Source organism: Burkholderia sp. AU30198 (genome assembly GCF_020419825.1).
Classification (GTDB): Bacteria; Pseudomonadota; Gammaproteobacteria; order Burkholderiales; family Burkholderiaceae; genus Burkholderia.
The window spans coordinates 230687-285903 of the sequence record NZ_JAIZSA010000006.1 but is presented as its reverse complement, the minus strand read 5'-3'; the positions used below and the strand labels follow the sequence as shown (position 1 = coordinate 285903).

The following is a 55217-nucleotide window of genomic DNA, read 5'->3' as shown; positions in this document are numbered from 1 at the left end:
GAATTCGACGGTATGGCTCAGCTTGCTCGCGAGCAGCCGGCGCATCTTCCCCGCGGCAACCCACGGCGCCGCGACGTGGTCGGGCAGGAAGCCGACATGCGCGCCGGACAGGATGAAGATCACGTCGGCATCGACGTTTTCGGAGAACGCGGTCGGCTGCGCGTTGCGCGGCGCCGCACCCGACGTGTGCGTCTTGTAGAGCCGCGCGACGTTGCTGGCGCGGGCAATGTCGTTGACCGACACGGTTTTTTTCGCAAACAGCGGATGCCGGGCGCCGCAGTGCAGCGACTGGTGCTCGACGAACAGCGGCGCGTAGTGCAGGCCGGCCTGGTGGCCGGAAAAATAGCCGATCGCGAGCTGCAGTTCGCCTTTCAGCAGCCTGCGCTCCAGCTCGTCGGGCGGGTTCGCGACCATCTCGATCAGTACGTCCGGCGCCCGTTCGCGGAAGCCGCCGACGGCCGCCGCGATCGATTCGACGATGTCCGGTGCAAGCCGCTCGGACAGCCCGATGCGCAGTTCCCCGAGCAACGTGCCCGACACGTGCTGGGTATCGCGCGTGAATACGTCCATCGCGTGCAGGAGCCGCCGTGTCGACTGCAGCACGCGTTCGCCCTTCGGCGTCAGCCGGAAGCCGCTCTTGCCGCGATCGCACAGCCGGAACCCGAGACGCGTCTCGAGCTTGGCCATCTGCGTGCTGATCGTCGAAGGCGCCATCCCGAGCGTGCCCTGCGCGGCGCTGAAGCCGCCGCTTTCGACGATCGTCAGAAAGAGCCGCAGCAGCTGCAAATCCATGTCTCTCAATCGGGTCAGCATGGCGATACATCGCGTTTTGTGAAGTCGGCTTATGTTAGTTCATATTTTTCGTCGGATGCCGCGGCGGCACAATCGGGCACGAGGTCGCCAGCCGTGCGGCCGTTCCCCTTCAGACAGGAATCCGACGATGAGCCAGAACGATTTCGCGTTCACGCGCGACAGCCTCTACGGCACGCAGGCCGAACCGACCTTCGCGGGCGCGACGAGCTTCATGCGCCGGCGTTTCAGCCGCGACCTCGAGGGTGTCGACCTTGCGATCACCGGCGTGCCGTTCGATTCCGCTGCATCGCACCGGCCCGGTACGCGCTTCGGCCCGCGCGGGCTGCGGATCGCATCGACGGGCATTGCGTGGGAGCGCCCGTGGCCGTGGTCGTTCGATCCGTTCGACGTGCTGGCCGCGGTCGACTACGGCGATTGCGCGTTCGATCTCGGGCAGCCCGAATCGGTGCCGGGCGCGATCGAGCGGCATGCCGATGCGATCCTCGCGCGCGGCTGCGCGATGCTGACGCTCGGCGGCGATCACTTCATCACGTATCCGCTGCTGAAGGCGCATGCGAAGGTGCACGGGCCGCTGTCGCTCGTGCATTTCGATGCGCATACCGACACGTGGCCCGACCGCGACGTCAAGCGCATCGATCACGGCACGATGTTCTATCACGCGGCGCGGGAAGGGTGGGTCGTGCCCGAACGGTCGGCCCAGATCGGCATCCGGACGACCAACGACGAGCCGATGGGCTTCGACATCCAGGATGCGCGCCAGGTGCATGCGTCGACGCCCGCCGCGGTCGCCGCGCGCATTCGCGAGCGGGTCGGCGATCATCCCGTGTACCTGACGTTCGACATCGACTGCCTCGATCCGGCATTCGCGCCGGGCACGGGTACGCCGGTCTCGGGCGGGCTGTCGAGCCATCAGGCGTTCGAGATCCTGCGTCACCTGGAAGGCATCAACCTGGTCGGCATGGATGTGGTCGAAGTGTCGCCGCCGTATGATCATGCGGAAATCACGTCGCTGGCCGGCGCGACGATCGCGCTGGAGCTGATCTGCCTGTATGCATCGCGCCGGCGGCGGACCCTGGAAAAATCGAACGATGACTGAACTCACCTGGCGCAAGGCCGTTCCCGACGATGCGGCCGCGTGCATCGCGCTGCGCGGCAAGACGCGCGAGAACGCGTTCACCGAAGCGCAGTTGCGCGACCTCGGCATCACCGTCGAAAGCTGGGGCGACGGGATCCGGGATGGCCTGTTCTCGGGCCATGTCTGCTGCGCGAGCGGGCGCATGGTCGGCTACTGTTTCGGCGACACCGATTCGGGCGAGATCGTCGTGCTCGCGATCCTGCCCGAGTACGAGGGGGCGGGGATCGGCAAGCGGCTGCTGCGGCAGGTGGTCGACGCGTTCGCGGCGAACGGCTTCACGTCGTTGTTCCTCGGGTGCTCGACCGATCCGGCGTCGCGCTCGCACGGCTTCTACAGGCATCTGGGCTGGACGCCGACGGGGACGCTCGACGACGCGGGCGACGAAATCCTGACGCTGCGGATCGGGCAGCACGCGTGACGGCAGGCGCCGGAACGCTCCCGGCGCATCGTCGAATCGTAAAACTGTTTCGTCATACAAAACGATAGCGCGACCGCGGCACCGACGCTGACCTACGATGGAACCATTGCTTCGATCGACCGCCGAGCCGTGTGCACCCACTACCGCGCCCCCGATGAAGACCCGGGCATCAGCGAACTGAAGATCGGTATCGGCGATCTGTACCGCCGCGACCCATGGGCACCCGACGTGTATCCCGACTACGCGGCGCCGGTCGCGCGCGCAGATGGCGATCGCCTGGAGGTCGTCGCGGCCGTGTTCGGCTTCTGGCCGAAATTCATGCAGCCCGAGCGGGTCGACGAGCACGGCCGTAAGAAAAAGAAACTCGATACGGTGAACGCGCGGGCGGAAACGGTCGGCTCGTCGCGGCTCTACGGCAGTGCGTGGCGCAACGGCCAGCGCTGCCTGATTCCGGTGCACTGGATCTTCGAGCCGTGCTACGAAACCGGTCGCAACGTGTGGCACCGGATCGGCGTCGACGGCTGGCAACCGTGCTGTGTCGCTGGCATCTGGCGGCGCTACGAAGGCGACGATGGCCGCGAGCGCGTGGGCATGGCGATGCTCACGGTGAACGCCGACACGCACCCGCTGTTCGCGCGGATGCATCGGCCCGGCGAAGAGAAGCGGGGCGTCGTGATCCTGCGCCGCGACGACTACGACGAATGGCTGCACGTGCGCGACATCGAGGCCGCGCGGCGCATGCTGAACCTGCTTCCCGCCGCCGACATGACGGCCGAGCCCGATCAGGTTCCGTCCGCGGGCAGCTGACCTTTCATTTTCAAGACGCCTTACTTTCAACTGGATGCGTCGAACGCATCCCGATTGTTCGGACAATTACAAAAATCGTCCGATGCCGGGTAATCACCGATATCTGGCAAGTTGTATATACAAGATCATCCGCTGGCAATGTCGGCACACGTCGTGCCGCTTGCGCGCCAGTGCGCAGACCATGCGTGCGTGGCGCATGCCGGCGATCCACGGCGCCCCGCACCCGCAGAGCCGAAAGGGCGGCTCGCAGATTCCTGTCTCGTCCAAACAATTTGTGATCCTTAGTATTTTGGAGATTTCCTCGTGTCAACGAATCCCAGTGGAAAAGCCGGCGGCCTGATCGAAGTCCGTTCGATCGACTTCATTCCCGACGCCGAGCGCCACGGCGGCTTGCTGAGCCAGTTCACGCTGTGGCTGTCGGCGAACATGCAGATCACGGCCATCGTCACGGGCGCACTTGCGGTCGTGCTCGGCGGCGACGTGTTCTGGTCGCTGGTCGCGCTGCTGCTCGGCCAGTTCATCGGCGGCACGGTGATGGCGCTGCATGGTGCGCAGGGGCCGCAGCTCGGGCTGCCGCAGATGATCTCGAGCCGCGTGCAGTTCGGTGTCTATGGCGCGATGATCCCGATCGTGCTCGTGTGCCTGATGTACATCGGCTTCTCCGCCAGCGGCTCGGTGCTGGCCGGGCAGGCTGTCGCGCAGCTGCTGCACGTCGACGACGCGGCGGGCATCCTGCTGTTCGCGGCCGTGATCGTCGTGCTGACCGTGTTCGGCTATCGCGCGATCCATGCGGTCGGCCGGATCGCGAGCGTGGTCGGCATCGCCGCGTTCGTCTACATGTTCTCGCAGCTGTTCGCGAACCACGACGTCGGCGCGCTGCTCGCGAACAAGCATTTCTCGCTCGCGAGCTTCCTGCTGTCGATGTCGCTGTCCGCGTCGTGGCAGATCGCGTTCGGCCCGTACGTCGCCGACTATTCGCGCTACCTGCCGCGCTCGACATCGTCGGTCGCGACGTTCGTCGCGGTCGGCCTCGGCTCGGTGATCGGCGCGCAGGCGGCAATGGTGTTCGGTGTGTTTGCGGCAGCACTGGCCGGCAGCCAGTTCGCGCACCATGAAGTGTCGTATATCGTCGGCCTCGGCTCGACGGGCGCCGTGGCCGCGCTGCTGTACTTCAGCATCGCGTTCGGCAAGGTGACGGTGACGGCGCTCAACGCATACGGCAGCTTCATGTCGATGGCGACGATCGTCAGCGGTTTTCGCGGCAAGGGCGCCGTGTCGTCGAAGAGCCGCCTCGTCTACATCTTCGGGATGATCTGCGTATCGACGCTCATCGCGCTCGCGGGCCGCCATTCGTTCCTGAAGGAATTCACCGCGTTCATCCTGTTCCTGCTCGCGTTCTTCACGCCGTGGAGCGCGATCAACCTGGTCGACTACTACTGCTTCACGCGCTCGCGCTACGACGTGCCGGCGCTGTCCGATCCGGACGGCCGCTACGGCCGCTGGAACGTGATGGCGATCACGATCTACGTGGTCGGCATCCTCGTGCAGTTGCCGTTCATGTCGACGCACATCTACACGGGCCCGCTCGTCGACGCGCTCGGCGGCACCGACATCTCGTGGATCCTCGGCCTGGTCGTGCCGGCCATGCTGTATTACATCGGCGCGCGTGCATCGCGCCGCAGCATTCCTGAACGCCTGATCCTGCCGCTCGAACGCGGCGAAGCTCACCACTGACGACACGTCACGCGCATCGGGCCGGCCGGCTGCCGGCCTGAATGCCGCGCGAGCCGGGCGCTGCCTGCGCCGGGCTCCTCCCCACGTTTCCTTTCCCACGATGCCGGTGCGGCGCGACTGCCGCGCGCGGTGTCGTTTCATTCTCTGACCATTGAATAGTATGACTAAACAAATGACAGCCCGCGGAAGCGATTCCCGGGCGCGGATGGTGCACGCCGGTCTTCGCATGACGGTGGCGGCGGCGTGCATTACCGGATCGGGTGCCGCGCTCGCGCAGGACGGCGTCACGCTGTATGGCGTGATCGACGAATTTGCGCAGTACGTGAATACGGGCAACGGCTATACGGCGGCGATCAATTCCGGCGGCCAGTGGGGGAGCCGGTTCGGGTTGAAGGGGGGCGAGGATATCGGCGGCGGGCAGAAGATCGAGTTCGCGCTGGAGAACGGCTTCAACCCGAACGACGGCTCGCTGGCGAGTTCGGGCAGCCTGTTCAACCGGCAGGCGTGGGTCGGCATTGCGGGGCAGTGGGGCAAGGTGCGCGCGGGCCGCCAGAATTCGCCGCTGTTCAACGACCAGGGCGGACAGGATGCGTTCGGCGGCGTCACGCAGGCGTCCGGCATGGACAACCTGACCGTGTTCGCGTTCCGCACGAGCAATACGCTGTCGTACCAGAGCCCGGAGATCGCGGGCTTCCAGGGCGGGGTGTACTTCGGGTTCGGCGATGCGGGCGGCGTGCGCTCGGCAGGCTCGAGCCAGCAGTTCGACCTGACCTACGAACACGGGCCGTTCGGGGCATTCGTCGCGGGCCAGTGGCTGAAGAACGCGACGGCGACCACCACCGATCGCACGATCATGGCCGGCGCGTCGTACGAGATCGGCAAGGCAACCGTGTACGGCGGCTTCTCGGAGGTGAAGTGGGCCGATTTCGGCATCGATTCGCGCGTGTACGGGCTGTCGGTCAAGTACCAGTTCAATCCGGCGAACTACGTGGCGCTCGGCTACGCGTATCTGCACGACCAGTCGTCGCAGGGCAACAATGCGGACCAGCTCGGGCTGATGTACGAGTACGACCTGTCGAAGCGCACGAGTTTCTACGGCGCGCTGTCGTACCTGCGCAACCGCAACCAGGCCGGCTATACGCTCGCCGGTGCGGCGAACCCCGGCTTGCCGCTCGCGTATCCGGGGGCGAATGCACGCGGCGTGCAGCTGGGTATCGTGCATCGGTTCTGACGAGGCCGACGCGCCGGGCCGTATGCGCCCGGCGCTTTCCGCAGGCGCATTCGCGCCGTTACTTGCCCAGCCGCTCCGCGAGCGAAAAGCGCTGCATGCAGCGTTCCATCGCGTCGAGAAACGCCTGCTCGGCCGCGTTCATCTTGCGATCGCGATGCCACAGCAGGAACACGTCGACATCGACGAGCCCGTCGTCGGGCGGCAGCCGCCACAGCCGCTGCTGCGCGATGTCGTCGCGCACGATGTGCTCGGGCAGGCAGCCGATCCCGTAACCGGCGAAGATCAGCCGCCGCACTTCATCGAGGCTCGGCGACGACGCGACGATGCGCCCCGTGAAGCCCCGCTGGTCGCGAAACACGGTGAGCGGCGACAGGCTGTCGCCGATCTGGTCGCTCGTGAACGACACGAAATTTTCCGCGAGCAGATCGTCCATCCGCAGTTGCGTCTGCCCGAACAGCCGGTGATGGCGGCCGCAGTAGATCGCATAGCGCTGGCGCAGGAAGCAGCGCATCTCCAGCTTGTCGTGCGGCGTACGGCACAGGCCGAGCCCGGCCGTGGCCGTCTTCTGCAGCAGCGAAGACAGAATGTCCGACGAGCGCATCACTTCGATCTGCAGGTCGATGCGCGGATACGCGCGATGGAATTCCGCGAGGAATTCGTCGTAGACGGACGACTCGATGCGGCTCACCGTCAGCAGCCGGATCGAACCGGTCAGGTCGGCCGTGCTGTCGTCGATTTCGGTTTCGAGGCGCGAGATGCCGCCGTAGATGTCGCTCGCGATCCGGTAGACGGCTTCGCCGGCCGGCGTCGGCGCGAAGTGGGTGCCGCGCCGCTCGATCAGCTTGCGCTCGAGCGTGTCCTCGAGCCGCCGCAACGCCTGGCTCACGGCCGGCTGCGTCACGTGCAGGCGCGCGGCCGCGCGGCTCACGCTGCGCTCCTGGATGATTACCAGATACGTGCGCAACAGGTTCCAGTCGAGACGGTCGTTCAGGAACGGGGCGAGGTCGGGGCGCATCGGGTCTCCGGGCGAGGCGTCGAGGTGGACATTAGTTGAATTTATACGGCGAATAATAACTTGAAATTTGACTAATGATTTGCGGTCGCCGATAAAGGAGGGGCTGCCGCAACGTGCGGCGCAAGGTCGCGACAGACGGCCGTTACACGATATTGCGCGTCGCCCCGCAGTGGCGCGCGTCAGGAGCCCGCATGACCCAGTCCCTTCCTTCCGCCCGCCAGCCGGGACGCGCCGCGACGGCCGCGTTCATCGGCACGATGATCGAGTGGTACGACTTCTACATCTACGCGACCGCCGCCGCGCTCGTGTTCGGCGAACTCTATTTTCCGTCGCATGACCGCTTCGTCAGCACGATGGCGTCGTTCGCGACGTTCGCGGTCGGCTTCTTCGCGCGGCCGCTCGGCGGCATCATCTTCGGCCATCTCGGCGATCGCATCGGCCGCAAGAAGGCACTGATGACGACACTGATGATGATGGGCATCGCGACCGTCTGCGTCGGTCTGCTGCCCGACTATTCGAAGGTCGGCATGCTCGCGCCGGTGCTGCTCGTCGCGCTGCGCGTGGTGCAGGGGATCGCGGTCGGCGGCGAATGGGGCGGCGCGGTGCTGATGGCGGGCGAGCATGCGCCGCAGGGGCGCCGCACGTTCTTCGCGTCGTTCGCGCAGCTCGGCAGCCCGGCCGGGCTGATCCTGTCGCTGATCGCGTTTCGTGCGGTCACGTCGATGGACAAGGCCGACTTCCTCGCGTGGGGCTGGCGCCTGCCGTTTCTCGCGAGTTCGGTGCTGCTCGTGGTCGGCATCCTGATCCGGCTCGGCGTGAACGAGTCGCCGGAATTCGCGCGCGTGAAGGAAACCAACCGCACGGTGAAGCTGCCGGTCGCGGAAGTGTTCCGCTCCGCGTCGGGGCTCGTGGCGCTCTGCATCGGCGCGAACACGATCGGCATCGCGGGCGTCTATTTCACCAATACGTTCATGATCGCGTACACGACGCAGTACGTCGGCGTCTCGCGTTCGCTGATCCTCGACAGCCTGTTCGCGGTCGCGATCATCCAGTTCGTCGCGCAGCCGATCGCCGCATGGATCGCCGAGCGCATCGGCGGTGCGCGCTTCCTGAAGATCGCGGCGCTGCTCGCGATGCTGTCGCCGTATCCGATGTTCATGCTCGTGCAGGGCGGCACGTCCGCATCGCTCATCGCCGGCATCGCGCTCGCGGTCGTCTGCATGGCCGGCTTCTATTCGGTGATCGCGGGTTTCGTGAGCGAGGTGTTCCCCGCGCACGTGCGCTATTCGGCGATCTCGCTCGCTTACCAGATCTGCGGCGCGCTCGCGGGCGGGCTGACGCCGCTCATCGGCACTTGGCTCGCGCATCGCTTCGCGGGCCAGTGGTGGCCGCTCGCGGTGTTCTACACGTGTCTCGCCGGCATCTCGCTGCTCTGCATCGTCGCGCTCGACGCGCGCCGCGCGGCGCGGCCGGCCACCGCCGAAGCGCTCGGCTCGCGCTGACCTTCAACGAACGAATTCATCCGGAGTGCACATGAAAGACCTGCTGGAAATCGACGGCGCCCGCTTGTGGCAGAGCCTGGCGGACATGGCGCGCATCGGCGCGACGCCGCGCGGCGGCGTGCGGCGCCTCGCACTCACCGACGACGATCGTCGCGGGCGCGACCTGTTCGCGCAGTGGTGCCGCGACGCGGGGATGTCGGTGAGTGTCGACGCAGTCGGCAACCTGTTCGCACGGCGCGACGGCGTCGATGCGCAGGCCGCGCCGGTGCTGATCGGCAGCCATCTCGACACGCAGCCCGAAGGCGGCCGCTTCGACGGCGTCTACGGCGTGCTCGCCGCGCTCGAACTCGTGCGCACGCTGAACGACGCGGGCATCGCGACCGACAAGCCGCTGGAAATCGTGTCGTGGACCAACGAGGAGGGCGCGCGCTTTGCACCGGCGATGCTCGGCTCGGCCGTATTCACCGGCGCGTTGCCGCTCGACGATGCGCTTGCCAAGCAGGACGCCGACGGCGTCACGCTCGGCGCGGCCCTCGACGCATGCGGCTATCGCGCCACGCGCGCGACGGGCGGCGCGGTCGATGCGTACTTCGAAGCGCATATCGAACAGGGCCCCGTGCTCGAGGCGAACGGCACGACGATCGGCATCGTCACGGGCGGGCAGGCGATCCGCTGGCTCGACGTGACGGTGACAGGCGTGGCCGCGCATGCGGGCACGACGCCGATGCCGTATCGCAAGGATGCGTATTTCGCGAGCGCGCAGATGGCGCTCGAACTCGAACGGATCGTCGCTGGTTACGCGCCGCGCGGGCTTGCGACGATCGGGCAGGTCGGCATCCGCAACGCGTCGCGCAACACCATTGCCGGCGATGTGACGTTCACGGTCGACCTGCGCCATCACGACGACGCGCAAGTCGATGCGATGGAACACGCATTGCGCGATGCGTGCGCACGCGTTGCCACCGCGCGTGGCGTGCAGGTCGCGATCGACACCTGCTGGCGCAGCCCGGCGATGCCGTTCGATCCCGACTGCGTCGAGCGGGTCGCGCAGGCGGCCGCTGCGTTCTGCTATACGAACGAGCGGATCGTCAGCGGCGCCGGGCACGACGCGATCCTGCTCGCGCGTTGCGTTCCGACCGCGATGGTGTTCATCCCGTGCGTCGACGGCCTGTCGCACAACGAAGCCGAGGATGCCCTGCCTGCCGATGTGACGCGCGGCACGAACGTGCTGCTGCATGCGGTGCTCGCGCGCGCGGGCGTCGCGGCGCGCGTTGCCGTGGCGGCCGCGACGCAGGATGCGTGAAGTGGCGAACCGCTAAACCGACAAACCGACAACTCGAAAAACCGACGAGGGCGAACGATGAAAACCTATTTCCATCCCGAGCAGTTGCTGCACCATCCGCGCAGCTACCTGTCGCGCGGCCAGATGCGTGAACCGCAGGAAGTGCCCGAGCGCGCGGCGCGGCTCGTTGCGGCCGTCCGGTCGCTCGACTTCGAAGTGCGCGAGCCGGCCGACCGCGGCACCGCGCCGATCGCGGCCGTGCACGACATGAACTACCTGCGCTTCCTGGAAGAAGCGCACCGCGACTGGAAGCAGATGCCCGACGACTGGGGCGACGAAGTGATGTCGAACGTGTTCGTGCGCGATCCGAACCCGCTGCGCGGTGTGCTCGCGAAAGCCGCGCGCTACCTTGCCGACGGCAGTTGCCCGGTCGGTGCGAACACGTGGCGCGCTGCGTACTGGTCCGCGCAGGGCGCGCTTGCGGCCGCGGCCGACGTCAACGACGGCGCGCGCGACGCGTACGCGTTGTGCCGCCCCCCCGGTCACCACGCACGCCGCGACGCGGCCGGCGGTTTCTGCTACCTGAACAATGCGGCGATCGCCGCGCAGTCGCTGCTCGGCCGCCACCGCCGGGTCGCGATCCTCGACACCGACATGCATCACGGGCAGGGCGTGCAGGAGATCTTCTACGGCCGCGACGACGTGCTGTACGTGTCGATCCACGGCGACCCGACCAACTTCTACCCGGTCGTTGCGGGCTATGAGGAAGAGACGGGCACGGGGGCCGGCGACGGTTTCAACCTGAACCTGCCGATGCCACACGGCGCGCCGGAGTCGGCGTTCTTCGAGCGGCTCGACGACGCGCTACGCGCGCTCACACGGTTCCAGCCCGATGCGCTCGTGCTCGCGCTCGGCTTCGATATCTACAAGGACGATCCGCAATCGCAGGTGGCTGTTACGACCGACGGTTTCGGGCGGCTCGGCGGCGCGATCGGCGCACTCGGGTTGCCGACGGTGATCGTGCAGGAAGGCGGCTATCACCTCGCAAGCCTCGACGCAAACGCGCGTGCGTTTTTCGGCGGGTTCGGCGCCGCGCGCTGACCGACCGCCGACGGCACGGCCGCGGAGCCGGCGAGCGACGGGATCGGGAACGACACGAGATCGGGCGCAGCGCGAAGTTGCTGCGCCATTATTGGATCTTCATCGCATTGGAATGCGCCGATGTTCGGGATGGTTCGATTGAGAAATCGGTGAATCGTAATTGACCGTTGAAACGAAGACGGCCGCATTGCGCGGCCGTGTGCGTGCTTGCCGTCAGAGGCGGCGGGACGTCGCGCATCGCCGACGCGCGACGTGTCGCGATTACGAGTTCGCGGCAGCCGGCGCGCGGCGCTGCTGCGCGATCTGCAGGAAGACGAGCGCGAGTCCGGCCGCAGCGATCAGTCCGCCGACGAGCGGCACCGCCGTGTATCCGAAGCCGGCCGAGAGCGCCGCACCGCCGGCGGCCGCGCCGAGCGCGTTACCGAGGTTGAACGCGCCGATATTGACGGCCGATGCGAGGCCCGGCGCTTCGTGGGCTGCCCGCATTACGCGCATCTGCAGCGGCGGCACGACCGCGAACGTCGCGATACCCCACACGAGCAGCGTGACGGCGGCGCCCGCATGCGTGCTGGCGAGCAGGGGGAACGCGGCCATCGTGGCGATCAGCAGCAGCAGGAAACCGATCAGCGTGCCGTCGAGCGCGCGGTCGGCGAGGCGTCCGCCCGCGATGTTGCCGATCGAGAAGCCGACGCCGATCAGCACCAGCATCGCGGTCACGAAGCCGGGTGTCGCCCCGGTCAGGTGTTCGAGTGTCGGCGCGACATACGTGTAGAGCGTGAACATCGCACCGGCGCCGAGCACGGTCGTCCCGAGCGCGCCGAGCACGACCGGGCGCGTCAGCACCGAGAGTTCGGCACGCAGGTCGGGCATCTTGCCGGCTTCGCCCTTCGGCAGCGCGGCGAGCAGCCCGGCGATCGCAACCAGGCCGAGGCCCGCGGTCGCCACGAACGACATGCGCCAGCCGATGATCTGGCCGAGCCAGGTTGCGGCCGGCACGCCGCCGACGTTGGCGATCGTGAGGCCCATGAACATCGTCGCGACCGCGCTGGCCTGCTTGTCGCGCGGCACGAGGCTGGCCGCGACCACCGAGCCGAGCCCGAAGAATGCGCCGTGGTTGAGGCTCGTCACGAGGCGGGCGAGCAGCAGCGTCGTGTAGCCCGGCGCGAGCGCCGACAGCAGGTTGCCGATCGTGAAGATCGACATCAGCGCGATCAGCGCCGAGCGGCGCGACCAGCGCGCGAGCAGCAGCGTCATCAGCGGCGCGCCGACCATCACGCCGATCGCATAGGCACTGATCAGCATGCCGGCTTGCGGAATCGACACGTGCACACCGTCGGCGATCACGGGCAGCAGGCCCATCGGCGAGAACTCGGTCGTGCCGATGCCGAACGCACCGGCGGCGAGTGCCAGCAGCGGCAGCGTGGCGCTGCCGCCCGGGCGGGAAGGAGAGGAAGGGGTAGGGTTCACGCGATGAGCTCCTGTAGTCGAGGAACAACGGCACGGGGCCGGTGAGGACAGGTCGAAGTGTGCCTGCATGACTTTTGCGGAAAAAGCCGCATACGGACGAAATTATCTTGATTTCAGCTCAACAATGCAGCGTGCGCACGAAGCGCGCGGGTGGAGCAGGCGAACGAGGACGCGCCATGAAAGTGTCTTGTCGCGAGAAAGGCACGGCTTTCGGCCGGGAGATCGCGATCCATTGGCGGTTCGATGCGGCCTGACGGTCGCTCTGCCCGGTGCGCGGGAAGTCGTCCACCGGTCGTCCGGCGGCGCGCGGCCGTGCGAATCGGGCGGGCCCGGTCAGGGCACGGCCATCACCTCGCGCGAGCGTCGCATCGTCGCCGTTCACCCGCGGCAGATAAGGCGCGCGAAAAAAAGCCCCGGCCACAGGGGGACCGTGACCGGGGCAGAAAGGCATCCTCTCTTTGGCACGAGGGTTGGATGCGCGCGAAGTATATTTCGGCGCATGACGATTCGAACCGGCGTTAAACGGCCGTTTTTGGTGTCAATTTAAAAATGCCGGCGCTGCGGCGCCGCCCGTCAGTGTTATGAAAGATATTTCGCGGACGCGACGCCGGTGTTTAGCGCGTCACGGCAGCTAAACCGACGGTTTGACGGAGGGCGATGTCAGGCCGTCGATCGACGGGGCGAATCGTGCCGCTCGATCGTGTGCCGGACGCGTCGGACGAGTAGCGTCCAGTCAGTTCGCCTCGCCGGCTGCATCGCGCACGGCCTCGAGAAACCGCGCGACGACGGGCGAGGGTGGCACGGCCGCGCCGTCGAACACGAACTCGATGTCGAAGCGGCTCGCGAGCTCGTCGAGCGCGACGAGCCGGACCGTGTGCGGGCAGGTTGGCGACGCGCTTTCCGGTACGAACGCACAGCCCATCCCGGCGGCGACGAGGCCGATCAACGTTGGAATGTCGCTGCCGACTTGCGCGATACGCGGCGTGAAGCCGGCCTGCTGGCACTGCGCCATCAGGAACCGGTGGTGCGCGGCAGAGCGCTGCGCGTCGAACCAGACGAATGGCTCGTTCGCGACGTCGGCCAGCGTGCGCGGCGCGGTGAAGCGTCTGCCGGGCGGCGCGGGCATCGCGAGCACGAAGCGGTCGCTCAGCAGCTGCACGCCCGACAGGTGCGGCGCCTCGTCGCGACGCCACGCCATGATCCCGCCGTCGAGCTGGCCGCGCACCAGCGCGCTCGCCTGTTCGGCCGACAGCATCGGCGCGATCGACAGCTTCACGTCCGGGCACGTGTCGCGAAACGCCTTGAGGACGTTCGCGACGACAGGCAACGGCAGGCAGTTCGGCAACGCGCCGAGCCGCAGTTCGCCCAGCTGGCCGGCCGCGCTGCGCAGGGCGCGCTCACGGCTGTCCTGCAGCGTCGCGAGCAGGCCAGTCGCGTCCTGCAGAAAGCTCGCGCCGGCTGCCGTGAGCGTGACGCCCGTTGCACGGCGCACCAGCAGCGGCGTGCCGATCGCGTCCTCGAGTTCGCGGATCTGTCGCGACAGCGCGGGCTGGACGATGCCGGCCGCGCGGGCGCCGGCCATCACGCTGCCGGCTTGCGCGACGGCCACGAAGTAGCGCAGGTGACGCAATTCGATCTGGCGCATGCGGTATCAGCTCTCGTTCATCGATATACCTGTGAAGCATAGCAAACGCCATTCGATGGTATTGGAAAGCATGGGGAGCGTGCCGTACGATGACCGTCATTGCCGCTGGCGCTCGCGCCCGCGAGTCGTGTGCGTTCCCTCCGTTCTCATTGGTCCCCGTCCCATGCCGCTTCATATCCAGACCCCTTATATCCGCTCGCAAATCGCGTCCCGCCGGCTCGGCAGGACCATCCGGCTGAAGCTCGATGCACTGCAGCCGTCGGGCTCGTTCAAGCTGCGCGGCATCGGCGCCGTCTGCGAAGCGCGGCATGCGGCCGGCGCGCGGCGCTTCGTGTCGTCGTCGGGCGGTAACGCGGGCATCGCGGTCGCGTATTGCGGCCGCGAACTCGGCGTGCCGGTGCTCGTCGTCGTCCCGGAAAGTGCGTCGGCACGCGCGCGTGAGCTGATCCGCGTCGAGGGTGCCGAACTCATCGTGCACGGCGCGAGCTGGGCCGAGGCGAACGCGTTCGCGCAGTCGTCGCTCGGCGAGCACGACGCGTTCGTGCATCCGTTCGACGACCCCGTGCTGTGGCAGGGCCACGCGACGATGATCGACGAGATGGCGGCGGCCGGCCCGAAGCCTGACGCGGTCGTGCTCGCGGTCGGTGGCGGCGGTTTGCTGTGTGGCGTGCTCGAAGGGCTGGCGCGCAACGGCTGGCACGACGTACCGGTGGTTGCGGCCGAAACGGAAGGCGCCGACTGCTATGCGCGCTCACTCGCGCAGGGGCGCCCGATCGAATTGCCGGCGATAGCGAGCATCGCGACGTCGCTCGGCGCGAAGCGGCCGTGCGATGCGGCGGTCGAATGGGCCGCGCGGCATGAGATCCATCCGGTCGTCGTGTCCGATGCCGACGCGGTGGCCGCGTCGCTGCGCTTCCTCGACGAGCACCGGATCGTCGTCGAGCCCGCGTGCGGTGCCGCGCTGGCCGCGCTCGAGCGGCCGGTGCCCGTGCTCGCGTCGGCGACGGATATCGCCGTGATCGTCTGTGGCGGCGTGACGGCTACCGTCGAGCAGTTGCAGACGCTGAGCGCGACGTTGCGGTAGGCAGGGCGGCCGGCGCGAGCAGGTCAGTCGGGTGACGGTCGGACGGCTGTTGATTACGGATATCAGCGCGATCGTCTGCGGTGGTGTGACGGCTACCGTCGAGCAACGGCAGACGATGCGTGCGACGTTGCGGTAGGCGGGGTGGCCGGCACGAGCAGGTCAGTCGGGTGACGGTCGGACGGCTGTTGATGACGGATATCAGCGTGATCGTCTGCGGTAGTGTAACGGCGACCGTCGCGCAACGGCAGACGCTGAGCGCGACGTTGCGGTAGGCGAGGCGGCCGGCGCCAGCAGGTCAGTCGGTTGACGGTCGGACGGCTGTTGACGACGGATATCAGCGTGATCGTCTGCGGTGGTGTAACGGCGACCGTCGAGCAACGGCAGACGCTGAGCGCGACGTTGCGGTAAGTGGGGCGGCCGGCACGAGCAGGTCAGTCGGTTGACGGTCGGACGGCTGTTGATGACGGATATCAGCGTGATCGTCTGCGGTGGTTTAACGGCGACCGTCGAGCAACGACAGACGCTGAGCGCGACGTACGGTCGGCAAGGCGGTCGGCGCAGGCCGGCCGGTCTGGTGACGGCCAGACGACCGTCGATCTCCGCGAACGTCGGAATCGGCCGCGCATGTTCGCAGCAAAGCGTCGACGCAATGCCGGCTACACCACGGGCAGGTAGCCGACGGCGCGGAAATTCATGTGAGGAATGACGGGAAAGGGTGCGTATCGTCGCGCTGCGCCGGGTGCGGCCGGGCGCGACGATACGGGCGGCCTGTCAGTTTGCGGCCGGTGCGCTCGCGCCCGACGGTGCGGACGATGCGACGGGGTTGGCGGCGGCAGGTGCGGGCGAAGCGCCCGAGGGTGCCGATGCCGACACGGGAGCTGATGTGGCGGACGCGGGCGCACTACTGGCCGGTGCCGGTGTCGCGGCGGCCGGCGCCGAAACGGCCGGCGTCGATGCCGCTGCGGCGGCAGGTGGCGATGCCGGGCCGGAAGCGGACGCCGGCGCGGAACCCGGCACGTGAGCCGAAGCCGGCGTGGATGCCGATCCGGACGCCGGTGCAGGAGCGATAGCCGGCGAGGGCGTCGACGAGGCGGCCGGAGCAGATGCTGCACCCGAAGCCGGTACCGACCCCGAACCGGACGCAGCCACCGGCGCGGCAGCGCGCATCGCCGCGGGCGCGACCACGGCCGACGCCGCGGCCGGCACGGCGTTCGCGCCCGACTCCGGCGCCACGACCGGCAGCGAAAGCGGCACCGGCGCCGCGGGCGGCGTCGGCACGACCGGCGTCGTCATCTTCATCGGCTCGCCTTGCGGCGTCGGCGCGGGTTCCGGCAGCGGCGTGACGGGTTCCTTCTCGGCGGCCTTGACGGTCGCGCGGTCGCGGCGGGCCGGGTCGATCTTCAGGAAATGCTCGACGAGATTGAAGAAGCGCTCATAGAACACGCCGGCGGGAATCGTCTCGCTGGCGGTCTTGACGAGCGCGTCGTCGCTCGACCCGATCGGCAGCGACAGCGAGCCGAACACGCTGAGGCCGACGCTGGCCGACGTATTCGACTTCTTCAGCGTATAGCGATCCTGCACCGCGTTCACGTACGCGATGCTCGACGAGCCGTCCGCGTTCGCGTCCGCACACACGACGTGAAACTCGATCACGACGTGCATGTCATTGTTCGGCTGGAAATTCTTGCTTCCGTCGACCGCGTCGTTGCGCGACGACGACACCACATAGCCCTGGCTCAGCAGCGCGCGCCGCGCGGCCTCGCAGGCCGCGTCGGATTTCGAGTGGAACGTATGCGCATACGGGCTGCTCGTCGCGTCGAACTGTTCCTGCTGGTAGATCGGCTTGGGCGGCGTCGAGCACGCCGCCAGCACGGTCGCGGCCGCGAGCGCGCACGAAACGGAAAACAGGCGAAATCGGTTGTGCATGGCGTCTTTCAGAAGGCTTGGCGAGAAGTCGCGCAACGGGCGGTGCCTGGATGAAGCGCGCGGCAATCTCGTAAGGCCGGGGCGTCATTATAGTTTCGTTTGATGTCGCGCTCGCTTCAGTCGGCCGGTGCGCCGCGTGCGGCGGCCAGCAATTGCGCCGTCAGCGGATGGTGTTCGCCGCGCCGCGAGCGGATCGCATGGATTTCCTCGGTCACGTCGCCCGCGCGCCCGAGCCGCCGCAGCCCGCGCAGCAGCGACGCGTCGTTCGCGCCGAGTTCGCTCAGCGGAAACACGCCGAGGCCGCGCGCCGCGAACACGGCCATCAGCGCGCTGTCCTCGAATTCCCCGGCCACGCGCGACACGATCCGTTCGCCTTCCAGCCACCGATCGAGGCGCGCGCGCAGCGCTGAATGCGCGGTCGGCAGCAGCACGGGCAGGTCGGCGAGGCACTGCGGAAAGTGCTGTCGCGCGGCCGGCGTGACGAGCGCCGCGGGGCCATACCAGTCGACCGGCGACGCGACCAGCCGCTCGCTCGTCACGCGCAGGTTCGAACCGGACGGTGCGCCCTGGCCGGCCAGCACCAGATCGAGATGATGCAGCGCCAGCTCCGCGAGCAGCGCGTCGTGCTCGCCTTCGTGGCACAGCAGCCGCAGCGTGGGGGTATCCAGCACGGGCGCGAGGATTGCGTGCGCGGCGAGCTTGGAGATGCCGTCCGCGAGCCCGACCGCGAGGCGCACGGTCGGCTGGCTGGCCGCCGCACGCACTTCGTCGGGAATCAGCCGCCCCAACTCGAAGATCGCCTCCGCACGCGCAAACGCGGCCTGGCCGGCGTCGGTCATCGTGACGCCGCGCCCGGCCGGGCGCAGCAACTGGTGCCCGAGCGCTTTCTCGAGCTCGCGCACCTGCGCGCTGATCGTCTGCACGGCCATGTCGAGCCGCGCGGCAGCGCGTGCGAAGCCGCCTTCCTTCACGACGACCCAGAAATAGTACAGATGTCGGAAATTGAGCATCGGATCGTAATTTCGAAAAAACCGAACTAAAAGTCAGATTCTCTCTGATTTTTCCGAATCTCGGGGCGACCTATCATCGGGCTTTCCACTTTCGTATCGGCCCATTTCATGGACTACCTGCTGACGCTTGCCGTTGACCCCGCCGTCTGGGCGGCGCTTCTGACGCTCGTCGTGATGGAAGTCGTGCTCGGCATCGACAACCTGATCTTCATTTCGATCCTCAGCAACAAGCTGCCCGAAGCGCAGCGCGCCCGCACGCAGCGCCTCGGTATCGCGCTCGCGCTGGTGATGCGCCTCGCACTGCTCGGCAGCGTCGCGTGGATCGCGAGTCTCACCGAACCCGTGTTCACGCTGTTCGACCATGCGTTCTCGTGGCGCGACATGATCCTGCTGTCCGGCGGCCTGTTCCTCGTGTGGAAGGCGACCACCGAGATTCATCACCACGTGTCGCACGACGGTGACGGCGCGGGCGGTGCCGGCGGCGCGGTCGGCCTGACGATGTGGGCCGCGATCGGCCAGATCGTGATGCTCGACATCGTGTTCTCGATCGACAGCATCGTGACCGCAATCGGCATGACCGAACACGTGCCGATCATGTTCGTCGCGGTGATCGTCGCCGTCGCCGTGATGCTGTTTGCTGCCCAGCCGCTCGCACGCTTCATCGACCGCAACCCGACCATCGTGATGCTCGCGCTGTCGTTCCTGGTCGTGATCGGCATGACGCTGATCGCCGAAGGTTTCGGTTCGCATGTGCCGAAGGGTTACATCTACGCGGCAATGGCGTTCTCGGCTTTCGTCGAAGGCATGAACATGCTGGCGCGGCGCGCGAAGGCGAAACGCGCGGCACGGACGGAAGGCCACTGAGCCGCCGCGCGTGATGTCGGCCGCCGCGGCGGCCGGCGTCACGCGCCTCATACGGAATCCAGACGAAATTCGCACGGAAAGGAGAATCGCGATGAAATGCCCTGTCTGCAAGACGCCCGACCTGCTGATGGCCGAGCGCCAGTCGATTGAAATCGACTACTGTCCGACCTGCCGCGGCGTGTGGCTCGATCGCGGCGAACTCGACAAGCTGATCGCACGCGAGACCGGCGACGCGCCGGTGCGTCGCGACGAGACACCCGTGCGGCACGACGCGCAAGCGGCGCGCGGCCACGATGGCGGCTGGGGGCGTGACGCTCGCTCTTACGACGACCGTGACCGGCACGATGGCCGCTCACACGACGATCGCTACAAGCACGACGGCCAGCGTCGCCGGAAATCGGTGTTCGACCTGTTCGACTTCGACTGATCGGAATTGCACCGCACGTCGTAAAAAAAGCCCCGCCGGGAGAATACCCGGCGGGGCTTTGTCATGCGTGCGGGATGACGGCAAGCACCGATGCTTACGCGTTGCCGGCCGTCACGTCGATGCGGCGCGGACGCGTTTCCTCGCGGCGCGGAATCGTCAGCGTCAGCACGCCATCGCGCAGGTTCGCGTCGATCCTCGACGTGTCGAGGTCGGGGCTCAGCACGAAGCTGCGTGCGTAGCGCGTCGCGCGGATCTCCGCATGCCGCACGCGGAGGTCGGCCGGCGTGTCGAGGTGCGTGTCGGCCTCGATCGTCAGCGTGTTGTCGTGCACCTTCACGTCGAGGTTCTCGCGCGGCACGCCGGGCAGGTCGGCCCGCAGCGTGACGCCGAGATGGTTCTCGACGATGTCGACGGCCGGCGTGATGGCGGGCCGGCGGGCTGCTTCGGCGGCAGCGGGGTGAACGGTGTTCGTCTGACGCTCGGCCAGGGTCGGGTTCTCATTCATGTCGGTATCCTGAATATTATTGAACGGTGATCGCACGCGGCTTCGATGCCTCGCGCCGGCCGACGCGAATCAGCAGGCAGCCGTTTTCATAGCGGGCGCTGACCTGGTCGGGATCCGCATCCCGCGGCAGCTCGACGACACGGCGAAATGCGCCGTGAAAGCGCTCCTGCGCATAGGTGCGCAGGTCGTCGCCTTCGCTGCGCGGCGCCGCCTTGCGTTCGCCGCTGATCGTCAGTAGGTCCTTGTCGATCGATACGTCGAAGTCGGCCGCGGCCATGCCGGGCGCGAACGCGACGATTTCGATGGCGCCGTCGGTCGCGCCGACGTTGAGCGCGGGAAACGCGCCGGGACGTACCGCTCGAATGCCGGACGGACGATCGCCGAGCAGGTTCGCCACCTGCCGCTGCACGCGGGCGAATTCGTCGAACAGGTCGCTGCCGAAATGGATACCGCTCATGTTGGTCCTCCTGAACAGGGAACGCGGGAGACGTGACGGCGCGACGCCTGCGGCGGGCGCGACGTGGGAACTCCACTGGGTCGAAACGGGGGCGGTGCGTTGCATGGTGCACTGCCCGACGACGTGTAATTAGTGGCCACCGCCGCGCATTTCAAGAGGGAATCTGCAATCTGCATCAATGCAGGCCCGTGCGATTCGATGCGACAATCGCCGCGATCTATCTGTAGACCAACGACACGGGACAATCATGGACATTCGACGCATTGCGATCGTCGGCGCCGGCGTGATCGGCGCGAGCTGGGCCGCCTTCTATCTGACGCAGGGTTTCGACGTCGTCGCGACCGATCCGGCGCCGCAAGCCGACGCGCGACTGCGCGACGCGCTGGCCGCGTTTCTCGGCGACCGGGCCGCGGAACTTTCCGCGCGGCTGTCGTTCGACGCCGATCTCGTGCGCGCGCTCGACGGTGTCGACTTCGTGCAGGAGAACGGCCCGGAGCGGCTCGACCTGAAGCGCGAGCTGTACCGGCAGATGGACGATGTGCTGCCCGCGCACGTGCCGATCGCGTCGAGTTCGTCGGGCCTGAAAATGTCGGACATCCAGACCGCATGCGACAAACATCCGGAGCGTTGCCTGATCGCGCATCCGTTCAACCCGCCGCACCTGATTCCGCTCGTCGAGCTGGTCGGCGGCGATGCCACCAGCCAGGACGTGATCGCGCGCGTGAAGGATTTCTACGATGCGCTCGGCAAGCAGACGATCGTCCTCAACAAGGAGATGACCGGCCACGTCGCGAACCGGCTCGCGGCCGCGCTGTTCCGCGAGGTGTATCACCTCGTCGGCGAAGGCGTCGTGAGCGTTGCCGATGCGGACAAGGCCGTCGCCTGGGGCCCCGGGCTGCGCTGGGGGCTGATGGGGCAGTGCTTGACCTATCACCTCGGCGGCGGCGCGGGCGGGATCGCGCATTTTCTCGAACACCTGTCGGGGCCGATCACGAGCTGGTGGGACGACCTCGGCACGCCTTCATTCAATCCGGACGTCGATCGCAAGCTGAACGACGAATTGCGCGCGATCCAGGGCGAGCGCTCGATGCAGGAACTCGCGGCCGAACGCGACCGCTTGCTCGTCGAACTGATCGACGCGCGGCGCCGCAGTTTCCTGCCGTGATCGCGCCGCGGCGTCGCGTACTGGCCGCGGCCGGCTACTGCTGCGCGGCGGTTTGCGGCGCCGGTGGCGTCTGCGCGAGCCATGCCGGGCTCGTCGCCTGCACCAGTTCGCGATTGCGCGCGCGTGTCGCGGCGTTCGGCGGGTAGTTGCCGTCGTTCGTCGGCAGTTCGCCGTCGAGATAGGCCTGCTTGAGTTGTGCAATGACTTCCGCGCGGGTCAGCCCCTGCGCGGGTGCTGCGGCGTCGGTCGTCTGGGCAAAGGCGGGGGACAGCAGGGCGGCGGTGGCGGCCGCGACGGCGAATCGCAAGACATTCATGGCGTGCTCCGATCAAGGGGACGGGACACCGGATGCACGCGGCGGCTGGCCGTGCGTTCCGATGGGCCCCATTGTCGCGAGCGGGTGCTGCGCGGACGATGACGCGTGCCGGGCAAAGCTGTCAGTTGCGGGCGCGGGCACCAGGCGCGATCGTCCCTGCGTGGGTCGCGCCCGATGCGGTTACAACTCCGACGCCGCCGCGATCAGCGTCGCTTCGAGTGCGAGCGTCGAACGCGACGCGGCCGCCGGCCGGTCGATCACGTATTCGAGTTCGCCGAGTTCGGGCAACCCCGCGTCGAGCCGCGCGAGCCCGGCCGGAATCACGTAGCCGGCGAACGCGCTGACGCCGAGCCCCGCGCTTGCCGCGGCGCGCAACACCGCGACGCTGCTGCTCACGACCGCGATCCGGTACGGCCGCCCGACGGCCTCGAGCGATTCGAGCACGCGGCGGCGCGACACGCTCGGCTCCGGATGCATCGCGAGCGGTAATACGGTCTCGTGGCCGGTGATCCTCGAATCGGGGCCGGTGCACCAGTACAGCGGCTCGCTGCGGATCACGCGGCCGCGCCGGCTGCCCGCGATGCGCTTCGCGAACACGAGATCGTGCCGCCCTTCGTCGAGCGCGTCGAACAGGTCGCCCGACAGCCCGGTCGCGATCGCGAGCTCGACGTCCGGATTGCGCTGCACGAAGCTCGCGAGCGCGGCCGTCAGATGCGCCGACGCGAAATCCTCCGACATCGCGAGCCGCACCTTGCCCGACAGCGGCGGCCCGCACACCGACGTGACGGCCTCGTCCATCAGTTCGAGGATGCGCACCGCGTAGCGGAACAGCGCGTCGCCGTGCTGCGACAGGTGCACGTTGCGCGTGTCGCGTTCGAACAGCGGCCGGTCGAGCAGCTCCTCGAGGCGGCGGATGTGCTGGCTGACGGTCGACTGCGACAGGTTCACGCGCTCGGACGCGGCGGTGAAGCTGCCGGACTGGGCAACGGCGACGAAGCTGCGCAGCAGCTCGGGCGGTAACGGACGCATTGCTAAATCCACTGAATCGGTTTCGACAACTTCATAAATGGCCGGATATTGCGGCGCTAGTATCGGATCACGCCCCGGTGCGGCCCGCAACGGGGCGCACCGGACGCGTAGCCCGCGTCGTGCCGGCGGCTGCTTCATTCAGTCTACGGCATCCGGCGTCCGGCCCGAAACCGCATCATCCCATCGACCGCCCGAGAACGCGCCCGCAAGACGGGCCGCCGGGCCGCGGCGCACCGCCGCAGGAGACAAGTCCGCGCACGGCATCGGCGTGCGGGGCCGGTTCCTGCATGCGTCCGGCGCCCGTCACGAAGAGACTGGAGACGACTCATGATCATCTACGGAACCGCGCTGCTGGCGTTCTGCCACTTGGCCGGACTGTTCCTCGGCGACCTGCTTGGCAGCGCGATCGGCGTGAAGACCAACGTCGGCGGCGTCGGCATCGCGATGCTGCTGCTGATCTGCCTGCGCCTGTGGCTGCACCGCCGCGGCTGGCTGCCGAAGGAGACCGAAGCCGGCGTCGGTTTCTGGGGTGCGATGTACATCCCCGTCGTCGTTGCGATGGCCGCGAACCAGAACGTCGTCGCCGCGCTGAAGGGCGGCCCCGTCGCGCTGCTGGCCGCCGTTGGCGCGGTCGCGATCTGCGCATGCTGCATCGCGGTACTCGTGCGCACCGGGCGCGACGACACGGCCTTCGCGGGCGTGCCTCAATTCGAAGAACAGTAACGGAGGCCGCCATGCTGCAGATGCTCGAAAAAACCGTCGCCCACAACGGGCTCGTCGCGTCGTTCGCGCTGGTCGGCCTGATCATGTGGCTGTCGTCGATTGCGTCGCGCAAGCTCACGTTCGGCCGCGTGCACGGCTCCGCGATCGCGATCGTGATCGGTCTTGCGCTGGCTTACGTCGGCGGCGCTTTCACCGGCGGCGAGAAGGGGATTGCCGACGTGCCGCTGTTCGCGGGCGTCGGCCTGATGGGCGGCGCGATGCTGCGCGATTTCGCGATCGTCGCGACCGCGTTCGAAGTGCAGCCGACCGAGGCGCGCAAGGCCGGTCTCGTCGGCGTCGTGTCGCTGCTGCTCGGCACCGTGCTGCCGTTCATCGTCGGCGCGTGCATCGCGCGCGCGTTCGGCTACACCGACGCGGTCAGCATGACGACCATCGGCGCGGGCGCCGTCACCTACATCGTCGGGCCCGTGACGGGCGCGGCGATCGGCGCAAGCTCCGACGTGATCGCGCTCAGCATCGCGACGGGGCTCGTGAAGGCGATCATCGTGATGGTCGGCACGCCGGTCGCGGCCAATTTCATGGGCCTGAAGACGCCGCGTTCGGCGATGATCTTCGGCGGCCTGGCCGGCACCGTCAGCGGCGTGAGCGCGGGGCTCGCCGCGACCGACCGCCGGCTCGTCCCGTACGGCGCGCTGGTCGCGACGTTCCATACGGGCGTCGGTTGCCTGCTCGGCCCGTCGCTGCTGTTCTTCACGACGCGCGCGCTGGTCGGCGGGTAGGCCCGGACAATGGGCGGCCCGTGCGCGGGCCGCATCCATCGCGGCGTCCTCTGAGTCGCATTCGTCAACATCATCAATCGGCGGCGGCGCCAGGCTTAGAATGCCGCTGAACCATCGAAGCGGGAGAACTGTTCATGACGGGATGGAATCACGCGCGGCAGGCGCGCGATGCACGCCTCGCGGCCGGCGCGGTTTACGCGCAGGGCAAGCGGGTCGATGCGCGCGACACCGTCGCGTTGCTTGAAGCGGTGCTGCGGCCCGGCGACCGCGTCTGCCTCGAAGGCGACAACCAGAAGCAGGCCGACATGCTCGCGACGGCGCTGGCCGACGTCGACAGTGCGAAGATCCACGACCTGCATATGGTGCAGTCGGGCGTCGTGTTGCCCGAGCATCTCGACGTGTTCGAGCGCGGCATCGCGAAGCGCCTCGACTTCGCGTATTCAGGCCCGCAGTCGCAGCGGATCGCGAAGCTGCTGTTTGGCGGCAAGATCGCGCTCGGTGCGGTACACACCTATCTCGAGCTGTTTGCGCGCTACTTCATCGACCTCACGCCGCAGGTTGCGCTGATCGCCGCGGTCAGCGCCGATCGCGACGGCAACCTGTACACCGGCCCGAACACCGAAGATACGCCGACCGTCGTCGAGGCCACCGCGTTCAAGGACGGCATCGTGATCGCGCAGGTCGACCGCATCGTCGACAAGGTGCCGCGCGTCGACATCCCGGGCGACCGCGTGCATTTCGTCGTCGAGGCCGGCCGGCCGTTCTACGTCGAGCCGCTGTTCACGCGCGATCCGGCGGCGATCACCGAAACGCAGATCCTCACCGCGATGCTCGCGATCAAGGGCATCTACGAGCCGTACGGCGTCAAGCGCCTGAACCACGGGATCGGCTTCAACACGGCCGCGATCGAGCTGCTGCTGCCGACCTACGGCGAGAAGCTCGGGCTGAAGGGCAAGGTCTGCTCGCACTGGGCGCTCAATCCGCACCCGACGCTGATTCCCGCGATCGAGTCGGGCTGGGTCGAGCAGATCCACTGCTTCGGCTCGGAAGTCGGGATGGACGACTACATCCGTGCGCGTTCCGACATCTGGTTCACGGGCCCCGACGGGTCGCTGCGCTCGAACCGCGCGTTCTGCCAGACGGCCGGGCTCTACGCGTGCGACATGTTCATCGGCTCGACGCTGCAGATCGACCTGTCGGGGCATTCGTCGACGGTCACGGCCGAGCGCATTGCCGGCTTCGGCGGCGCGCCGAACATGGGCAGCGACGCGCGCGGCCGGCGCCATCCGAGCGAGCCGTGGCTGAAGGCCGGCGCGGAAGCCGACCCCGACACGCCGGCGGCGCTCAGGCGCGGCCGCAAGCTCGTCGTGCAGATCGGCGAGACGTTCGGCGACAAGAACGTGCCGATGTTCGTCGAGAAGCTCGACGCGCTGAAGCTTGCCGACAAGCTGCAGCTCGACCTCGCGCCGATCATGGTCTATGGCGACGACGTCACGCACATCGTCACCGAGGAAGGGATCGCCAATCTGCTGATGTGCCGCGACAAGGACGAACGCGAGCATGCGATCCGCGGCGTCGCCGGCTATACCGAGATCGGCCGCGGCCGCGACCGGAAGATGGTCGAGCGGCTGCGCGAACGCGGCGTGATCCGCCGCCCGGAGGATCTCGGCATCGATCCGCTCGACGCCGATCGCCGCTGGCTCGCCGCGCGTTCGATCAAGGATCTCGTGCACTGGTCGGGCGGCCTCTATGCGCCGCCGGCCCGGTTCCGCAACTGGTGAGGAAGAGGGCATGGAACAGTTGAACTATCGCTTCACCGCGCGCGAACGCGCGAAGGGCGAGCAGGCCGCGGCGCTCGTCGGCGTGGTGGCATCCGGCAATCTCGAAGTGCTCGTCGAGCGCGTGCTGCCGGGCAACGAATGCGAGATCGACATTCGCACCGCGGCGGTCGGGTTTGGCGCGGTGTGGCAGGCCGTCGTGTCGGATTTCGTCGAGCGGCGCACGCCGGGCGGCCTGAAGCTGTCGATCAACGACGGCGGCGCGCGGCCCGACATGGTGTCGCTGCGGCTCGCGCAGGCGGTGCGGGCAATCGAAGGAGACGCTTGATGAACAACCCCCACGCTCACATTCGCTCGCTGCCCCCCGAGGGGGCGGGAGCCTCCCTGGGGGCGGCCCGTCGGGAGGCGCCGAACGACGTCGATCTCCGCTCGGATCACGACACGCCCGCGTTCGTCGCGAATGGCGCGAGCTGGTACGAAGCGTCGGCACGGCAGCGCGTCGACGGGCTGCTCGACGCGGGCAGTTTCAGCGAATTCCTTGGTCCCGCCGAGCGTGTGACGAGCCCGCACCTGCCGTTGTTCGACCTGCCGCAGCAGTTCGACGACGGGATGGTGGTCGGCCACGGCCGGCTCGACGGCCAGCCGGTGTTCGTTGCCGCGCAGGAAGGCCGCTTCATGGGCGGCGCGTTCGGCGAGGTGCACGGCGCGAAGCTCACCGGGCTGCTGCGTGCGGCGCGCGAAACCGGCAAGCCGGTGCTGATCCTGTTCGATACGGGTGGCGTGCGGCTGCAGGAAGCGAATGCCGGCGAACTCGCGATTGCCGAGATCATGCGCGCGCTCGTCGAAGCGCGAGCGGCCGGCGTGCCGGTGATCGGGCTGATCGGCGGGCGTGCGGGCTGCTATGGCGGCGGCGGGTTGCTCGCCGCGTGCTGCTCGGCGCTCGCGGTGTCGGAGCAGGGCCGCATCAGCGTGTCGGGCCCCGAAGTGATCGAGACCAATCGCGGCGTCGAGGAATTCGATGCGAAGGACCGCGCGCTGATCTGGCGCACGATGGGCGGCAAGCACCGGCGGCTGATCGGCGGCGCGGATCGCTACGTGGCCGACACGCCGGACGCGTTCCGAGCGGCGGCGCTTGAACTGATCGGCCGTGCGCCGACGTTCGATGCGGCGATGCTGCGCGCGGAACAGGCGCGCCTCGAAGCGCGCGTCGAGCGGTTCGGTGCGTGCAAGGATGCACTCGACGTGTGGCGTGCACTGGGCGCATCGGCGCCGGAAGCGATTCCGGGGATGCAGGACGATGCCTTCGCCGCGCTCGCGGACCAACTGCAGGAGAGCCCGCATGACGCTCGATGAAGTACTGAATTCGCTGTTCCCGCAAGGCCATTCGATCGCCCGTCACGGCGGCCTGCTGACCGGCCACGCGGAACTGGGCGGCACGCGCGTCGACGTGATCGGCGTCGCCGAGCGTTTGCCGTTCGGCATCGACGAGGCGCTGACGCTCGCGGCGCGCGTGCTCGACACGATCGCGCGCGGCGGCGACACGCCGATCCTCGTGCTGGTCGACAGCGACAGCCAGCGGATGAGCAAGCGCGACGAACTGCTCGGCCTGAACGAAGGGCTGTCGCATCTCGCGAAGTGCCTGATGCACGCGGATCTTGCCGGGCACCGGACCATCGGCGTGCTGTACGGCCACACGGCCGCGGGCGCGTTCATCGCCACCGCACTTGCAACGCGCACGCTGCTCGCGGTGCCGGGCGCCGAGCCGGAGGTGATGGATCTGCCGTCGATGTCGCGCGTGACCAAGCTGCCGATCGACGTGCTGAAGGAGATGTCGCGTTCGACGCCGGTGTTCGCGCCGGGGCTCGACAACCTCGTGAAGATGGGCGCGGTCGACGCCGTGCTCGATCCGGCCCGCGCGCTCGACGCGCAGGTCGGCGAATGGCTCGACAAACCGGCTGACCGCGTCGACCGGCGCGCCGCGCGCGGCCGGCCGGTTGCCGCCGATGTCGCCCAGCGCGTCGAGGCACTCGCGCGTGCCGCACGCTGAGCTGCCGCTGCGCCGCCACACGCTCGTCACGCTGACGGCGGCGGGGTGGGGCGCGGCATTCGCGCGCGATCCGGCGCTCGCGGCCGATCCGCTCGTGCAGGCGTGGGCCGCGCGCGGCTGGCCGCTGATCGTGCGCCGCGCGTCGCCCGACGAGGCCGATGCCGGCCGCGTGCCGCTCGGCCTGCCGCTGCCGCCTTCCGCGGGCAAGCGGCGCATCGCGCTGAACGCAGCCGCTGACGCGCTCGCGACGGTCGGCCCGCTACCCGCGTTGTCCGACGTGTTTGCTGCCGCCCCCGACGCATGGCGCCCGGCATTGCGCGAACTCGACGCGCTCGGCGCGCGTTGCGGCGTGCAGGGCCGCGTGTTCGGCAGCCTCGCGTGGCAGGCGCTGACGGGCGAGCGCTACCTGGGCGCGTCGTCCGATCTCGACATCGTATTCCCGCTGCCGGAGGCCGCATCGATCGCGCCGTTGCTCGACGGCCTCGCGGCGATCGACGCGCGCGCACCGATGCGCATCGACGGCGAACTGCTGCGCGACGACGGCGCGGGCGTCAACTGGCGCGAACTGCATGCGCGGCAGCGTGACGTCGCGGTCAAGACCGCGATCGCCGTCGAATTGATGCCGGCCGACGCATTCACCGGAGGCGCACGATGAGCGCATGGGCTGCCTGCCGCGTAGCGGCGCCGTCTGAGGCCGACCGCGTCGCCGAATTGGCCGCGCGCAGCCTGGTGCTCGAGATCGAGACCTATCCGAAGCCTGGGCTCGTCAGTCATGTCGACACCGGCAGTCATTCGGACATGGATGCCGCGACGTTCGCCCGCAGCGCCGCGGTGCTGCGGCCGTACTTCGCCGAGTTGGCCGACGCGGGCGCACGCGATGCGGACATGGCCGTGCTGCGCAAGATCGGCCTGCGTGCCGAGCACGCGATGCTCGCGGCGACCGGCGGCGTCAATACGCATCGCGGCGCGATCTTCGGGCTCGGGCTGCTGTGTGCGGCCGCGGGGAGGCGCGCGATGCCGGGAGCCGTGCCGGACGGGATGACGCTCGGTGCGTTCGTCTCGCACCGCTGGGGCACCGATATCCTCGGCGGCCCGCGTTTGCCCGACAGCCACGGCGAACGTGCGAGCCGCCGCTACGGCGTCGGCGGCGCGCGCCGCGAGGCGGCCGACGGTTTCACGACCGTCTATGCGGTCGGGCTGCCCGCGCTGCGTCGCGCGCAGCGTGACCTGCCCGGCGACCCGGAAGCCGCGCGCGTCGATGCGTGCTTCGCACTGATCGCCGCGCTCGACGATACGAATCTGTTGCACCGGGGCGGACAGGACGGCCTCGATTTCGCGCGGGCGACCGCCCGTGCGTTCGTTGCACGCGGCGGCGTGCGGGCACGCGACTGGCGGCTGCGCGCGGTCGCCGCGCACCGTGCGTTCGTCGCGCGGCGGCTGAGCCCGGGCGGCGCGGCCGACCTGCTCGCGATGAGCGTTTTCGTCGATGCGCTCGAAGCCGATGGGGATACGCGATGACGCTGGCCATCCTCTGTTCAGGGCAGGGCGCGCAGCGCGCCGACATGTTCGATCTGACCGGCACCGCGCCGCAGGCCGACGCGCTGTTCGCGCACGCCGGCCGGCTCCTCGGCGACGATCCGCGCACCTGGGTTCGACAGGCCGGACCGGACGCACTGCGCGAAAACCGTGCCGCGCAGATTCTCTGCACGGTCCAGGCGCTCGCCGGCGCCGCGCTGCTCGACGCGGTGTGGCCGCGCCGGCGCTGCGTCGCCGGCTACAGCGTCGGCGAAGTCGCGTCGTGGAGCGTCGCGGGGATGATCGAACCGGAAGCCGCGCTCGACCTGGCCGATGCGCGTGCGCGTGCGATGGATGACGCGAGCGGCGGCGACGAGCGGATGGTGTTCGTGCGCGGCCTCACGCGCGCGCAGCTCTCACGGTTGTGCGACGGCCGCGACGCGGCGATCGCGATCGCGAACCCCGGCGACGCGTTCGTGGTCGCGGGGCGGCAGGCCGATGTCGATGCGGTGGCCGACGCCGCCGCGCGCGACGGCGCGCTGCGCGTCGCACCCGTCTGCGTGCGGATCGCGTCGCACACGCGCCGGCTCGCCGCGGCCGTGCCGGTGTTTCGCGCGTCGCTCGCCGCGACGCCCGTGCGGCGGCCGCTGCCCGGCACGCGGCTGTTTTCGGGGATCGACGGCGCGTCGGTGCTCGACGTCGACGCGGGCCTCGACAAGCTCGCCCGGCAGATCGCGGAGCCGGTCGAGTGGGCGGCCTGTCTTGCCGCCTGCGTGGAGGCCGGCGCGACCGCGTTCCTCGAACTCGGCCCCGGCCGCGCGCTGGCCGAGATGGCGAGTGGAGCGTATCCCGCGCTGCCGGCGCGCAGCCTCGCGGATTTCCGTTCCGTCGACGGCGTGGCGAGCTGGCTCGCGCGCGTCGCGGCGGGCTGATCGGCGGCGTGAAAAAGGGCCTGTAACCCGCTCGCCGGGCACCGGTTTTGCGCTGTGTGTTGCGCCGGCGCAGCAGCACCGCAGGCGGCGCTTGCCACGCGAATTGGCGTCGTTACAATGGCGCCCGCCATGAGACCCGCCGCCTTCCTTCTCGCCGCGCTTTGCTGCGCGGCGAGCGCCCACGCCGCCCAGATTCCGTCCGATGCCGCATCGGTCGGCACATACTTTTCGTATGACAATGCCGCGGCCGACGCGACCGTCGACCTGATCGGGCAGGCGCAGCGCCGCGTGCTGCTGGCCGGCTATTCGCACGTGCCGCCGGCGGTCGCGAGCGCGCTGCGCGCGGCCCGCTCGCGCGGGATCGAGGTGCGTGTCGTGCTCGTGCGCTCGCCGCGCGCGGGCAGGTACAGCGGCGCGGGCTACCTGAAATCGTCGGGTATCGACGTGGCGATCGATTCGCGGCACGGCGATCCCGCGCCGCGCTTCGTGATCGTCGACGACAGCGTCGCGCTGACGACTTTGTCCGAGGGCGCGACCGCCCATGCGGAGACGGTGAACGTGTTCCAGCGCGCGCCCGAGCTTGCGCAATCCTATGCACAGTCGTTCTGGCGGCTGTACCGGCAGGCCGGCGGCCTCTGACCCTTTCCTTCGGCGCCACGCGCGCCGGTGTGACCCTGCTTGCATCGGCGCGGCCGATGAACCATGCTCGTTGACAGGCGCCGGCGCGGGTTTCGCGCATCCGGCGCAACGGCAGGGAGCCGATCGTGTTCGAGTGTTTTGCCGATCGCACCGATGCCGGCTGCCAGCTGGCCGGCGCATTGCGCGATTACGCGGGGCGTGGCGACGTCGTCGTGCTTGCGTTGCCGCGCGGCGGCGTGCCCGTCGCGTATCCGGTCGCTTGCGCGCTGCACGCGCCGCTCGACGTGCTGGTCGTGCGCAAGCTCGGCGTGCCGTACGATCCCGAGCTCGCGATGGGCGCGATCGCGACGGGCGGTGTGATTCATCTGCAGCGTTCGGTGCTCCGTTCGATGAACGTGTCCGGCGAACAGCTCGCCGACGTGATCGCGCGCGAGACGGTCGAACTGCATCGGCGCGAAGCGCTGTATCGCGGTGCCGCGGCGCCGCTGCCGGTTGAAGGGCGCATTGCGATCGTCGTCGACGACGGCGTCGCGACCGGCGCGTCGATGCGCGTTGCGCTGCAGGCGTTGCGCGAGCGTCGCCCGGCGCGGATCGTGGCGGCTGCCCCGGTCGCGCCGGCGGGCACACGGCATGCGTTCGACGATCTGGCCGATGCGTTCGTCACGGTGACGCTGCCGCTGCCGTTCTTCGGGATCAGCCAGTTCTACGCGCGCTTCGAGCAGACGAGCGACGACGAGGTACGCGCACTGCTCGATGCGGCCCGGCTCTGACGCGGACTCACGTCCGCCTGATGCGGCGCGGGCGAGGGCGGCGGGTTTCGGCCCACGCGAACACGCGCTGCAGCGTCGGATGGACATCTCCGTGCCAGCGCGCCCCCGTAAACAGCCCGTAGTGATCGCAGTCGTCGATGTCGATGCGGTAGCGCTCGTCGTCGGCGAGGCCGCTGCACAGGTCGAGCGCCGCATGCGTCTGGCCGGCGCCCGTGACCTTGTCGCAGGCACCTTCGACGGTCAGCAGCGCGATGCCGCGCAGCGCGGCCGGCTCGACACGCTGGCCGCCCACGTCCCACGTGCCGTTCGCGAGGCTCATGCGCTGGAACACGATGTCGACCGTATCGAGAAAATACTCGGCCGGCATGTCGAGCAGCGCCGTGTATTCGAGCAGCGCCCGCCGCGCGCCGGCGAGCCCGGCCATGTCGAAGCGCGACGCGGCCAGCGCGTAGGCCTCGAGCAGCGTCAGGAAGCGCTGCGGGTACACGAGCGCGATCTCGCCCTGTTGCAGGTAGGTCGGAAATACGTGGCGGCCATGCCCTGCGAAGCCGGGCGGCACGATGTCGATCAGGTGGCGGTGGCACCAGTCGAGCGAATGGGCGGCGGCGGCGGTGCCGAGCGCACTCGGATTCCGGCGCGCGTCGAGCGGGCCGCCGATCAGCGTGACGCTCGCGGGCAGTGCGAGGCCGCGGGCGGCGCGCAGGGCGAGCGCGCCAAGCACCGGCACGGTCGCCTGGCACACGGCGACGACATGCAGCGGCCGGTCGTCGTGCGCGAGCCCGTCGACGAAGCCGTCGAGCATCGCGACATACTCGTCGAGCCCGAAGCGGCCCGATGCGAGCGGCACGTCGCGCGCATTGCGCCAGTCGGTCACGCAGACGTCGCCGTCCGCGAGCAGCGTCTCGACGGTTTCCCGCATCATCACGGCGGCGTGCCCGGCTAGCGGCGCGCATAGCAGCACCGTGCGCCGCGGATCGGCGTGCGTGAAGCGCCGCAGGTCGCAGAACGGCGTGCGCGCGACGACGTGCTCGCCGACGGCCGGCCACCCGATATCGAAGTGCGGCGGCCCGTCCGACGGTCCGAGCAACGGCTCGAACAGGTCGTCGTAGCACGACGACGCGGTGCGCGGCAGCGTGGCCGCGGGCCACGCGTCGAACGCGTGCCGTGTCGCCGCGCGCCAGGCGCGCATCCATTCCCGCTGCTGCTCGACGAGGGCATACCACATGGCGAACCTTGGGGTGGAAGGGGCGTGAACTTGCATTATGGTCACTGTGGCCGGACAGCGTGAGTCCCGCGTGCGTCCGGCTGATGCGCATCAAGCGCACGGGCGCAAGGGCCGGCCGCGCACGTTCCACCCTTTCGGCAAACGCGTTCGTGGAGCAGGCGCCAGCCCGTGGCCGGCGGGAACGGGCCCTAGGCGATGCCGCGCGACGCTGCTACAGTCGTCGATCCCATTCCCCTCAAGCGGAGCGTTTGCGATGAAGCTGATCGGCATGCTGGATTCCCCGTTCGTCCGCCGTGTCGCCATTTCGGCGAAGCTGCTCGACCTCCCGTTCGAACACGAGTCGATCTCGGTGTTCCGTCATTTCGAGCAGTTCAGGGCGATCAACCCGGTCGTCAAGGCGCCGACGCTCGTAACCGGCGACGGTGCGACGCTGATCGACTCGTCGCTGATCGTCGACTATCTCGATCACCTGGTCGCGCCCGAGCGGCGCCTGCTGCCCGATGCCGCCGATGCACGGCTGCACGCGCTCGTGCCGGTCGGCTTCGCGCTGGCGGCCGCCGAAAAAACCGTGCAGGTGGTCTACGAGCAGGCGCTGCGTCCGTCCGACAAGCAGCACGCGCCGTGGCTCGAGCGCGTGCTGAGCCAGATCGAGGGCGCATACGGCGCGCTGGAACCGCTCGTCGCGGCCGCGAACCGCTGGTTCGGCGGCGCGCGCCTGCTGCAGTCAGACGTGACGGTCGCGGTGGCATGGCGCTTCACGCAGTTCATGGCGGCCGACTACCCGGTGCTCGCGCGGATCGACCCGGCCCGTTATCCGGCGCTGGCCGCGCATTCGGCGCGGGCGGAAGCGCTGCCGGCGTTCGTCGAAACACCGCTCGTCTAGGTGTCGCGGCGGCGCGCGACGCGGTCCCACGTCGCTGTGCGCCGCTCGCTCGGCCTTGCCAGGCAAGGCTTTGCCGATTGTTCGCGGCGGCCGACAAGTGACTTCGCATTCGTGCTGTTTATCCGGAAGCGGCCGGTCCCTAGAATCCACTCCATCGAATCACGCTTTACCTGATGGAGCCGATGATGAAAGCCCTGATCGAATCGAGCCTGTTCCACCCGTCCGTCGTGTTGCCGCTTGCCGCGCTGACACAGTTGATGGTCGAGCGCGATTTCAATCTCAGTCAGGTCGGGCTGATCGTCGCGGCGCGTGGCGCACAGGCAGCCGTGTCGCGCTCGCGCGCACTGATTTTCTGCCGCCACTGCGAAGCGCAGGCATGAGGGCGCTCGCAGCGCATGGATGAAAAAACGCCCGGCCGGCGCAAGCCGGTCGGGCGGATCGGGTTCGATCGGGCCCCGGCTTCGGCCGGGGCTTTTTCATGGGCGACGCTCAGGCGCGTGCCGGCGACACGACACCGTACATCTCCGATTCGTCTTCCTCGCGCATCTGGCGCACGAGCTGATGGGCTTCGCGGCGCGTCGCGACGGCCGGCGGCGAGCCCTTGAGCGGCTGGCGCGCGGTTTCGGCGAGCGCGACCACCGACACGATGCCGATCACGGCGGCGCCCATCATGTAGTACGCGGGCACCATCAGGTTGTGCGTGACGTCGACCAGCCACGCGGTGACGAGCGGCGTCGTGCCGCCGAACAGCGACACCGACACGTTGAAGCCGATCGCGAGCGCGCCGTAGCGGATCTCGGTCGGGAACAGCGCCGGCAGCGCCGACGGCATCACGCCGGTAAAGCACGACAGCAGCACGCCGAGGATCAGCAAGCCGCCGAACACCGACGCGGTGGTGCCCGCATGGATCAGCATCATCGACGGGATCGACAGCGCGAGCAGGCCGACACAACCGGCGAGCATCACGGGCTTGCGGCCGATCCGGTCGGACAGGCGGCCGGCGGCGAGCGTCAGCGGCATCATCAGCACCATCACGATCAGCACGAGCACGAGGCTGTGCGATTCGTCGAAGTGCAGCGTCGACGACATGAAGCTCGGCAGGTACGACAGCACCATGTAGTCGGTCACGTTGAAGATCAGCACGAGGCCGACGCACAGCAGCAGGGCACGCCAGTTGCGCATCAGCGTTTCGCGGAAGCGCGCCTTCGGCACGGCCTTGTCCTGCGCTTCGCGCTCTTCGGCCTGGCGTTTGAACGCGGGCGTTTCCTCGAGCTTCATGCGGATGTAGAGACCGATCAGGCCGAGCGGGCCGGCGATCAGGAACGGCACGCGCCAGCCCCACGACAGCAGCGCTTCCTGCGACAGCGACGCGGTCAGCAGCGCGACGACACCGGCGCCCAGCACGTAACCGATCAGCGTGCCGAACTCGAGGAAGCTGCCCATGAAGCCGCGGCGCTTGTCGGTCGAGAATTCGGCGATGAAGGTGGCTGCGCCGCCATACTCGCCGCCGGTCGAGAAGCCCTGCACCAGGCGGGCGACGAGCAGCAGCACGGGCGCCATGATGCCGATCGATGCGTAGCTGGGGATCAGGCCGATCGCAAAGGTGCCGACGGCCATCATGATCATCGTGGCGGCAAGCACGCGCTGGCGGCCGATGCGGTCGCCGAGCGGGCCGAACACCATGCCGCCGAGCGGGCGCACGACGAACGCGGCCGCGAAGGTGCCGAAGGTCGCGAGCAGCTGCGCGGACGGGCTGCTGGACGGGAAGAACACCTTGCCGAGCGTGACGGCGATGTAGCTGTAGACGCCGAAGTCGAACCATTCCATCGCATTGCCGATGGCCATCGCGCTGACGGCGCGCTTGAGGAGGCTCTGGTCGACGACGGTTATGTCGTCCGCGACGAGCGGAGCTTCGCCGGACGACGAAGCGGAGGAAGAAGCAGCGGTCGGGCTGACGTGTGTTGCGGTCAAGGTCATGCACTCCTTTGACTGCGCCGAACGGGCGGGCCGTCCGACACGGTTTGCCTGCGAGCGCGGTGTCGTGTGCGGCGCGTCGGGGCAGGCCATTAAGCACTTACTGCATTAAAAGCGGTAAAGGGCCGTAAGGGGCTGCTTCGACGCGGGCCCGATGGGCCGTCGCGACAGTGCGCTCATGAAGAATGGGCCGCGTGATGCAGGCGGCAGATGCCGGTGCGGACGGTGTCCAGCGTTCCGGCAAGCGCCCCGGAGGGGCAACGAAACGAGAAAAGCGGGCCTGTCGGGCGGGCTTTCCTGTGGGTGCAATTTCGGTTGAAGGGCCGGCCCGCAACGCGCGGACGGACTTCTCTCGAAATCGAATAGACAGAGATTGAATGTTGAAACAGGCGACATGATAGCACGATGACGGATGATCGTGCAAATTGCCGGGAAACGCCCGTCTGGCGGGGCATTCGGCGAGGGTGGCTCGGGTATGATCGGCGGCGCGCGGCGGGGCCGTGCAGCCCCTGGCGACGGGGGCAGAATTCACGAGGAACCGGATGACCGAACTGATGAGGATCGCGGCGCTGTTCGCCGCCACCGCGCTGGCCGAAATCGTCGGCTGCTACCTGCCGTGGCTCGTGCTGAAGGAGGGCCGGCCGGTGTGGTTGCTGGTGCCGGCCGCGCTGTCGCTCGCGCTGTTCGCGTGGCTGCTGACGCTGCACCCGAGTGCGGCGGGGCGCACCTATGCCGCGTACGGCGGCGTGTATATCGCGGTGGCGCTGGTCTGGCTGCGGGTGGTCGACGGTGTCGCGCTGACCCGCTGGGATGTGGCCGGCGCGGCGCTCGCGCTCGGCGGCATGGCAGTCATCGCGCTGCAGCCGCGCGCGTGAGCGCGGCCGCGGCGCGTGCCGCGTGCGTCAGGCCGTTTCGGCGGCGCCCGCGTCGGCGGACTTGCGCCATACGCAGGTACCCTTGACCGACTTGTCGAGCTCGTCGAGTTGCGCCTGGTGCGCGGCGAGCTCGTCGTCGCTGGCCGCCACCACCGGCAGGTCGAGCGACGCCAGCGCGACGCGCTGACCGTTGCCGGCGCCGCCGTGGGCCGCTTCGTCGTCGAGCATGTCGATCACGAGGCTGTCCTGGCCGCGCGTCATCGCGAGGTACACCTCGGCGAGCAGCTCCGAGTCGAGCAGTGCGCCGTGCAGCGTGCGGTGCGCGTTGCTGATGCCGAAGCGGTCGCACAGTGCGTCGAGCGAGTTGCGCTTGCCGGGGAACATCTGCTTGGCCTGCACCAGCGTGTCGATCACGCCGCCGCAATGCTCGCTGAACGACGGCAGGTCGAGCCGCGCGAATTCGGCGTCGAGGAAGCCAAGGTCGAACGGCGCGTTGTGGATGATCAGCTCGGCATCTTTCACGAAGTCGCGGATCTGGTTGGCGACTTCCGCGAATTTCGGCTTGTCGCTGAGGAATTCGGTCGTGAGCCCGTGCACCGCCAGCGCGCCCGGATCGCTGTCGCGCTCGGGGTTCACGTAGAAGTGCAGGTTGTTGCCGGTGAGCCGCCGGTTCAGCAGCTCGACGCAGCCGATTTCGATGAGGCGGTCGCCCGTGCGGGCGTTCAGGCCGGTGGTTTCGGTATCGAGAATGATCTGGCGCATGTCGGGAAAAACAAAAGAAACAGGGAGCGGCCTGCGTTCAGGCCGTGAGCGATTCGACGCCGCGATTCGCGAGCGCGTCCGCGCGCTCGTTTTCGGGATGGCCCGCGTGGCCCTTGACCCAGCGCCACTCGACCTCGTGCTGCGCGACGAGCGCGTCGAGCCGCTTCCACAGGTCGGCGTTCTTCACGGGCGTCTTTGCCGCGGTGATCCAGCCTTTCTTCTTCCAGCCGTGGATCCACTCGCTGATGCCTTTCTGCACGTATTGCGAGTCGGTATGCACGATCACCTGGCACGGCCGCTTCAGCGCTTCGAGCGCGGCGATCACGCCCATCAGCTCCATGCGGTTGTTGGTCGTGTTCGGCTCGCCGCCGAACAGCTCCTTTTCCTTGTCGCCGTAGCGCATCAGTGCGCCCCAGCCGCCGGGGCCGGGGTTGCCCTTGCAGGCGCCGTCGGTATAGATGTCGATGGTATCGGTAGTCATGAATGTTCTTGATGAGTGGTCGGGGAGGCCGCCGGCGTCAGGCCCGGTGCGAGCACGGGCTTCTTCATCCGGATCTGGCCGACGAGGCGCATGCCGCGCACGCGCTTGACGGCCGTCACCATGTAGACGGCGCCGAAGATCGGCCACCAGCGGTCGCCGGCGGCTTCCATGAAGCCGTAGCGGGCGAGCCACTTGTCGGTGACGAGCGGCGGCCGGTAGCAGCCGAAGCGGCCGCGTTCGAGATCGAAGCCGAGCAGCTTGATCCAGTCCTTGAGCCGGATGAACGCGATCTGGTCGCGCGTGGCCGGCACGAACGGACGGTTCGCCATGCGCCCGAACGATTGCCGCATGCCCCACAGGCTGAGCGAATTGAAGCCGGTGATCACGAGCTGGCCTTCCGGCATCAGCACGCGCTCGGCCTCGCGCAGCAGGCGGTGCGGGTCGGACGTGAATTCCAGCGTGTGCGGCATCACGATCAGGTCGACGCTCTGCGACTCGAACGGCAGGTCGAGCAGGTCGCACCAGGTCGTGCTGCGGCCGTCGGGCGCGTGCTCGGGCGTATGCGCTTCGCGCGCCCACGGATACTGGTAGGGCGCGCTCGCGCCGCTCGCCGGATCGAGCACGAGGCCACGATACGGCATGCGGTTCTCGCGCAGCGCGTCGAGCTGCGGCAGGCCGAGCTGCAGCGCGTGGAACCCGAAGACGTCGGACACGATCCGGTCGAGCTGCGCCTGCTCCCAGTCCAGCACGTAGCGGCCGGGCGGTGAGTCGGTCCAGGCGGGCCAGTCTATAATTTGACGGTCAGACATAACGATGATTGCGCGCCCATGAACGAGCTGGAATACGTGCCGGTTCCGGCATTCGATGACAACTATATCTGGCTCGTCTCGGACGGCCGCGATGCGATCGCCGTCGATCCGGGTGAAGCCGCACCGGTGCGCCGGGTTCTAGCCGAACGCGGCTGGCGGTTGACCGCTATTTTACTCACGCACCACCACGCCGACCACGTCGGCGGTGTCGCGGCACTGCGCGATAGCCAACCGGACGATGTGCCGCTGCCCGTTTACGGCCCGGCCGCCGAGGCGATCGGTGTGGTCACGCGGCCGCTCGAGGGCGGCGCGCGCGTGACGCTCGACGCGCCCGCCGCGACGTTCGACGTGCTCGACGTGCCGGGTCATACGCGCGGCCACATCGCCTATTTTCAGGCGGCCGGACCGGGCAACGCGGCGCCGCACGTGTTCTGCGGCGACACGCTGTTCTCGTGCGGCTGCGGCCGTCTGTTCGAAGGCACGCCCGCGCAGATGCTCGCGTCGCTCGACGCGCTCGCGGCACTGCCGGGCGACACGCACGTGCATTGCGCACACGAATACACGCTGTCGAACATCCGCTTCGCGCTCGCGTGCGAGCCCGGCAATGCGGCGCTCGCCGCGTGGCGCGACGACGCGCAGGCGCGGCGTGCGCGCGGCGTGCCGACCCTGCCCACTACGATCGCGCACGAACGTGCCGTTAACCCGTTCATGCGTGCGGACAGCGATGCGATCCGCGCGACGCTCGAGGCCGAACTGCACGAAACGGTGCCGGATCGTCTGGCGGCGTTCACGCTGATGCGCGAGTGGAAAAACCGGTTCCGATGACGATTTTTGGAGGACTCCAAAGCTCAAGCGGAGTCTGTAAAAATTGCTCCAAATGTAGGATTTCGCTGAGTTTTCGGTGTTTTTATTGACGTGAAGCACGCACTTCCGTAGTATCGCCTGCAATTTCCAGCCGTCGGAAGCAGAGATTTTCATGCGACTTATATTGAGTGCGATGGTGGTTCTGCTGCTCGCCGCTTGTGCGAGCCAGGCCCCTGTCGCCAACAACGCCGCCGATTCGCAGGCGACGTCCAACTACCTTCGTAAATCAGCCACCGCCAAAGAAACTGTCGACGTCGACAAGCAATCCGTCGGCGACCTGACCAGTGCAGACTCCGATCTCTGGGGTCGCATCCGCCGCGGTTTCCAGATGCCCGACCTGCAGACCGACCTCGTCGACATGCAGACCACGTGGTACACGCAGCGCCCGGATTACGTGCAGCGCATGACCGAGCGCTCGCAAAAGTACCTGTACCACATCGTCGAGGAGCTCGAGGCGCGTCACATGCCGACCGAGCTCGCGCTGCTGCCGTTCATCGAGTCCGCGTACAACCCGCAGGCGCTGTCGGTCGCGAAGGCGGCCGGCATGTGGCAGTTCATGCCCGGCACCGGCCGCACGTACAACCTGAAGCGCAACATGTGGCAGGACGAGCGCCGTGACGTGCTCGCGTCGACGAGCGCCGCGCTTGACTACCTGTCGCGCCTGCATGACATGTTCGGCGACTGGTATCTCGCGCTGGCCGCGTACAACTGGGGCGAGGGCAACGTGCAGCGCGCGATCGCGCGCAACCAGGCGGCCGGTCTGCCGACCGACTACCTGAGCCTGCGGATGCCGAACGAGACGCGTAACTACGTGCCGAAGCTGCAGGCGGTGAAGAACATCATCGCGAATCCGCAGCAGTATGGCCTGACGCTGCCGGAGATCCCGAACCACCCGTATTTCGTGACGGTCACGACGTCGCGCGACATCGACGTGGCGGTGGCCGCGAAGCTCGCGAACCTGTCGCTCGACGAATTCCGCTCGCTGAACCCGTCGTTCGCGAAGCCGGTGATCCTCGGCGCGACCGAGCCGCAGATCCTGCTGCCGTTCGACAACGCGTCGGCGTTCGAGAAGAACCTGAAGGCGTACAACGGCCAGCTTTCGTCGTGGACCACCTACACGGTCAGCGAACGTGCGCGGCCGGCAGCGATCGCCGAGAAGATCGGCGTGGACGCCGATACGCTGATGTCGATCAACAAGATTCCGGCCGGCATGCGCCTGAAGCCGGGCTCGACGATCGTCGTGCCGCGCGGCGATGACGACGACGAGGACATCAGCGCCGACGTCGCCGAAAACGGCGCGCTCGCGATGGAACCCGACGTACCCGATACGCGCAAGATGCTGATCCGCGTGCGCCGCAAGCAGTCGATGGCGGCGATCGCCGGCCGCTACGGCGTGTCGGTCGGCCAGCTCAAGGCGTGGAACCGCACGCACCGCGATCTCGCGATGCCGGGCCAGGCGCTCGTGCTGCACGTGCCGGTCGGCCGTTCGGTGCCGGCGGAACCCGGCCCGGAGCGGATCGCAACGTCGGCCGCCGGTGCGCACATCGAGCGCGCGAGCCTGGCGGTAGGCGGCAAGTCGCACAGCGCGAAGCGCGGCGCGGCGAAGCCGGCGGCCAAATCGGCGAAGGCGGCCCCGGCCAAGGCCACTGCGCACAAGGGCAAGAAGAAGTAACGCAGTCGCAAACGCATCGTGCGGCCGGCCCGGTTCGCACGATTGCGTTATCATCCGACGAAATGCGATGAAACGCCGTCACCGAGGTGACGGCGTTTTTGTTTGTGCGCGGCGCGGGGGCGCTGCTTCGGAAGTCTTCATATAACGAGGGGAAGCGATGTCGTCGGTGCAGGTGAGGGTGCTCGCGCTGTTTTCGGTCGGGTATTTCGTGTCGTATGTGTTTCGCGGCGTCAATCTGGGCTTCGCGCCGTTCGTGACGCACGAGCTCGGGTTGTCGGCCGCCGATCTCGGGCTGCTCACCAGTCTCTATTTCCTGGGTTTCGCGGGCGCGCAGATCCCGGCCGGCGTGATGCTCGACCACTTCGGCTCGCGTCGCGTGACGGCCGGCATGCTGCTGTTCGCGGCCGCCGGCGCGGCCGTGTTCGGCGCCGCGCACAGCCTCGGCACCATGATGGTCGGCCGGCTGCTGATCGGCGTCGGCGTATCGGTGTGCCTCGGCGCGGCGTTCAAGGCGCTCGCGCAGCATTTCCCGGTCGGCCGGCTGCCGCTCGTCAACGGCCTCGTGATGGCCGTGGGTGGCCTCGGCGGCGTGATGGTCGGCTCGCCGCTGACCTGGCTGCTCGGCTGGACGAGCTGGCGCGCGATCTGTTTCGGTCTCGCGGTGCTGACGGTGATCGTCGCGGCATCGATCGGCCTGGGCGCGCCGGAAGCGAAGCAGGTGCGTCACCAGGGCGGGCTCGTCAGCCAGTTCAAGGGCACGTGGCATATCCTGAGCAGCCGCGCGTTCTGGAAGATCTCGTCGTTCTCCGTCGTCACGCAGGGCGTGTTCTACGCGATGCAGTCGCTGTGGGTCGGGCCTTACCTGCGCGATGTCGCGGGGTTCGATGCGCCGCATGCGGCGCGCCTCGTGTCGGTGCTCGGCTTTGCGATGATGGCCGGCTGCGTCGGCTTCGGCGCCGCGGCGCGGGTGCTCGAGCGGCGCGGCGTGTCCGTGTACGCGTTCTGCGGCGTCGGCATGGCGCTGTTCGTCGCGACGCAGATCGCGATTGTCGCGGGGGTGCCGTTGCCGCCGGCCGTGCTGTGGGCGGCATACGGGATGTTCGGCGGCGTCGGCATCCTGACCTACGCGGTGATGGCCGGGCACTTTCCCGCGCATCTGATCGGCCGCGCGAACACGACGCTCACGCTCGTGATCTTCCTGCTGATCTTTGCGTTCCAGATCGGTGTCGGCGCGGTGCTGTCGCACTGGCCCGCGGTCGACGGCCGCTATCCGGCCGCCGCGCACTTCACCGCGTGGGGCGTGCTGCTCGCGTTGCAGCTCGCGAGCGCGGTCTGGTACGTCTGGCCCGCGCGCGGCGCTGGCCAAGCACACTGATCCGGCGGTACGCTGGCGGGTAGGGCGGCCGCGGAAACGGGGCCGCAGCGCGTTGCGCCGTGCCGCCGGGCATGGCGGGGCGCACGATCGGACGGCCAAATCGATTGAAGATAGGGCCATTTTCGGGCTATAATTTGAAAGTTTGTGCTGATCAACCTCGCACCCTAGCGCCTACCTCATTCATCCCGTTCATCCGCCGCACGCCGCCAGCCGGGCGATGCCGCGAAGCCTCGTGCGCCACGCGCCGGGTTCGCGTCTCGACAAAGCAGGCCGCGTCCAGCAAGCGACCGCGCGCGCCCACGCAGCGCGGCGCGCGCGCGGCAGGGTAAACAGGTCGGCAGCAGGGTGTTCCCCAAGGAGCCTCCCGTGTTGCCGTCTTTTACTCCCGCCTTGCTTGCACTCGCCGACGGCACGGTCTTTCGTGGTTATTCGATCGGGGCCGAAGGCCATACGATCGGCGAAGTCGTGTTCAATACCGCGATCACCGGCTATCAGGAAATCCTGACTGATCCGAGCTACTCGCGCCAGATCGTCACGCTCACCTACCCGCATATCGGCAACGTCGGCGTCAACGCCGAAGACGTCGAAGCCACGAAAGTCCATGCCGCCGGCCTGATCATCCGTGATCTGCCCGCGCTCGCATCGAACTTCCGCATGGACCGCACGCTCGGCGACTACCTGCGCGACGAAGGCGTCGTCGCGATTGCCGGCATCGATACCCGCAAGCTGACCCGCATCCTGCGCGACAAGGGCGCGCAGAGCGGCTGCATCCTGACGGGCTCGGACGACGAAGCGAAGGCGATCGAGCTCGCGCGCTCGTTCCAGGGTCTCGCGGGCATGGATCTCGCGAAGGTCGTGTCGACCACGAAGCCGTTCGAGTGGAAGCAGACCGAATGGCGCCTCGAAGGCGGCTACGGCATGCAGGAAGCGCCGAAGTACCGTGTCGTCGCGTACGATTTCGGCGTCAAGTACAACATCCTGCGCATGCTCGCGGAGCGCGGCTGCCACGTGACGGTGCTGCCGGCACAGGCGAGCGCGGAAGATGCGCTCGCGCTGAATCCGGACGGCGTGTTCCTGTCGAACGGCCCCGGCGATCCGGAACCGTGCGACTACGCGATCGCGGCCACGAAGCAGTTCATCGAGCGCGGCGTGCCGACCTTCGGCATCTGCCTCGGCCACCAGATCATGGGCCTCGCGGTCGGCGCGAAGACGCTGAAGATGAAGACGGGCCACCACGGCGCGAACCACCCGGTGAAGGATCTCGGCGACGGTCGCGTGGTGATCACGTCGCAGAACCACGGCTTCGCGGTCGATGCGGATTCGCTGCCGGCCAACGCGCGCGTGACGCACGTGTCGCTGTTCGACGGCACGCTGCAGGGCTTCGAGCTGACCGACAAGCCGGCATTCTGCTTCCAGGGCCACCCGGAAGCGTCGCCCGGCCCGCACGACATCGGCTATCTGTTCGACCGTTTCACCGCGCTGATGGACGCGGCGAAGCAGCGCAACGCTTAACGTTACCGACGCAACTGAAGGACGGGAGATTCACATCATGTTCGGCCACGCACTCGGCATCACGGATATCTGGACCTACGTGTTCGGCGTGATCTTCATCATCCTGCTGCCGGGGCCGAACTCGATGTACGTGCTGTCGCTTGCGGCGCAGCGCGGCGTGAAGGCCGGCTATCGCGCGGCGTGCGGCGTGTTCGTCGGCGACACGGTGCTGATGGTGCTGTCCGCCGCCGGCGTCGCGTCGCTGCTGAAGGCGAACCCGCTGCTGTTCTCCGTCGTCAAGTACGGCGGCGCCGCGTATCTGCTCTACATCGGTACCGGCATGCTGCGCAGCGCGTGGCGAAAGCTGCGCGCGCCGGTGAATGCGCCGGCCGAGGCAGCGCCCGCGGTGGACGGCGAGCGGCCGTTCCGCAAGGCACTGATCGTGAGCCTGCTGAATCCGAAGGCGATCCTGTTCTTCATCTCGTTCTTCATCCAGTTCGTCGACCCGGCATTCCCGCATCCTGCGTTGTCGTTCGTCGTGCTCGGGGCGATCGCGCAATGCGCGAGCTTCCTGTACCTGAGCACGCTGATCTTCGCGGGTGCGCGGCTCGCCGAGCACTTCCGCCGCCGCCGCAAGCTTGCAGCGGGCGCGGCGAGCAGCGTGGGCGGCCTGTTCATCGGTTTCTCGGTGAAGCTTGCGCTCGCCACGATGAGCTGAGCGCAGCCGGCCGACCCACGACAACGATTACTTATTGAATTCACCAGCCATGCCAAAACGCACAGACATCAAGAGCATCCTCATCATCGGCGCCGGCCCGATCATCATCGGCCAGGCGTGCGAGTTCGACTATTCGGGCGCGCAGGCTTGCAAGGCGTTGCGTGAGGAGGGCTACAAGGTCGTTCTCGTCAACAGCAACCCGGCGACGATCATGACCGACCCGAACACGGCCGACGTGACCTACATCGAGCCGATCACGTGGGAAGTCGTCGCGCGCATCATCGAGAAGGAGCGCCCGGACGCGATCCTGCCGACGATGGGCGGCCAGACCGCGCTGAACTGCGCGCTCGACCTGCACCACCACGGCGTGCTCGAGAAGTTCGGCGTCGAGCTGATCGGCGCGTCGCCGGAAGCGATCGACAAGGCGGAAGACCGCCAGAAGTTCAAGGACGCGATGACCAAGATCGGTCTCGGTTCCGCGAAGTCGGGCGTCGCGCACTCGATGGAAGAAGCGACCCAGGTGCACGCCGAGATCATGGCGCTCACCGGCGGCAGCGGCTACCCGGTCGTGATCCGTCCGTCGTTCACGCTCGGCGGCTCGGGCGGCGGCATTGCCTACAACCGCGAAGAGTTCGAAGAGATCTGCAGGCGCGGCCTGGATCTGTCGCCCACGCGCGAGCTGCTGATCGAAGAATCGCTGCTCGGCTGGAAGGAATACGAGATGGAAGTCGTGCGCGACCGCGCCGACAACTGCATCATCGTCTGCTCGATCGAGAACCTCGACCCGATGGGCGTGCACACCGGCGACTCGATCACGGTCGCGCCGGCGCAGACGCTCACCGACAAGGAATACCAGATCCTGCGTAACGCATCGCTCGCGGTGCTGCGCGAGATCGGCGTCGACACGGGCGGCTCGAACGTGCAGTTCTCGATCAACCCGAAGGACGGCCGCATGGTCGTCATCGAAATGAACCCGCGCGTGTCGCGTTCGTCGGCGCTCGCCTCGAAGGCCACCGGCTTCCCGATCGCGAAGGTCGCGGCGAAGCTGGCCGTCGGCTACACGCTCGACGAGCTGAAGAACGAAATCACCGGCGGCCAGACCCCGGCATCGTTCGAGCCGACGATCGACTACGTCGTCACGAAGATCCCGCGCTTCGCGTTCGAGAAGTTCCGCGAAGCCGATTCGCGCCTGACCACGCAGATGAAGTCGGTCGGCGAAGTGATGGCGATCGGCCGCACGTTCCAGGAATCGTTCCAGAAGGCACTGCGCGGCCTCGAAGTCGGCGTCGACGGTCTCGACGAGAAGTCGACCAACCGCGACGAGATCGCGATCGAGATCCACGAGCCGGGCCCGGACCGCATCTGGTACGTCGGCGATGCCTTCCGCATCGGCATGACGGCTCAGGAAATCTACGCGGAAACCGCGATCGATCCGTGGTTCCTCGAGCAGATCGAGCAGATCATCCTGAAGGAAAAGGCGCTCGGCGGCCGCACGCTCGCGTCGCTGTCGTTCGACGAACTGCGCTACCTGAAGCAGGGCGGCTTCTCCGACCGCCGCCTCGCGAAGCTGCTCGGCGCGAGCCCGGAAGACGTCCGCAAGCGTCGCGTCGAACTCAACGTGCGCCCGGTCTACAAGCGCGTCGACACCTGCGCGGCCGAATTCGCAACGAAAACCGCGTACATGTACTCGACCTATGAGGAAGAGTGCGAGGCGCAGCCGACCACCAACAAGAAGATCATGGTGCTGGGCGGCGGCCCGAACCGGATCGGCCAGGGCATCGAGTTCGACTACTGCTGCGTGCACGCGGCGCTCGCGATGCGCGAGGACGGCTACGAAACGATCATGGTCAACTGCAACCCGGAAACGGTGTCGACCGACTATGACACGTCCGACCGCCTGTACTTCGAGCCGCTGACGCTGGAAGACGTCCTCGAGATCGTCGACAAGGAAAAGCCGGTCGGCGTGATCGTCCAGTACGGCGGCCAGACGCCGCTGAAGCTCGCGCTCGACCTCGAGGCGCACGGTGTGCCGATCGTCGGCACGTCGCCGGACATGATCGACGCGGCCGAAGACCGCGAGCGCTTCCAGAAGCTGCTGCAGGACCTCGGCCTGCGCCAGCCGCCGAACCGCACCGCGCGCGCCGAAGACGAAGCGCTCGCGCTCGCGGAAGAAATCGGCTATCCGCTGGTCGTGCGCCCGTCGTACGTGCTCGGCGGCCGCGCGATGGAAATCGTCCACGAGCCGCGCGACCTCGAGCGCTACATGCGCGAGGCCGTGAAGGTGTCGAACGATTCGCCGGTGCTGCTCGACCGCTTCCTGAATGACGCGATCGAGTGCGACGTCGACTGCATCTGCGACGGCGAAGCCGTGTTCATCGGCGGCGTGATGGAGCACATCGAGCAGGCGGGCGTCCACTCGGGCGACTCGGCATGCTCGCTGCCGCCGTACTCGCTGTCGAAGGAAACCGTGGCCGAGCTGAAGCGCCAGACGGGCGCGATGGCGAAGGCGCTGAACGTGGTCGGCCTGATGAACGTGCAGTTCGCGATCCAGCAGGTGCCGCAGGCGGACGGTTCGAAGCAGGACATCATCTACGTGCTGGAAGTGAACCCGCGCGCATCGCGCACGGTGCCGTACGTGTCGAAGGCAACCAGCCTGCCGCTCGCGAAGATCGCGGCGCGCGCGATGGTCGGCCAGAAGCTCGTGCAGCAGGGCGTGACGAAGGAAGTCGAGCCGCCGTACTTCAGCGTGAAGGAAGCGGTGTTCCCGTTCGTCAAGTTCCCGAGCGTCGATCCGGTCCTCGGGCCTGAAATGCGTTCGACCGGCGAAGTGATGGGTGTCGGCCAGACGTTCGGCGAAGCGCTGTTCAAGTCGCAACTCGCGGCCGGTTCGCGCCTGCCGGAGTCGGGCACGGTGCTGCTGACCGTGATGGACGCGGATAAACCGAAGGCCGTCGAAGTCGCGCGCATGCTGCACGACCTCGGCTACCCGATCGTTGCTACGAAGGGTACGGCTGCCGCGATCGAAGCGGCCGGCGTGCCGGTGAAGGTCGTGAACAAGGTGAAGGACGGCCGTCCGCACATCGTCGACATGATCAAGAACGGCGAGATCGCACTCGTGTTCACGACGGTCGACGAAACGCGCCAGGCAATCGCCGATTCGCGTTCGATCCGCATGAGCGCACAGGCGCACAAGGTCACGTACTACACGACGATGTCGGGCGCGCGCGCGGCGGTCGAAGGTTTGCGCTACCTGAAGGATCTGGAAGTCTATGATTTACAAGGTCTTCACGCTCGCCTAAACTAAGCAGTCAGTTACCTGTTGAAGCAACACGTGCCGCGATTAGGCGGTGTTTCCAGTGCATCGGAAACGCGCTTAATCGCGGTGATTTTTTTTATAGCCGTTTTTAGCGATTGAGCCGTTTATGAGCACCATTCCGTTGACAAAGCGTGGCGCGGAACTCCTGCGCGATGAATTGCAGCGCCTTAAGTCCGTCGAGCGGCCGGCCGTGATCAACGCGATCGCGGAGGCCCGCGCACAGGGCGATCTGTCCGAAAACGCCGAATACGATGCTGCGAAGGAAAAGCAGGGCTTCATCGAGGGTCGCATCGCCGACCTCGAATCGAAGCTGTCCGCCGCGCAGGTCATCGACCCCTCCGTGCTCGACGCAGATGGCCGCGTGGTCTTTGCCGCGACCGTCGAACTCGAGGATCTCGAGTCGGGCGACACCGTCAAGTATCAGATCGTCGGTGACGACGAAGCCGATATCGATCACGGCCTGATCTCGGTCAGCTCGCCGATCGCACGCGCGCTGATCGGCAAGTCCGAAGGCGACGTCGCGGCCGTGCAGGCACCGAGCGGCGTGCGCGAGTACGAAATCATCTCGGTCAGCTACATCTGAAGCGGGGCGACGTGATGCCGCATCGCGTGTTCCGTCTGCTGTCGGCCGTATGGGTCGGCAGCCTGTTGACGATCGGGTATGCGGTCGCGCCCGTGCTGTTCAAGACGCTGGAGCGGATGACGGCCGGGTCGGTCGCCGCCCAGCTGTTCCGTATCGAGGCGATCCTCGGTGTCGTGTGCGGCGTGTTGCTGCTCGCATTGTCGAACCAGCAGGTGCGGCGCGGCAGCAGCGACTATCGCCGCGTGCGCTGGATCGTCGCCGCGATGGTCGTGTGCGTGCTGGTCGGGTATTTCGCGCTGCAGCCGTTCATGAACGCGCTGCGGGTGGCCGCGATGGATGCGGGCACCGATATCGCGAACTCGCCGTATGCGAGCCGCTTCGGAATGCTGCACGGCGTCTCGAGCGTGTTCTACCTCGTCGAGAGCGTGCTGGGGCTGATGCTGATCTGGCGTCTGCCGGCGCGCGACGCCTGACGCGAGTGCCGCGCAGGCCCGGTCGATGCCGGGCCCGCGGGCAGGGTGGCGGTACGGCGTAGCCGCGCCGCCCCGATGCTTACTTGTCCTGGAACGGACGCTTCGTGCTGGCCTGGCGCTTCTTGGCGCGCTTCACGTTACCGCCTGCCGTCACGCGCTCGTTGCCGCGCACGACGACCTTCGTGGGCTTCGGGCGACGCACGGGGCTCGCGTTAGGCGACACCTTGACGACCTTGACGGTGCGCGGTGCGCGGCCTTTCTTGTCGTCGGCGACTTCGGCAGCGCTCGGCAGCGTGCCGGCACGACGGCCGCGAGCCGGGGCCGCTGCGGCGGCTTCGGGCTTCCAGATCACCAGCAGCTTGCCGATGTGCTGGATCGGCGCCGCGCTCAGGCGATCGCAGATCTCGTCGTAGATCGCGATGCGCTCGTCGCGCTCGTCGCCGAACACGCGGATCTTGATCAGCTGGTGCGCGTCGAGGTGCACCTTGATTTCCTTCAGCACGGCGTCGGTCAGCCCTTCGGCGCCGATCAGCACGACGGGCTTGAGCGCATGGGCCTGGGAGCGCAGCGCGGAGCGCTCGGCGGGAGAAAGCGAAAGGGCGGGCATGGAAATGTCGAAATCTAAATAAGGGCGCGCTGACTGAATAGCGATCGCGGGAAGTTACCGCGTCAGCCGTGCGCCGAAACCACGTAAAATCGCGGCATGGGCCTGAAAAGGGGCCGCAGCCGCGCGAAGAAGACGCGTATTATCCGCTAAAAGCGCGGCTTCACGAAGCAATTAGCAGCAATCTCTCTCTCGAATGGCAAAAAACCGCTTCAACCAGCACTGGCTGCACGACCACATCAACGACCCCTACGTCAAAATGGCGCAGCGGGAGGGCTATCGCGCGCGCGCCGCGTACAAGCTGAAGGAAATCGACGAGCAGGACAAGCTGATCCGTCCGGGCCAGGTGATCGTCGACCTCGGCGCGACGCCGGGCAGCTGGAGCCAGTATGCCCGCAACAAGCTCGCGCAGGGCAAGAAGCGTGACGTGGAGCGCGAAGGCGGCATCGACGGCACGATCGTGGCGCTCGACATCCTGCCGATGGAGCCGATCGCCGATGTCCACTTCCTGCAGGGCGACTTCCGCGAGGATGAAGTCCTTCACCAGCTCGAGGAATTGCTCGAAGGGCGTGCGGTAGACCTTGTTATTTCCGACATGGCCCCCAACCTCTCCGGCGTGGCCTCGGCGGACGCGGCGCGCATCGAGCATCTGTGCGATCTGGCGCTCGAATTCGCGCAGAATCATCTGAAGCCGGACGGTGCGTTGCTCGTGAAATGCTTTCACGGCAGCGGCTACAGCCAGATCGTCGAGAAATTCAAACAGCAGTTTAAGATCGTCGCGCCGCGCAAGCCCAAGGCGTCCCGCGACAAATCGTCCGAAACGTTCATTTTGGGTCGGCAACTGAAGCATCCGCGCTGATGTGGAGCGAGGTGCCGCAAACGGGCTCCGGCCCTTGCCAGACAAGCGAAGCGCTATCGCGGCGGTTGTCAATGCTTATGGCGAGGGTGGTCGGACTGGATTAGAATGACCGAGGGGCGCCGCAAGGAAAATGTAGGCGCTCGTCTACGAGTGAAGGAGTGGTGCTTTGAACAACAATATGTTTTCGAAGGCAGCGGTGTGGCTGGTGATCGCACTGGTGCTGTTTACGGTGTTCAAGCAGTTCGACAAGCCCCGCGTCCAGGAAGGCGTGTCCTATTCGCAGTTCATGGACGACGCCAAGAACGGCAAGGTCAAGAACGTCATCGTTCAGGGGCGCAACCTCACCGTCACTCCGGCTGATGGCCAGAAGTACCAGATCGTGTCGCCCGGCGACATCTGGATGGTTGGCGATCTGATGAAGTACGGCGTGCAGGTCAGCGGCAAGGCCGATGACGAGCCGAACGCGCTGATGTCCGCGCTGTACTACCTCGGGCCGACGATCCTGATCATCGTGTTCTGGTTCTACATGATGCGGCAGATGCAGGGAGGCGGCAAAGGCGGCGCATTCTCGTTCGGCAAATCGCGAGCGCGGCTGATCGACGAGAACAACAACGCGGTGAACTTCTCCGATGTCGCGGGCTGCGACGAAGCGAAGGAAGAAGTGTCCGAGCTCGTCGACTTCCTGCGCGATCCGCAGAAATTCCAGAAGCTGGGCGGTCGCATTCCGCGCGGCGTGCTGCTCGTCGGCCCCCCGGGTACCGGCAAGACGCTGCTGGCCCGCGCGATCGCGGGTGAAGCGAAGGTGCCGTTCTTCAGCATCTCGGGTTCGGACTTCGTCGAAATGTTCGTCGGCGTCGGTGCGGCCCGTGTGCGCGACATGTTCGAGCAGGCGAAGAAGCACGCACCGTGCATCGTGTTCATCGACGAAATCGACGCGGTCGGCCGTCATCGTGGCGCCGGCATGGGCGGCGGTAACGACGAACGCGAACAGACGCTGAACCAGATGCTCGTCGAGATGGACGGCTTCGAGGCGAACTCGGGCGTGATCGTGATTGCCGCGACCAACCGTTCGGACGTGCTCGACAAGGCGTTGCTGCGTCCGGGCCGTTTCGACCGTCAGGTCTATGTCGGCCTGCCGGACATCCGCGGCCGCGAGCAGATCATGCGCGTGCACCTGCGCAAGGTGCCGATCTCGAACGACGTCGATGCGGCAGTCATTGCACGCGGCACGCCGGGCTTCTCGGGCGCTGATCTCGCGAACCTCGTGAACGAGGCTGCGCTGTTTGCCGCACGCCGCGGCAAGCGCATCGTCGAAATGCAGGATTTCGAGGACGCGAAGGACAAGATCTTCATGGGTCCGGAACGCAAGTCGGCCGTGATCCGCGAGGAAGCGAAGCGCGCGACCGCGTATCACGAGTCGGGCCACGCGGTGATCGCGAAGCTGTTGCCGAAGGCCGACCCGGTGCACAAGGTCACGATCATCCCGCGCGGTCGCGCGCTGGGTGTCACGTGGCAGCTGCCGGAGCATGACAACGAAACGTACTCGAAGGACTACCTGATGGATCGCCTCGCGATCCTGTTCGGTGGCCGGGTGGCGGAAGAGCTGTTCATGAACCTCGTCAGCACCGGCGCATCGGACGACTTCAACAAGGCAACGCAGACGGCACGCGCGATGGTGGCCCGTTTCGGCATGACCGACGCGCTCGGGCCGATGGTCTACGTCGACGACGAGAACGATGCATCGCCGTTCGGCCGTGGCTTCACGCGCACGATCTCGGAAGCGACGCAGCAGAAGGTCGATTCGGAAATCCGCCGCGTGCTCGACGAACAGTACAGCCTTGCGCGCCGCCTGCTCGATGAGAACCGCGACAAGGTCGAAGCGATGACCGCCGCGCTGATGGAGTGGGAGACGATCGATGCCGATCAGATCAACGACATCATGGAGGGCCGTCCGCCGCGCTCCCCGAAGAGCTCGCCGGCTGTCGGCGGCGATTCGTCGGGCGGTGGCAGCAGCGCCGAGGTGAAGCCCGGCAACGCGCCGGCACCTGCTTCGCCGGCGGCATAATCTCCGCTTCAGCGCTTTAGCGCCGTTCACGGGCTGGTGTGGCTTCACACCGGCCCGTTTTGCATTCATTCACGCCAGTTGCTCGTGTCCGATTCCGTTGTTTCCCCATTCATTCCCGCGCCACTCCAGTGCGGCCGCTTCGAACTGACGTTCGAACGCCCGCTCGTGATGGGGATCCTCAACGCCACGCCCGATTCATTCTCCGACGGCGGCCGCTTCCTCGCGCGCGACGATGCGCTGCGCCAGGCCGAGCGGATGATTGCCGAAGGCGTCGACCTCCTCGATATCGGCGGCGAATCGACGCGCCCCGGCGCGCCGCCCGTGCCGCTCGACGAGGAACTCGCGCGCGTGATCCCGCTCGTCGAAGCGCTGCGGCCGCTGAATGTGCCGTTGTCGATCGATACCTACAAGCCGGCCGTGATGCGCGCGGCGCTTGCCGCTGGCGCCGACCTGATCAACGACATCTGGGGATTCCGCCAGCCGGGCGCGATCGACGCGGTGCGCGAGGGCAACTGCGGGCTGTGTGCGATGCACATGCTCGGTGAGCCGCAGACGATGCAGGTCGGCGAACCCGATTACGGCGACGTCGTGACCGACGTGCGCGATTTTCTCGCCGCGCGCGCGCAGGCGCTGCGCGAGGCGGGGATTGCGCCGGAGCGGATCTGCGTCGATCCCGGGTTCGGATTCGGCAAGGCGGTCGTCGACGACAACTATGCGCTGCTGGCCGCGTTGCCGGACACGGCGCCCGCGCGGCCCGACGGGCGCGCGTATCCGATACTCGCGGGCATGTCGCGCAAGTCGATGCTCGGCGCGGTGATCGGCGGCAAGCCGCCGATGGAGCGCGTCGCGGCGAGCGTGGCGGCTGCATTGTGCGCGGTCGAGCGCGGGGCGGCGATCGTGCGCGTGCACGACGTCGCGGCGACGGTCGATGCGCTGAAAATCTGGAATGCCGTGCGCGAAGCCGCACGGCAACGATAAGTCAGAAAACGAAGGAGGAAGGACCCCATGGGACGTCGATATTTCGGCACGGACGGCATTCGCGGCACGGTGGGCGACGCACCCATCACACCGGATTTCGTGTTGCGTCTCGGCTACGCGGCCGGCAAGGTACTGGCCAGCTCGGCCGAGGTCGCGGCAGGCTCGCGCCCGACCGTGCTGATCGGCAAGGACACGCGCGTGTCGGGCTACATGCTCGAAGCCGCGCTCGAGGCCGGGTTCTCGGCGGCGGGCGTCGACGTGATGCTGGCCGGCCCGATGCCGACGCCGGGCGTCGCGTACCTGACGCGCGCGCTGCGCTTGTCGGCCGGCGTCGTGATCAGCGCATCGCACAACCCGTATCACGACAACGGGATCAAGTTTTTCTCCGCCGACGGCAACAAGCTGCCGGACGACACCGAAGCCGAGATCGAAGCGTGGCTCGACAAGCCGCTCGAATGCGCATCGTCCGACGGTCTCGGCAAGGCGCGCCGCCTTGACGATGCGGCCGGCCGCTACATCGAGTTCTGCAAGAGCACGTTCCCGGCCGCGTTCAACCTGCGCGGGCTGAAGCTCGTGATCGACTGCGCGCACGGTGCCGCGTACCAGATCGCGCCGCACGTGTTCCACGAACTCGGCGCGGACGTGATCCCGATCGGCGTCGCGCCGAACGGCTTCAACATCAACGACGGTGTCGGCGCGACCTCGCCGGACGCACTGGTGCGCGCGGTGCGCGCGAACCACGCCGATCTCGGCATTGCGCTCGACGGCGATGCGGACCGCCTGCAGGTCGTCGACGCGACCGGCCGCCTGTACAACGGCGACGAGCTGCTCTACGTGCTCGTGAAGGACCGGATCGCGACCGACGGCAAGGTCGAAGGCGCGGTCGGCACGCTGATGACGAATCTCGCCGTCGAAGTCGCGCTGCAGCGCGCGGGCGTGAAGTTCGTCCGTGCGGCGGTCGGCGATCGCTACGTGCTCGAACAGTTGCGCGAGCATGGCTGGCAGCTCGGCGCGGAAGGCTCGGGCCACATCCTGTCGCTCGACCGGCACTCGACCGGCGACGGCATCGTGTCGGCGCTGCTCGTGCTGGCCGC

At 67.7% G+C, this 55217-nt stretch carries 54 protein-coding genes (2 of these 54 running past the window's edge); 38 read left to right on the top strand and 16 right to left on the bottom strand.

The window, feature by feature from the left end; all coding sequences use genetic code 11:
* Positions 1–813, bottom strand: the 5' portion of a protein-coding gene (locus LGN19_RS16210) for a LysR family transcriptional regulator (RefSeq protein WP_226215921.1). Its footprint begins 105 nt before the window's first position; only the first 813 of its 918 coding nucleotides appear in the window; its start codon is at positions 811–813; the stop codon falls past the left edge of the window.
* Positions 814–940: 127 nt separating this feature from the next.
* Between LGN19_RS16210 and speB the strand changes: the two genes are divergently transcribed.
* The 5 genes from speB to LGN19_RS16185 all read left to right on the top strand — a co-directional run bounded on the left by speB (position 941) and on the right by LGN19_RS16185 (position 6138).
* On the top strand, positions 941–1909 hold the full coding sequence (gene speB / locus LGN19_RS16205) for an agmatinase (RefSeq protein WP_122944949.1): 969 nt from the start codon (positions 941–943) through the stop codon (positions 1907–1909).
* On the top strand, positions 1902–2366 hold the full coding sequence (locus LGN19_RS16200; protein WP_174957221.1) for a GNAT family N-acetyltransferase: 465 nt from the start codon (positions 1902–1904) through the stop codon (positions 2364–2366). Before speB ends, LGN19_RS16200 begins: the two co-directional genes overlap by 8 nt.
* 129 nt (positions 2367–2495) lie before the next feature.
* Entirely contained in the window at positions 2496–3173 is a 678-nt protein-coding gene (locus LGN19_RS16195; RefSeq protein ID WP_226215920.1) for an SOS response-associated peptidase family protein, read from the top strand.
* A 303-nt stretch (positions 3174–3476) separates the two neighbouring features.
* Complete coding sequence (locus tag LGN19_RS16190; RefSeq protein WP_226215918.1) at positions 3477–4907, top strand: purine-cytosine permease family protein; 1431 nt, start codon at positions 3477–3479, stop codon at positions 4905–4907.
* Between the two features lie 160 nt (positions 4908–5067).
* Positions 5068–6138, top strand: coding sequence for a porin (locus LGN19_RS16185; protein WP_226215917.1), 1071 nt, complete (start codon positions 5068–5070; stop codon positions 6136–6138).
* Positions 6139–6196: 58 nt separating this feature from the next.
* On the opposite strand, the gene LGN19_RS16180 is transcribed toward LGN19_RS16185, so the two are convergent.
* On the bottom strand, positions 6197–7153 hold the full coding sequence (locus LGN19_RS16180) for a LysR family transcriptional regulator (RefSeq protein ID WP_226215915.1): 957 nt from the start codon (positions 7151–7153) through the stop codon (positions 6197–6199).
* Positions 7154–7344: 191 nt separating this feature from the next.
* Between LGN19_RS16180 and LGN19_RS16175 the strand changes: the two genes are divergently transcribed.
* Genes LGN19_RS16175 through LGN19_RS16165 form a run of 3 tightly spaced genes read left to right on the top strand, consistent with a single transcriptional unit; the run spans position 7345 to position 11038 of the window.
* On the top strand, positions 7345–8655 hold the full coding sequence (locus tag LGN19_RS16175; protein WP_226215913.1) for an MFS transporter: 1311 nt from the start codon (positions 7345–7347) through the stop codon (positions 8653–8655).
* Between the two features lie 31 nt (positions 8656–8686).
* The gene (locus LGN19_RS16170) at positions 8687–9958 is read left to right on the top strand and encodes a Zn-dependent hydrolase (RefSeq protein ID WP_226215912.1); all 1272 of its coding nucleotides are present in this window, start codon (positions 8687–8689) and stop codon (positions 9956–9958) included.
* 57 nt (positions 9959–10015) lie between these two features.
* Positions 10016–11038 (top strand): histone deacetylase family protein, encoded by a 1023-nt coding sequence (locus LGN19_RS16165; RefSeq protein ID WP_226215910.1) that lies wholly within the window; start codon positions 10016–10018, stop codon positions 11036–11038.
* Positions 11039–11299: 261 nt separating this feature from the next.
* On the opposite strand, the gene LGN19_RS16160 is transcribed toward LGN19_RS16165, so the two are convergent.
* Both LGN19_RS16160 and LGN19_RS16155 read right to left on the bottom strand, forming a co-directional pair.
* Positions 11300–12505: an MFS transporter gene (locus LGN19_RS16160; RefSeq protein ID WP_122944958.1), complete on the bottom strand. Its 1206-nt coding sequence runs from the start codon at positions 12503–12505 to the stop codon at positions 11300–11302.
* Between the two features lie 733 nt (positions 12506–13238).
* The gene (locus tag LGN19_RS16155; RefSeq protein ID WP_226215909.1) at positions 13239–14150 is read right to left on the bottom strand and encodes a LysR family transcriptional regulator; all 912 of its coding nucleotides are present in this window, start codon (positions 14148–14150) and stop codon (positions 13239–13241) included.
* 163 nt (positions 14151–14313) lie between these two features.
* Here LGN19_RS16155 and LGN19_RS16150 point away from each other — a divergent pair, with 163 nt between their 5' ends.
* Positions 14314–15234 carry a pyridoxal-phosphate dependent enzyme gene (locus tag LGN19_RS16150; protein ID WP_226215900.1) on the top strand — a complete coding sequence of 307 codons (921 nt, stop codon included), beginning with the start codon at positions 14314–14316 and terminating at the stop codon, positions 15232–15234.
* A 771-nt stretch (positions 15235–16005) separates the two neighbouring features.
* Here the strand turns inward: LGN19_RS16150 and LGN19_RS16145 are convergent.
* Both LGN19_RS16145 and LGN19_RS16140 read right to left on the bottom strand, forming a co-directional pair.
* The gene (locus LGN19_RS16145) at positions 16006–17160 is read right to left on the bottom strand and encodes a DUF2242 domain-containing protein (protein WP_226215898.1); all 1155 of its coding nucleotides are present in this window, start codon (positions 17158–17160) and stop codon (positions 16006–16008) included.
* Between the two features lie 116 nt (positions 17161–17276).
* Positions 17277–18170 carry a LysR family transcriptional regulator gene (locus LGN19_RS16140; protein WP_226215897.1) on the bottom strand — a complete coding sequence of 298 codons (894 nt, stop codon included), beginning with the start codon at positions 18168–18170 and terminating at the stop codon, positions 17277–17279.
* A gap of 108 nt (positions 18171–18278) precedes the next feature.
* Here LGN19_RS16140 and LGN19_RS16135 point away from each other — a divergent pair, with 108 nt between their 5' ends.
* Together LGN19_RS16135 and LGN19_RS16130 are read left to right on the top strand one after the other, a co-directional pair.
* Entirely contained in the window at positions 18279–19034 is a 756-nt protein-coding gene (locus LGN19_RS16135) for a TerC family protein (RefSeq protein ID WP_122944963.1), read from the top strand.
* Between the two features lie 91 nt (positions 19035–19125).
* Positions 19126–19461, top strand: a complete 336-nt coding sequence (locus LGN19_RS16130) for a zf-TFIIB domain-containing protein (RefSeq protein WP_226215895.1) — start codon at positions 19126–19128, stop codon at positions 19459–19461.
* A 94-nt stretch (positions 19462–19555) separates the two neighbouring features.
* Here LGN19_RS16130 and LGN19_RS16125 read toward each other — a convergent pair whose 3' ends face one another.
* Positions 19556–19966, bottom strand: coding sequence for an Hsp20/alpha crystallin family protein (locus LGN19_RS16125; RefSeq protein ID WP_226215894.1), 411 nt, complete (start codon positions 19964–19966; stop codon positions 19556–19558).
* A 16-nt stretch (positions 19967–19982) separates the two neighbouring features.
* A complete protein-coding gene (locus tag LGN19_RS16120; RefSeq protein WP_122944965.1) occupies positions 19983–20423 on the bottom strand; it encodes an Hsp20/alpha crystallin family protein in 441 nt (146 codons plus the stop codon).
* Between the two features lie 247 nt (positions 20424–20670).
* Between LGN19_RS16120 and LGN19_RS16115 the strand changes: the two genes are divergently transcribed.
* Positions 20671–21588 carry a 3-hydroxyacyl-CoA dehydrogenase NAD-binding domain-containing protein gene (locus LGN19_RS16115; protein ID WP_226215891.1) on the top strand — a complete coding sequence of 306 codons (918 nt, stop codon included), beginning with the start codon at positions 20671–20673 and terminating at the stop codon, positions 21586–21588.
* Between the two features lie 34 nt (positions 21589–21622).
* On the opposite strand, the gene LGN19_RS16110 is transcribed toward LGN19_RS16115, so the two are convergent.
* Together LGN19_RS16110 and LGN19_RS16105 are read right to left on the bottom strand one after the other, a co-directional pair.
* Complete coding sequence (locus LGN19_RS16110; protein WP_226215889.1) at positions 21623–21904, bottom strand: DUF4148 domain-containing protein; 282 nt, start codon at positions 21902–21904, stop codon at positions 21623–21625.
* Positions 21905–22084: 180 nt separating this feature from the next.
* Positions 22085–22933 (bottom strand): LysR substrate-binding domain-containing protein, encoded by an 849-nt coding sequence (locus LGN19_RS16105; protein ID WP_122944968.1) that lies wholly within the window; start codon positions 22931–22933, stop codon positions 22085–22087.
* Between the two features lie 327 nt (positions 22934–23260).
* On the opposite strand from LGN19_RS16105, the gene madL reads away from it, so the two are divergent.
* The 11 genes from madL (at position 23261) to LGN19_RS16050 (ending at position 32116) form a co-directional block, all read left to right on the top strand.
* Positions 23261–23656 carry a malonate transporter subunit MadL gene (madL, locus tag LGN19_RS16100; protein ID WP_034186756.1) on the top strand — a complete coding sequence of 132 codons (396 nt, stop codon included), beginning with the start codon at positions 23261–23263 and terminating at the stop codon, positions 23654–23656.
* An 11-nt stretch (positions 23657–23667) separates the two neighbouring features.
* On the top strand, positions 23668–24435 hold the full coding sequence (gene madM, locus LGN19_RS16095; protein WP_122944969.1) for a malonate transporter subunit MadM: 768 nt from the start codon (positions 23668–23670) through the stop codon (positions 24433–24435).
* A 134-nt stretch (positions 24436–24569) separates the two neighbouring features.
* Positions 24570–26216 (top strand): malonate decarboxylase subunit alpha, encoded by a 1647-nt coding sequence (gene mdcA, locus LGN19_RS16090; RefSeq protein WP_226215887.1) that lies wholly within the window; start codon positions 24570–24572, stop codon positions 26214–26216.
* A gap of 10 nt (positions 26217–26226) precedes the next feature.
* The gene (mdcC, locus tag LGN19_RS16085; RefSeq protein ID WP_006485317.1) at positions 26227–26541 is read left to right on the top strand and encodes a malonate decarboxylase acyl carrier protein; all 315 of its coding nucleotides are present in this window, start codon (positions 26227–26229) and stop codon (positions 26539–26541) included.
* The gene (locus LGN19_RS16080) at positions 26541–27566 is read left to right on the top strand and encodes a biotin-independent malonate decarboxylase subunit beta (RefSeq protein ID WP_226215883.1); all 1026 of its coding nucleotides are present in this window, start codon (positions 26541–26543) and stop codon (positions 27564–27566) included. Before mdcC ends, LGN19_RS16080 begins: the two co-directional genes overlap by 1 nt.
* Positions 27553–28260, top strand: a complete 708-nt coding sequence (mdcE, locus tag LGN19_RS16075; protein ID WP_122944971.1) for a biotin-independent malonate decarboxylase subunit gamma — start codon at positions 27553–27555, stop codon at positions 28258–28260. The genes LGN19_RS16080 and mdcE overlap by 14 nt, the downstream gene beginning before the upstream one ends.
* Positions 28247–28915 carry a malonate decarboxylase holo-[acyl-carrier-protein] synthase gene (mdcG, locus tag LGN19_RS16070; protein ID WP_226215882.1) on the top strand — a complete coding sequence of 223 codons (669 nt, stop codon included), beginning with the start codon at positions 28247–28249 and terminating at the stop codon, positions 28913–28915. Before mdcE ends, mdcG begins: the two co-directional genes overlap by 14 nt.
* A complete protein-coding gene (gene mdcB / locus LGN19_RS16065; RefSeq protein ID WP_226215880.1) occupies positions 28912–29778 on the top strand; it encodes a triphosphoribosyl-dephospho-CoA synthase MdcB in 867 nt (288 codons plus the stop codon). Before mdcG ends, mdcB begins: the two co-directional genes overlap by 4 nt.
* Positions 29775–30707 carry an acyltransferase domain-containing protein gene (locus LGN19_RS16060; protein ID WP_122944974.1) on the top strand — a complete coding sequence of 311 codons (933 nt, stop codon included), beginning with the start codon at positions 29775–29777 and terminating at the stop codon, positions 30705–30707. Before mdcB ends, LGN19_RS16060 begins: the two co-directional genes overlap by 4 nt.
* Before the next feature lie 117 nt (positions 30708–30824).
* Complete coding sequence (locus tag LGN19_RS16055) at positions 30825–31346, top strand: phospholipase D-like domain-containing protein (RefSeq protein WP_226215878.1); 522 nt, start codon at positions 30825–30827, stop codon at positions 31344–31346.
* A gap of 125 nt (positions 31347–31471) precedes the next feature.
* A complete protein-coding gene (locus tag LGN19_RS16050; protein ID WP_122944976.1) occupies positions 31472–32116 on the top strand; it encodes a phosphoribosyltransferase in 645 nt (214 codons plus the stop codon).
* Between the two features lie 7 nt (positions 32117–32123).
* On the opposite strand, the gene LGN19_RS16045 is transcribed toward LGN19_RS16050, so the two are convergent.
* The gene (locus LGN19_RS16045; RefSeq protein WP_226215876.1) at positions 32124–33341 is read right to left on the bottom strand and encodes a polyhydroxyalkanoate depolymerase; all 1218 of its coding nucleotides are present in this window, start codon (positions 33339–33341) and stop codon (positions 32124–32126) included.
* Positions 33342–33594: 253 nt separating this feature from the next.
* Between LGN19_RS16045 and LGN19_RS16040 the strand changes: the two genes are divergently transcribed.
* Together LGN19_RS16040 and LGN19_RS16035 are read left to right on the top strand one after the other, a co-directional pair.
* Entirely contained in the window at positions 33595–34224 is a 630-nt protein-coding gene (locus LGN19_RS16040) for a glutathione S-transferase family protein (RefSeq protein WP_226215874.1), read from the top strand.
* A 173-nt stretch (positions 34225–34397) separates the two neighbouring features.
* Entirely contained in the window at positions 34398–34604 is a 207-nt protein-coding gene (locus tag LGN19_RS16035; RefSeq protein WP_226215872.1) for a hypothetical protein, read from the top strand.
* Between the two features lie 109 nt (positions 34605–34713).
* Here LGN19_RS16035 and proP read toward each other — a convergent pair whose 3' ends face one another.
* Positions 34714–36201: a glycine betaine/L-proline transporter ProP gene (proP, locus tag LGN19_RS16030; RefSeq protein WP_226215870.1), complete on the bottom strand. Its 1488-nt coding sequence runs from the start codon at positions 36199–36201 to the stop codon at positions 34714–34716.
* Positions 36202–36740: 539 nt separating this feature from the next.
* Here proP and LGN19_RS16025 point away from each other — a divergent pair.
* Positions 36741–37073, top strand: a complete 333-nt coding sequence (locus LGN19_RS16025; protein WP_122944979.1) for a YnfA family protein — start codon at positions 36741–36743, stop codon at positions 37071–37073.
* A gap of 27 nt (positions 37074–37100) precedes the next feature.
* On the opposite strand, the gene dnaQ is transcribed toward LGN19_RS16025, so the two are convergent.
* The 3 genes from dnaQ to LGN19_RS16010 are packed head-to-tail and all read right to left on the bottom strand — an operon-like array spanning position 37101 to position 39125.
* Positions 37101–37835, bottom strand: a complete 735-nt coding sequence (gene dnaQ / locus LGN19_RS16020) for a DNA polymerase III subunit epsilon (protein ID WP_226215868.1) — start codon at positions 37833–37835, stop codon at positions 37101–37103.
* Positions 37836–37872: 37 nt separating this feature from the next.
* Entirely contained in the window at positions 37873–38316 is a 444-nt protein-coding gene (gene rnhA, locus LGN19_RS16015; protein ID WP_011351593.1) for a ribonuclease HI, read from the bottom strand.
* A complete protein-coding gene (locus tag LGN19_RS16010) occupies positions 38313–39125 on the bottom strand; it encodes a class I SAM-dependent methyltransferase (protein ID WP_122944981.1) in 813 nt (270 codons plus the stop codon). The genes rnhA and LGN19_RS16010 overlap by 4 nt, the downstream gene beginning before the upstream one ends.
* Positions 39126–39143: 18 nt before the next feature.
* Here LGN19_RS16010 and gloB point away from each other — a divergent pair, with 18 nt between their 5' ends.
* The 8 genes from gloB (at position 39144) to LGN19_RS15970 (ending at position 49617) form a co-directional block, all read left to right on the top strand.
* Positions 39144–39950 carry a hydroxyacylglutathione hydrolase gene (gene gloB, locus LGN19_RS16005; RefSeq protein ID WP_226215866.1) on the top strand — a complete coding sequence of 269 codons (807 nt, stop codon included), beginning with the start codon at positions 39144–39146 and terminating at the stop codon, positions 39948–39950.
* Between the two features lie 151 nt (positions 39951–40101).
* A complete protein-coding gene (locus LGN19_RS16000) occupies positions 40102–41661 on the top strand; it encodes a transglycosylase SLT domain-containing protein (RefSeq protein WP_226215864.1) in 1560 nt (519 codons plus the stop codon).
* A gap of 157 nt (positions 41662–41818) precedes the next feature.
* A complete protein-coding gene (locus LGN19_RS15995; RefSeq protein ID WP_174957196.1) occupies positions 41819–43036 on the top strand; it encodes an MFS transporter in 1218 nt (405 codons plus the stop codon).
* A 366-nt stretch (positions 43037–43402) separates the two neighbouring features.
* Positions 43403–44548 (top strand): glutamine-hydrolyzing carbamoyl-phosphate synthase small subunit, encoded by a 1146-nt coding sequence (gene carA / locus LGN19_RS15990; protein WP_226215862.1) that lies wholly within the window; start codon positions 43403–43405, stop codon positions 44546–44548.
* A gap of 37 nt (positions 44549–44585) precedes the next feature.
* Positions 44586–45245: a leucine efflux protein LeuE gene (gene leuE / locus LGN19_RS15985; protein ID WP_226215861.1), complete on the top strand. Its 660-nt coding sequence runs from the start codon at positions 44586–44588 to the stop codon at positions 45243–45245.
* Between the two features lie 49 nt (positions 45246–45294).
* On the top strand, positions 45295–48549 hold the full coding sequence (carB, locus tag LGN19_RS15980; RefSeq protein WP_226215859.1) for a carbamoyl-phosphate synthase large subunit: 3255 nt from the start codon (positions 45295–45297) through the stop codon (positions 48547–48549).
* 118 nt (positions 48550–48667) lie between these two features.
* Entirely contained in the window at positions 48668–49144 is a 477-nt protein-coding gene (greA, locus tag LGN19_RS15975) for a transcription elongation factor GreA (RefSeq protein WP_122944988.1), read from the top strand.
* Positions 49145–49158: 14 nt separating this feature from the next.
* Positions 49159–49617, top strand: a complete 459-nt coding sequence (locus LGN19_RS15970) for a DUF4149 domain-containing protein (protein WP_046545365.1) — start codon at positions 49159–49161, stop codon at positions 49615–49617.
* 79 nt (positions 49618–49696) lie between these two features.
* On the opposite strand, the gene LGN19_RS15965 is transcribed toward LGN19_RS15970, so the two are convergent.
* Positions 49697–50224, bottom strand: a complete 528-nt coding sequence (locus LGN19_RS15965; protein ID WP_226215853.1) for a YhbY family RNA-binding protein — start codon at positions 50222–50224, stop codon at positions 49697–49699.
* Between the two features lie 193 nt (positions 50225–50417).
* Between LGN19_RS15965 and LGN19_RS15960 the strand changes: the two genes are divergently transcribed.
* From LGN19_RS15960 to glmM, 4 genes are all read left to right on the top strand, one after another.
* Entirely contained in the window at positions 50418–51080 is a 663-nt protein-coding gene (locus LGN19_RS15960) for an RlmE family RNA methyltransferase (protein WP_122944990.1), read from the top strand.
* A gap of 166 nt (positions 51081–51246) precedes the next feature.
* A complete protein-coding gene (gene ftsH, locus LGN19_RS15955; protein ID WP_122944991.1) occupies positions 51247–53145 on the top strand; it encodes an ATP-dependent zinc metalloprotease FtsH in 1899 nt (632 codons plus the stop codon).
* A 36-nt stretch (positions 53146–53181) separates the two neighbouring features.
* Positions 53182–54123: a dihydropteroate synthase gene (gene folP, locus LGN19_RS15950; protein WP_122944992.1), complete on the top strand. Its 942-nt coding sequence runs from the start codon at positions 53182–53184 to the stop codon at positions 54121–54123.
* A 27-nt stretch (positions 54124–54150) separates the two neighbouring features.
* Positions 54151–55217, top strand: partial view of a phosphoglucosamine mutase gene (glmM, locus tag LGN19_RS15945; protein WP_226215851.1) — the 5' portion only. Its footprint extends 289 nt past the window's final position; the window shows 1067 of its 1356 coding nt (coding positions 1–1067); it begins with the start codon at positions 54151–54153; its stop codon lies beyond the right edge, outside the window.

What these genes read in the sequence shown, in the direction of transcription:
- speB (WP_122944949.1), top strand. Translation starts at nt 941, where the DNA reads ATGAGCCAGAACGATTTCGCGTTCACGCGCGACAGCCTCTACGGCACG.
- LGN19_RS16200 (WP_174957221.1), top strand. Translation starts at nt 1,902, where the DNA reads ATGACTGAACTCACCTGGCGCAAGGCCGTTCCCGACGATGCGGCCGCG.
- LGN19_RS16185 (WP_226215917.1), top strand. Translation starts at nt 5,068, where the DNA reads ATGACTAAACAAATGACAGCCCGCGGAAGCGATTCCCGGGCGCGGATG.
- LGN19_RS16180 (WP_226215915.1), bottom strand. Translation starts at nt 7,153, where the DNA reads ATGCGCCCCGACCTCGCCCCGTTCCTGAACGACCGTCTCGACTGGAAC.
- LGN19_RS16175 (WP_226215913.1), top strand. Translation starts at nt 7,345, where the DNA reads ATGACCCAGTCCCTTCCTTCCGCCCGCCAGCCGGGACGCGCCGCGACG.
- LGN19_RS16170 (WP_226215912.1), top strand. Translation starts at nt 8,687, where the DNA reads ATGAAAGACCTGCTGGAAATCGACGGCGCCCGCTTGTGGCAGAGCCTG.
- LGN19_RS16165 (WP_226215910.1), top strand. Translation starts at nt 10,016, where the DNA reads ATGAAAACCTATTTCCATCCCGAGCAGTTGCTGCACCATCCGCGCAGC.
- LGN19_RS16155 (WP_226215909.1), bottom strand. Translation starts at nt 14,150, where the DNA reads ATGCGCCAGATCGAATTGCGTCACCTGCGCTACTTCGTGGCCGTCGCG.
- LGN19_RS16150 (WP_226215900.1), top strand. Translation starts at nt 14,314, where the DNA reads ATGCCGCTTCATATCCAGACCCCTTATATCCGCTCGCAAATCGCGTCC.
- LGN19_RS16145 (WP_226215898.1), bottom strand. Translation starts at nt 17,160, where the DNA reads ATGCACAACCGATTTCGCCTGTTTTCCGTTTCGTGCGCGCTCGCGGCC.
- LGN19_RS16140 (WP_226215897.1), bottom strand. Translation starts at nt 18,170, where the DNA reads ATGCTCAATTTCCGACATCTGTACTATTTCTGGGTCGTCGTGAAGGAA.
- LGN19_RS16135 (WP_122944963.1), top strand. Translation starts at nt 18,279, where the DNA reads ATGGACTACCTGCTGACGCTTGCCGTTGACCCCGCCGTCTGGGCGGCG.
- LGN19_RS16130 (WP_226215895.1), top strand. Translation starts at nt 19,126, where the DNA reads ATGAAATGCCCTGTCTGCAAGACGCCCGACCTGCTGATGGCCGAGCGC.
- LGN19_RS16125 (WP_226215894.1), bottom strand. Translation starts at nt 19,966, where the DNA reads ATGAATGAGAACCCGACCCTGGCCGAGCGTCAGACGAACACCGTTCAC.
- LGN19_RS16120 (WP_122944965.1), bottom strand. Translation starts at nt 20,423, where the DNA reads ATGAGCGGTATCCATTTCGGCAGCGACCTGTTCGACGAATTCGCCCGC.
- LGN19_RS16115 (WP_226215891.1), top strand. Translation starts at nt 20,671, where the DNA reads ATGGACATTCGACGCATTGCGATCGTCGGCGCCGGCGTGATCGGCGCG.
- LGN19_RS16110 (WP_226215889.1), bottom strand. Translation starts at nt 21,904, where the DNA reads ATGAATGTCTTGCGATTCGCCGTCGCGGCCGCCACCGCCGCCCTGCTG.
- LGN19_RS16105 (WP_122944968.1), bottom strand. Translation starts at nt 22,933, where the DNA reads ATGCGTCCGTTACCGCCCGAGCTGCTGCGCAGCTTCGTCGCCGTTGCC.
- madL (WP_034186756.1), top strand. Translation starts at nt 23,261, where the DNA reads ATGATCATCTACGGAACCGCGCTGCTGGCGTTCTGCCACTTGGCCGGA.
- madM (WP_122944969.1), top strand. Translation starts at nt 23,668, where the DNA reads ATGCTGCAGATGCTCGAAAAAACCGTCGCCCACAACGGGCTCGTCGCG.
- mdcA (WP_226215887.1), top strand. Translation starts at nt 24,570, where the DNA reads ATGACGGGATGGAATCACGCGCGGCAGGCGCGCGATGCACGCCTCGCG.
- mdcC (WP_006485317.1), top strand. Translation starts at nt 26,227, where the DNA reads ATGGAACAGTTGAACTATCGCTTCACCGCGCGCGAACGCGCGAAGGGC.
- LGN19_RS16080 (WP_226215883.1), top strand. Translation starts at nt 26,541, where the DNA reads ATGAACAACCCCCACGCTCACATTCGCTCGCTGCCCCCCGAGGGGGCG.
- mdcE (WP_122944971.1), top strand. Translation starts at nt 27,553, where the DNA reads ATGACGCTCGATGAAGTACTGAATTCGCTGTTCCCGCAAGGCCATTCG.
- mdcB (WP_226215880.1), top strand. Translation starts at nt 28,912, where the DNA reads ATGAGCGCATGGGCTGCCTGCCGCGTAGCGGCGCCGTCTGAGGCCGAC.
- LGN19_RS16060 (WP_122944974.1), top strand. Translation starts at nt 29,775, where the DNA reads ATGACGCTGGCCATCCTCTGTTCAGGGCAGGGCGCGCAGCGCGCCGAC.
- LGN19_RS16055 (WP_226215878.1), top strand. Translation starts at nt 30,825, where the DNA reads ATGGCGCCCGCCATGAGACCCGCCGCCTTCCTTCTCGCCGCGCTTTGC.
- LGN19_RS16045 (WP_226215876.1), bottom strand. Translation starts at nt 33,341, where the DNA reads ATGTGGTATGCCCTCGTCGAGCAGCAGCGGGAATGGATGCGCGCCTGG.
- LGN19_RS16040 (WP_226215874.1), top strand. Translation starts at nt 33,595, where the DNA reads ATGAAGCTGATCGGCATGCTGGATTCCCCGTTCGTCCGCCGTGTCGCC.
- LGN19_RS16035 (WP_226215872.1), top strand. Translation starts at nt 34,398, where the DNA reads ATGGAGCCGATGATGAAAGCCCTGATCGAATCGAGCCTGTTCCACCCG.
- proP (WP_226215870.1), bottom strand. Translation starts at nt 36,201, where the DNA reads ATGACCTTGACCGCAACACACGTCAGCCCGACCGCTGCTTCTTCCTCC.
- LGN19_RS16025 (WP_122944979.1), top strand. Translation starts at nt 36,741, where the DNA reads ATGACCGAACTGATGAGGATCGCGGCGCTGTTCGCCGCCACCGCGCTG.
- dnaQ (WP_226215868.1), bottom strand. Translation starts at nt 37,835, where the DNA reads ATGCGCCAGATCATTCTCGATACCGAAACCACCGGCCTGAACGCCCGC.
- rnhA (WP_011351593.1), bottom strand. Translation starts at nt 38,316, where the DNA reads ATGACTACCGATACCATCGACATCTATACCGACGGCGCCTGCAAGGGC.
- LGN19_RS16010 (WP_122944981.1), bottom strand. Translation starts at nt 39,125, where the DNA reads ATGTCTGACCGTCAAATTATAGACTGGCCCGCCTGGACCGACTCACCG.
- gloB (WP_226215866.1), top strand. Translation starts at nt 39,144, where the DNA reads ATGAACGAGCTGGAATACGTGCCGGTTCCGGCATTCGATGACAACTAT.
- LGN19_RS16000 (WP_226215864.1), top strand. Translation starts at nt 40,102, where the DNA reads ATGCGACTTATATTGAGTGCGATGGTGGTTCTGCTGCTCGCCGCTTGT.
- LGN19_RS15995 (WP_174957196.1), top strand. Translation starts at nt 41,819, where the DNA reads ATGTCGTCGGTGCAGGTGAGGGTGCTCGCGCTGTTTTCGGTCGGGTAT.
- leuE (WP_226215861.1), top strand. Translation starts at nt 44,586, where the DNA reads ATGTTCGGCCACGCACTCGGCATCACGGATATCTGGACCTACGTGTTC.
- carB (WP_226215859.1), top strand. Translation starts at nt 45,295, where the DNA reads ATGCCAAAACGCACAGACATCAAGAGCATCCTCATCATCGGCGCCGGC.
- greA (WP_122944988.1), top strand. Translation starts at nt 48,668, where the DNA reads ATGAGCACCATTCCGTTGACAAAGCGTGGCGCGGAACTCCTGCGCGAT.
- LGN19_RS15970 (WP_046545365.1), top strand. Translation starts at nt 49,159, where the DNA reads ATGCCGCATCGCGTGTTCCGTCTGCTGTCGGCCGTATGGGTCGGCAGC.
- LGN19_RS15965 (WP_226215853.1), bottom strand. Translation starts at nt 50,224, where the DNA reads ATGCCCGCCCTTTCGCTTTCTCCCGCCGAGCGCTCCGCGCTGCGCTCC.
- LGN19_RS15960 (WP_122944990.1), top strand. Translation starts at nt 50,418, where the DNA reads ATGGCAAAAAACCGCTTCAACCAGCACTGGCTGCACGACCACATCAAC.